58 protein-coding genes and 1 pseudogene (1 of these 59 running past the window's edge) are annotated in these 54875 nt (G+C 72.0%); 32 read left to right on the top strand and 27 right to left on the bottom strand.

What is annotated here, in order from left to right; all coding sequences use genetic code 11:
• From ACWC2B_RS32675 to ACWC2B_RS32690, 4 genes and pseudogenes are all read left to right on the top strand, one after another.
• Positions 1 to 113: pseudogene (locus ACWC2B_RS32675) on the top strand (rodlin); the annotation flags it as partial.
• Positions 114 to 398: 285 nt separating this feature from the next.
• Positions 399 to 626, top strand: a complete 228-nt coding sequence (locus ACWC2B_RS32680) for a chaplin (protein ID WP_450723144.1) — start codon at positions 399 to 401, stop codon at positions 624 to 626.
• 145 nt (positions 627 to 771) lie between these two features.
• Positions 772 to 2058: a chaplin gene (locus ACWC2B_RS32685; protein ID WP_450723020.1), complete on the top strand. Its 1287-nt coding sequence runs from the start codon at positions 772 to 774 to the stop codon at positions 2056 to 2058.
• A gap of 365 nt (positions 2059 to 2423) precedes the next feature.
• Positions 2424 to 3665, top strand: coding sequence for a glycoside hydrolase family 26 protein (locus ACWC2B_RS32690; RefSeq protein ID WP_450723022.1), 1242 nt, complete (start codon positions 2424 to 2426; stop codon positions 3663 to 3665).
• On the opposite strand, the gene ACWC2B_RS32695 is transcribed toward ACWC2B_RS32690, so the two are convergent.
• The 8 genes from ACWC2B_RS32695 to ACWC2B_RS32730 all read right to left on the bottom strand — a co-directional run bounded on the left by ACWC2B_RS32695 (position 3651) and on the right by ACWC2B_RS32730 (position 12963).
• The gene (locus tag ACWC2B_RS32695) at positions 3651 to 4781 is read right to left on the bottom strand and encodes a GNAT family N-acetyltransferase (RefSeq protein ID WP_450723024.1); all 1131 of its coding nucleotides are present in this window, start codon (positions 4779 to 4781) and stop codon (positions 3651 to 3653) included. The two genes, ACWC2B_RS32690 and ACWC2B_RS32695, sit on opposite strands and share 15 nt — an antisense overlap.
• Complete coding sequence (locus ACWC2B_RS32700; protein WP_450723026.1) at positions 4781 to 5410, bottom strand: lipopolysaccharide biosynthesis protein; 630 nt, start codon at positions 5408 to 5410, stop codon at positions 4781 to 4783. The genes ACWC2B_RS32695 and ACWC2B_RS32700 overlap by 1 nt, the downstream gene beginning before the upstream one ends.
• A gap of 32 nt (positions 5411 to 5442) precedes the next feature.
• On the bottom strand, positions 5443 to 6687 hold the full coding sequence (locus ACWC2B_RS32705) for a glycosyltransferase (protein WP_450723028.1): 1245 nt from the start codon (positions 6685 to 6687) through the stop codon (positions 5443 to 5445).
• Complete coding sequence (locus ACWC2B_RS32710; RefSeq protein ID WP_450723030.1) at positions 6684 to 7385, bottom strand: polysaccharide deacetylase family protein; 702 nt, start codon at positions 7383 to 7385, stop codon at positions 6684 to 6686. Before ACWC2B_RS32710 ends, ACWC2B_RS32705 begins: the two co-directional genes overlap by 4 nt.
• A gap of 73 nt (positions 7386 to 7458) precedes the next feature.
• Positions 7459 to 9072 carry a murein biosynthesis integral membrane protein MurJ gene (gene murJ / locus ACWC2B_RS32715; protein WP_450723032.1) on the bottom strand — a complete coding sequence of 538 codons (1614 nt, stop codon included), beginning with the start codon at positions 9070 to 9072 and terminating at the stop codon, positions 7459 to 7461.
• A complete protein-coding gene (locus tag ACWC2B_RS32720; RefSeq protein ID WP_450723034.1) occupies positions 9069 to 10391 on the bottom strand; it encodes an O-antigen ligase family protein in 1323 nt (440 codons plus the stop codon). The genes murJ and ACWC2B_RS32720 overlap by 4 nt, the downstream gene beginning before the upstream one ends.
• Positions 10392 to 10393: 2 nt before the next feature.
• Entirely contained in the window at positions 10394 to 11794 is a 1401-nt protein-coding gene (locus ACWC2B_RS32725) for a sugar transferase (protein WP_450723036.1), read from the bottom strand.
• A 71-nt stretch (positions 11795 to 11865) separates the two neighbouring features.
• Positions 11866 to 12963 carry a glycosyltransferase gene (locus ACWC2B_RS32730; protein ID WP_450723038.1) on the bottom strand — a complete coding sequence of 366 codons (1098 nt, stop codon included), beginning with the start codon at positions 12961 to 12963 and terminating at the stop codon, positions 11866 to 11868.
• Between the two features lie 357 nt (positions 12964 to 13320).
• Between ACWC2B_RS32730 and ACWC2B_RS32735 the strand changes: the two genes are divergently transcribed.
• From ACWC2B_RS32735 to ACWC2B_RS32775, 9 genes are all read left to right on the top strand, one after another.
• The gene (locus ACWC2B_RS32735; protein ID WP_450723040.1) at positions 13321 to 13575 is read left to right on the top strand and encodes a chaplin; all 255 of its coding nucleotides are present in this window, start codon (positions 13321 to 13323) and stop codon (positions 13573 to 13575) included.
• Between the two features lie 194 nt (positions 13576 to 13769).
• Positions 13770 to 14009, top strand: coding sequence for a chaplin (locus ACWC2B_RS32740; RefSeq protein WP_450723042.1), 240 nt, complete (start codon positions 13770 to 13772; stop codon positions 14007 to 14009).
• A gap of 223 nt (positions 14010 to 14232) precedes the next feature.
• The gene (locus tag ACWC2B_RS32745) at positions 14233 to 14958 is read left to right on the top strand and encodes a hypothetical protein (protein WP_450723044.1); all 726 of its coding nucleotides are present in this window, start codon (positions 14233 to 14235) and stop codon (positions 14956 to 14958) included.
• Between the two features lie 309 nt (positions 14959 to 15267).
• Complete coding sequence (locus ACWC2B_RS32750; protein ID WP_450723046.1) at positions 15268 to 15702, top strand: hypothetical protein; 435 nt, start codon at positions 15268 to 15270, stop codon at positions 15700 to 15702.
• Positions 15703 to 15862: 160 nt separating this feature from the next.
• The gene (locus ACWC2B_RS32755) at positions 15863 to 16105 is read left to right on the top strand and encodes a chaplin (protein ID WP_450723048.1); all 243 of its coding nucleotides are present in this window, start codon (positions 15863 to 15865) and stop codon (positions 16103 to 16105) included.
• 215 nt (positions 16106 to 16320) lie between these two features.
• Positions 16321 to 16821: a DUF5949 family protein gene (locus ACWC2B_RS32760; protein WP_450723050.1), complete on the top strand. Its 501-nt coding sequence runs from the start codon at positions 16321 to 16323 to the stop codon at positions 16819 to 16821.
• A 35-nt stretch (positions 16822 to 16856) separates the two neighbouring features.
• Positions 16857 to 17507 carry a vitamin K epoxide reductase family protein gene (locus tag ACWC2B_RS32765; protein ID WP_450723052.1) on the top strand — a complete coding sequence of 217 codons (651 nt, stop codon included), beginning with the start codon at positions 16857 to 16859 and terminating at the stop codon, positions 17505 to 17507.
• A 313-nt stretch (positions 17508 to 17820) separates the two neighbouring features.
• Positions 17821 to 18348, top strand: a complete 528-nt coding sequence (locus ACWC2B_RS32770; protein WP_450723054.1) for a tyrosinase family oxidase copper chaperone — start codon at positions 17821 to 17823, stop codon at positions 18346 to 18348.
• Entirely contained in the window at positions 18332 to 19201 is an 870-nt protein-coding gene (locus ACWC2B_RS32775) for a tyrosinase family protein (RefSeq protein ID WP_450723056.1), read from the top strand. The genes ACWC2B_RS32770 and ACWC2B_RS32775 overlap by 17 nt, the downstream gene beginning before the upstream one ends.
• A gap of 106 nt (positions 19202 to 19307) precedes the next feature.
• Here ACWC2B_RS32775 and ACWC2B_RS32780 read toward each other — a convergent pair whose 3' ends face one another.
• The 6 genes from ACWC2B_RS32780 to ACWC2B_RS32805 all read right to left on the bottom strand — a co-directional run bounded on the left by ACWC2B_RS32780 (position 19308) and on the right by ACWC2B_RS32805 (position 23524).
• Positions 19308 to 19577 carry a chaplin gene (locus ACWC2B_RS32780; RefSeq protein WP_450723058.1) on the bottom strand — a complete coding sequence of 90 codons (270 nt, stop codon included), beginning with the start codon at positions 19575 to 19577 and terminating at the stop codon, positions 19308 to 19310.
• Positions 19578 to 19705: 128 nt separating this feature from the next.
• Positions 19706 to 20386 (bottom strand): hypothetical protein, encoded by a 681-nt coding sequence (locus tag ACWC2B_RS32785; protein ID WP_450723060.1) that lies wholly within the window; start codon positions 20384 to 20386, stop codon positions 19706 to 19708.
• A 172-nt stretch (positions 20387 to 20558) separates the two neighbouring features.
• A complete protein-coding gene (locus ACWC2B_RS32790) occupies positions 20559 to 21539 on the bottom strand; it encodes a glycoside hydrolase family 26 protein (protein ID WP_450723062.1) in 981 nt (326 codons plus the stop codon).
• A gap of 29 nt (positions 21540 to 21568) precedes the next feature.
• Positions 21569 to 21850 (bottom strand): hypothetical protein, encoded by a 282-nt coding sequence (locus ACWC2B_RS32795; RefSeq protein ID WP_450723064.1) that lies wholly within the window; start codon positions 21848 to 21850, stop codon positions 21569 to 21571.
• Between the two features lie 59 nt (positions 21851 to 21909).
• On the bottom strand, positions 21910 to 23181 hold the full coding sequence (locus ACWC2B_RS32800) for a cytochrome P450 (protein WP_450723066.1): 1272 nt from the start codon (positions 23179 to 23181) through the stop codon (positions 21910 to 21912).
• Positions 23182 to 23245: 64 nt separating this feature from the next.
• Positions 23246 to 23524: a hypothetical protein gene (locus ACWC2B_RS32805; RefSeq protein WP_450723068.1), complete on the bottom strand. Its 279-nt coding sequence runs from the start codon at positions 23522 to 23524 to the stop codon at positions 23246 to 23248.
• Between the two features lie 166 nt (positions 23525 to 23690).
• On the opposite strand from ACWC2B_RS32805, the gene ACWC2B_RS32810 reads away from it, so the two are divergent.
• From ACWC2B_RS32810 to ACWC2B_RS32820, 3 genes are all read left to right on the top strand, one after another.
• Positions 23691 to 24191, top strand: a complete 501-nt coding sequence (locus tag ACWC2B_RS32810) for a hypothetical protein (RefSeq protein WP_450723070.1) — start codon at positions 23691 to 23693, stop codon at positions 24189 to 24191.
• A gap of 38 nt (positions 24192 to 24229) precedes the next feature.
• Positions 24230 to 24865 (top strand): hypothetical protein, encoded by a 636-nt coding sequence (locus ACWC2B_RS32815; RefSeq protein WP_450723072.1) that lies wholly within the window; start codon positions 24230 to 24232, stop codon positions 24863 to 24865.
• A 240-nt stretch (positions 24866 to 25105) separates the two neighbouring features.
• Entirely contained in the window at positions 25106 to 25399 is a 294-nt protein-coding gene (locus ACWC2B_RS32820) for a hypothetical protein (protein WP_450723074.1), read from the top strand.
• A gap of 94 nt (positions 25400 to 25493) precedes the next feature.
• Here the strand turns inward: ACWC2B_RS32820 and ACWC2B_RS32825 are convergent, their stop codons facing one another.
• Together ACWC2B_RS32825 and ACWC2B_RS32830 are read right to left on the bottom strand one after the other, a co-directional pair.
• The gene (locus tag ACWC2B_RS32825) at positions 25494 to 25685 is read right to left on the bottom strand and encodes a hypothetical protein (protein WP_450723076.1); all 192 of its coding nucleotides are present in this window, start codon (positions 25683 to 25685) and stop codon (positions 25494 to 25496) included.
• 121 nt (positions 25686 to 25806) lie between these two features.
• A complete protein-coding gene (locus ACWC2B_RS32830) occupies positions 25807 to 26925 on the bottom strand; it encodes a citrate synthase 2 (RefSeq protein WP_450723078.1) in 1119 nt (372 codons plus the stop codon).
• A 262-nt stretch (positions 26926 to 27187) separates the two neighbouring features.
• Between ACWC2B_RS32830 and pdxH the strand changes: the two genes are divergently transcribed.
• Entirely contained in the window at positions 27188 to 27844 is a 657-nt protein-coding gene (gene pdxH, locus ACWC2B_RS32835) for a pyridoxamine 5'-phosphate oxidase (protein ID WP_450723080.1), read from the top strand.
• Between the two features lie 250 nt (positions 27845 to 28094).
• Here pdxH and ACWC2B_RS32840 read toward each other — a convergent pair whose 3' ends face one another.
• Positions 28095 to 28478, bottom strand: coding sequence for a VOC family protein (locus ACWC2B_RS32840; protein WP_450723082.1), 384 nt, complete (start codon positions 28476 to 28478; stop codon positions 28095 to 28097).
• Between the two features lie 181 nt (positions 28479 to 28659).
• Here ACWC2B_RS32840 and ACWC2B_RS32845 point away from each other — a divergent pair, with 181 nt between their 5' ends.
• Positions 28660 to 30024: a PAS domain-containing protein gene (locus ACWC2B_RS32845; protein WP_450723084.1), complete on the top strand. Its 1365-nt coding sequence runs from the start codon at positions 28660 to 28662 to the stop codon at positions 30022 to 30024.
• Between the two features lie 38 nt (positions 30025 to 30062).
• Here ACWC2B_RS32845 and ACWC2B_RS32850 read toward each other — a convergent pair whose 3' ends face one another.
• Positions 30063 to 30818 carry an SIS domain-containing protein gene (locus ACWC2B_RS32850; protein ID WP_450723086.1) on the bottom strand — a complete coding sequence of 252 codons (756 nt, stop codon included), beginning with the start codon at positions 30816 to 30818 and terminating at the stop codon, positions 30063 to 30065.
• A gap of 203 nt (positions 30819 to 31021) precedes the next feature.
• On the opposite strand from ACWC2B_RS32850, the gene ACWC2B_RS32855 reads away from it, so the two are divergent.
• Together ACWC2B_RS32855 and ACWC2B_RS32860 are read left to right on the top strand one after the other, a co-directional pair.
• Entirely contained in the window at positions 31022 to 31714 is a 693-nt protein-coding gene (locus ACWC2B_RS32855) for a metal-dependent transcriptional regulator (RefSeq protein ID WP_161245409.1), read from the top strand.
• 615 nt (positions 31715 to 32329) lie between these two features.
• Positions 32330 to 33193 carry an alpha/beta fold hydrolase gene (locus ACWC2B_RS32860; RefSeq protein WP_450723088.1) on the top strand — a complete coding sequence of 288 codons (864 nt, stop codon included), beginning with the start codon at positions 32330 to 32332 and terminating at the stop codon, positions 33191 to 33193.
• A 207-nt stretch (positions 33194 to 33400) separates the two neighbouring features.
• Here the strand turns inward: ACWC2B_RS32860 and ACWC2B_RS32865 are convergent, their stop codons facing one another.
• From ACWC2B_RS32865 to ACWC2B_RS32875, 3 genes are all read right to left on the bottom strand, one after another.
• Positions 33401 to 35008: a transporter gene (locus ACWC2B_RS32865; protein WP_450723090.1), complete on the bottom strand. Its 1608-nt coding sequence runs from the start codon at positions 35006 to 35008 to the stop codon at positions 33401 to 33403.
• Positions 35005 to 35829, bottom strand: a complete 825-nt coding sequence (locus ACWC2B_RS32870) for an ABC transporter ATP-binding protein (RefSeq protein ID WP_450723146.1) — start codon at positions 35827 to 35829, stop codon at positions 35005 to 35007. The genes ACWC2B_RS32865 and ACWC2B_RS32870 overlap by 4 nt, the downstream gene beginning before the upstream one ends.
• Positions 35830 to 35896: 67 nt before the next feature.
• Complete coding sequence (locus ACWC2B_RS32875) at positions 35897 to 36586, bottom strand: bifunctional DNA primase/polymerase (protein ID WP_450723092.1); 690 nt, start codon at positions 36584 to 36586, stop codon at positions 35897 to 35899.
• Between the two features lie 259 nt (positions 36587 to 36845).
• On the opposite strand from ACWC2B_RS32875, the gene ACWC2B_RS32880 reads away from it, so the two are divergent.
• Entirely contained in the window at positions 36846 to 38228 is a 1383-nt protein-coding gene (locus ACWC2B_RS32880; protein WP_450723094.1) for a transcriptional regulator, read from the top strand.
• A gap of 123 nt (positions 38229 to 38351) precedes the next feature.
• Positions 38352 to 39977 (top strand): hypothetical protein, encoded by a 1626-nt coding sequence (locus ACWC2B_RS32885; RefSeq protein ID WP_450723096.1) that lies wholly within the window; start codon positions 38352 to 38354, stop codon positions 39975 to 39977.
• Positions 39978 to 40011: 34 nt separating this feature from the next.
• Here ACWC2B_RS32885 and ACWC2B_RS32890 read toward each other — a convergent pair whose 3' ends face one another.
• Positions 40012 to 41151, bottom strand: coding sequence for an ABC transporter substrate-binding protein (locus ACWC2B_RS32890; protein WP_450723098.1), 1140 nt, complete (start codon positions 41149 to 41151; stop codon positions 40012 to 40014).
• On the opposite strand from ACWC2B_RS32890, the gene ACWC2B_RS32895 reads away from it, so the two are divergent.
• The 3 genes from ACWC2B_RS32895 (at position 41150) to purU (ending at position 42901) form a co-directional block, all read left to right on the top strand.
• Positions 41150 to 41365 carry a hypothetical protein gene (locus ACWC2B_RS32895; protein ID WP_450723100.1) on the top strand — a complete coding sequence of 72 codons (216 nt, stop codon included), beginning with the start codon at positions 41150 to 41152 and terminating at the stop codon, positions 41363 to 41365. The genes ACWC2B_RS32890 and ACWC2B_RS32895 overlap by 2 nt on opposite strands.
• Before the next feature lie 181 nt (positions 41366 to 41546).
• On the top strand, positions 41547 to 41993 hold the full coding sequence (locus ACWC2B_RS32900) for an SCO4402 family protein (protein ID WP_450723148.1): 447 nt from the start codon (positions 41547 to 41549) through the stop codon (positions 41991 to 41993).
• Between the two features lie 56 nt (positions 41994 to 42049).
• Positions 42050 to 42901: a formyltetrahydrofolate deformylase gene (purU, locus tag ACWC2B_RS32905; RefSeq protein WP_450723102.1), complete on the top strand. Its 852-nt coding sequence runs from the start codon at positions 42050 to 42052 to the stop codon at positions 42899 to 42901.
• Positions 42902 to 42959: 58 nt separating this feature from the next.
• Here the strand turns inward: purU and ACWC2B_RS32910 are convergent, their stop codons facing one another.
• Both ACWC2B_RS32910 and ACWC2B_RS32915 read right to left on the bottom strand, forming a co-directional pair.
• Positions 42960 to 44381 (bottom strand): zf-HC2 domain-containing protein, encoded by a 1422-nt coding sequence (locus ACWC2B_RS32910; protein WP_450723150.1) that lies wholly within the window; start codon positions 44379 to 44381, stop codon positions 42960 to 42962.
• Between the two features lie 8 nt (positions 44382 to 44389).
• Positions 44390 to 44971, bottom strand: coding sequence for a sigma-70 family RNA polymerase sigma factor (locus tag ACWC2B_RS32915; protein WP_450723103.1), 582 nt, complete (start codon positions 44969 to 44971; stop codon positions 44390 to 44392).
• Between the two features lie 207 nt (positions 44972 to 45178).
• Here ACWC2B_RS32915 and ACWC2B_RS32920 point away from each other — a divergent pair, with 207 nt between their 5' ends.
• Together ACWC2B_RS32920 and ACWC2B_RS32925 are read left to right on the top strand one after the other, a co-directional pair.
• Complete coding sequence (locus ACWC2B_RS32920; RefSeq protein ID WP_438293236.1) at positions 45179 to 45553, top strand: STAS domain-containing protein; 375 nt, start codon at positions 45179 to 45181, stop codon at positions 45551 to 45553.
• A gap of 158 nt (positions 45554 to 45711) precedes the next feature.
• On the top strand, positions 45712 to 46242 hold the full coding sequence (locus ACWC2B_RS32925; protein WP_450723106.1) for an EF-hand domain-containing protein: 531 nt from the start codon (positions 45712 to 45714) through the stop codon (positions 46240 to 46242).
• Positions 46243 to 46300: 58 nt separating this feature from the next.
• Here ACWC2B_RS32925 and ACWC2B_RS32930 read toward each other — a convergent pair whose 3' ends face one another.
• Together ACWC2B_RS32930 and ACWC2B_RS32935 are read right to left on the bottom strand one after the other, a co-directional pair.
• Complete coding sequence (locus ACWC2B_RS32930) at positions 46301 to 47245, bottom strand: phosphatidylinositol-specific phospholipase C (protein ID WP_450723108.1); 945 nt, start codon at positions 47243 to 47245, stop codon at positions 46301 to 46303.
• Between the two features lie 36 nt (positions 47246 to 47281).
• Positions 47282 to 48817: a class I adenylate-forming enzyme family protein gene (locus ACWC2B_RS32935; protein ID WP_450723110.1), complete on the bottom strand. Its 1536-nt coding sequence runs from the start codon at positions 48815 to 48817 to the stop codon at positions 47282 to 47284.
• Between the two features lie 131 nt (positions 48818 to 48948).
• Between ACWC2B_RS32935 and ACWC2B_RS32940 the strand changes: the two genes are divergently transcribed.
• The 3 genes from ACWC2B_RS32940 to ACWC2B_RS32950 all read left to right on the top strand — a co-directional run bounded on the left by ACWC2B_RS32940 (position 48949) and on the right by ACWC2B_RS32950 (position 51911).
• A complete protein-coding gene (locus ACWC2B_RS32940; protein ID WP_450723112.1) occupies positions 48949 to 50112 on the top strand; it encodes an acyl-CoA dehydrogenase family protein in 1164 nt (387 codons plus the stop codon).
• Entirely contained in the window at positions 50112 to 50972 is an 861-nt protein-coding gene (locus ACWC2B_RS32945; RefSeq protein WP_450723114.1) for an acyl-CoA dehydrogenase family protein, read from the top strand. The genes ACWC2B_RS32940 and ACWC2B_RS32945 overlap by 1 nt, the downstream gene beginning before the upstream one ends.
• Positions 50973 to 51389: 417 nt before the next feature.
• Entirely contained in the window at positions 51390 to 51911 is a 522-nt protein-coding gene (locus ACWC2B_RS32950) for an ATP-binding protein (protein ID WP_450723116.1), read from the top strand.
• Positions 51912 to 52168: 257 nt separating this feature from the next.
• On the opposite strand, the gene ACWC2B_RS32955 is transcribed toward ACWC2B_RS32950, so the two are convergent.
• The gene (locus tag ACWC2B_RS32955) at positions 52169 to 53095 is read right to left on the bottom strand and encodes a cyclase family protein (protein WP_450723118.1); all 927 of its coding nucleotides are present in this window, start codon (positions 53093 to 53095) and stop codon (positions 52169 to 52171) included.
• Positions 53096 to 53182: 87 nt separating this feature from the next.
• On the opposite strand from ACWC2B_RS32955, the gene ACWC2B_RS32960 reads away from it, so the two are divergent.
• Together ACWC2B_RS32960 and ACWC2B_RS32965 are read left to right on the top strand one after the other, a co-directional pair.
• Positions 53183 to 54094: an SDR family oxidoreductase gene (locus tag ACWC2B_RS32960; RefSeq protein ID WP_450723120.1), complete on the top strand. Its 912-nt coding sequence runs from the start codon at positions 53183 to 53185 to the stop codon at positions 54092 to 54094.
• 240 nt (positions 54095 to 54334) lie between these two features.
• A protein-coding gene (locus ACWC2B_RS32965) for an acyl-CoA dehydrogenase family protein (RefSeq protein WP_450723122.1) crosses the window boundary here: on the top strand, positions 54335 to 54875 show its 5' portion. 599 nt of this gene lie beyond the right edge of the window; only the first 541 of its 1140 coding nucleotides appear in the window; it begins with the start codon at positions 54335 to 54337; its stop codon lies off the right edge, out of view.

Below are 54875 nucleotides of genomic sequence, written 5' to 3' on the forward strand. Positions count from 1 at the left end.
CGCAGAACCAGCAGTGCACCGAGAACTCGACCCAGGCCAAGGGCGACGAGCCGCTCTCCCACGTCCTGAACCGGGCCGCGCTCCTCTCCGGCAACGGTGACGACAAGCACTGAGCCGCGTACGCAGCCGCTCGGGCGCCGCGGTCGCCTCCGGACCGAGTCGGCCCGAGTTCTTTTGTGCGCCGAATTACTTTCGGGTAAAGCGCCGAAGAGCGAGAGCACCCCTTCCTGCCATTTGGGTGAGGAACTCGGCAGGGCTCTTCCTCTTCGGTTTCCTTTGCCTGGGCCGATCGTTACCCAGTCGTCAGCGGCTCCTGGGCGAAAGCTCTGGCTACGCGCCGTGAGCAACGACTGGTTGCGCGACTTTTTGACTGAGGGAAGGAAATACACGTGAAGTACATGAAGGCTGCGACGGCCATGGCCGGCCTGGCCATCGCCGCTGGTGGTGCCGCCGCTCCGGCGTTCGCCGACGCCAGCACCGATGGTGCCGCCATCGGCAGCCCCGGTGTCCTGTCGGGCAACCTGCTCCAGGTTCCGGTCCACGTGCCGGTCAACCTGTGCGGCAACACGGTCAACGTCATCGCGCTGCTGGACCCGGCGTTCGGCAACACCTGCATCAACAAGTGATGTAGCGCCAGGAGTCTCCACTCTGGCCTTTTGGGGCGTGCCCATCGCACGCCCCAAAGTCGGTTTCCCCCACCCTTCCCCTTTTCCCCGCGACACGGAAGACAGCCCATTGCGCCAGGTCATCAGCAAGACCCTGTTCACTGCCATGGCAGCCACGAGCGTCCTTTCGATGAGCGGAGGCTATGCCCAGGCGGCCGGCACCGACGCCGAGACCATCGGCTCACCGGGCCTGCTGTCGGGGAACGCGGTTTCGGCGCCGGTGGACGCCCCGGTCCAGGGGTGCGGGAACACGGGTGGTCCGGTCGGAGTGCTCAACCCGACCTTCCGCAACCACTGCGCGACGAACTCGCCGGGCGCTGAGACGGCCGCCGAGAAGGCTGCCGAGAAGGCCGCCGAAGAGGCCATCGAGAAGGCCGAAGCCATGGCCGACCGCGCGGCTGAAGAGGGGGCCCGTTACGGCTTCGACGAAGCGTACGGGGCTTCGCGCGACAGCTCACGAGAGCGCTCGCGCGAGAAGAAGGACGCGAAGGCGAACGAGCCCGAGCGCCACCGGGCCGCCGCCAGTCAGGCGCGTTCCGTGACGAGCGACTCCCCGGGTGTCCTGTCGGGCAACTCGGGGGCGGCGCCGATCGACGTGCCGGTGCAGGTGTGCGGGATCACGGCGAACGTCGTGGGCCTGCTCAACCCGACGATGGGCAACCACTGCCGGACCGGCCCGGGCGAGGCCCCGCATGAGACCGGTACGCACCATGCCCCGCCGGCGCATCACACGCCGCCCGCACATCACACGCCGCCGGTCCACCATGCCCCGCAGAAGCACCATGCACCGCACGTGCATCACACGCCGCCGGTCCGTCATGTGCCTCCGGTCCACCACGCCCCGCCCGTACATCACGTACCGCCGGTCCACCACGCCCCGCCCGTGCACCACGCCCCGCCTGTGCACCACGTACCTCCGGTGCACGAGGCCCCGCCGGTTCACCATGCACCTCCCGTGCACCACGTACCTCCGGTGCACCACATGCCTCCGGTTCATCACGCACCGCCCGTGCACCATGCACCTCCGGTGCACGAGGCTCCGCCGGTGCGCCACACACCTCCTGTGCACCACGTACCCCCGGTGCACCACGCGCCTGCGGCACCCGCAGCACCGCCCGTCCGGCACGCGCCCCCCGCACACCACACACCGCCTATCCACCACACGCCCCCCATGCACCACGTCCCGCCCGCGCAGTACCCCGTTCCCCACCCCGCGGTGCGCACCGCGCCCAGGGTCGTAGGACCGCCGGCCGCGGCGCACGCTCCCGTTGGGCCGCGTCTCGCTGACACCGGGGCCGAGTCGTCGCTTCTCGCCGCCGCGGGCGGGGCCGCCGCTCTTGTGCTCGGAGGGGGCCTTCTCTACCGGCGTGGCAGGGCGATGGCCGACGCCTGACGGTGTCCGCCAGGCCCCCATCCGCGGCAAGTGACGGCCGAGGGCTCGGGGTGGGGGCCGAGGGACGGCACCAGTAACTCCCACCAGTAATTCATTCCAGTAACCCCCTTATGAATACGGCCAGTTGGTCTGGCTCATGCGTACGTTGAAGGGCTCGGCTCCTCCTCAGGGGCCGGGCCCTTCGGCGTGCCGAGCCCCGGGCGTAAGGGTTCTGACGCGGCCTCGGAATGCCGTATTGCCCCGTACCCCCGCCCCGTACCCCGTTCGGGGGGCTTACGGCGTGGGCTGCTTATCTTCCCTATCGGCGCAATAAGAATATTTTCCAACCGGGAATCCGGGGAGGCCTCAGAACCAAGGGAGCGCGCATGCGTCAGCGACGTCATCGAGCGGCCACCTTCACGACGAGCGTTCTGGCGGCGGGCGCCCTTTTCAGTCTGGCACTGGCGCCCGATATCGATGTCCAGCGCCCCCGGGCGGGCAACGACCCTCCCCCCGCCCACCCCTCCGTCGCCGATTTCGGCGCCTTTCTGGATTCCGGCGCGCTGGGCGTGAAGCGCATCGCCGCGCTGGAGAAATGGCTCGGCGGGGCCGACATCCGGGTCGGGCACACCTATCTGCCCGGGAACACCTGGTCCGACATCGAGGGCGAGGTGGGGTTCCTCGGCGACTGGGCCACCTGGCGCCGCGAGCGCGCTGACCGCACCCTCGTCCTCAACGTCCCGATGCAGGCCCTCAACGAGGTCGGCATCCCCGACGCCCGCGTACGCCAACTGCTCGCGCACGGCGCCGAGGGGGACTACGACGCGCACTTCAAGAAGCTCGCCCAGCGGCTGGTCGAGCTCAAGGTCCCGGACACGGTCATCGTGCTGGGCTGGGAGATGAACGGCACCACGTACACCCATCGTTGCGGGCCGGATCCGGCGGCGTGGAAGAAGTACTGGAAGAACGCGGTCACCGCCATGCGTTCCGTGCCGGGGCAGAAATTCCGCTTCGATTTCGCGCCGAGCCGAGGCCGTGACGCCGTACCGTGGACCGAGTGCTATCCGGGCGACGATCTCGTCGACATCATCGGAATGGACTCCTACGACCAGCCCCCGGGCCAGGATTTCGACCAACAGGTCAAGGAGCCGTACGGACTCCAGCAGCACGTCGACTTTGCCGCCGCGCACAAAAAGCCCATTTCCTATCCGGAATGGGGGCTGTTCCGCAACGGCGACAACGTGGAATACATGCGGCGCATGCTGGCCTGGATGGACGCCCACAAGCCGGTCTACAACACCATCACCGACTACTGCCCGCACGGCGTGTGGGAGTGCACCGACAACCCCCTCGCCTCGCAGGTCTACCGGACGCTTCTGTACGGCCGCAAGGACCCCACCCCCCAGCCGTCCACCCCGGCGACCCCGGTCAGCCCCCAGCCCCCGACGGCGCCCAGCCCCAAGCCGGCCGAGCCGTCCGTCACGCCGACTCCTCCCGTCACGCCGACTTCGCCGGCGACGCCGACGCCGCCCGCCAACTGCTCGCCGCTCGACCTCAGCCCCTGGCTGGAGTACTGGATGGGAGGCAAGCTCTGCCTCCGCCTCGACTGGTACTCACGCCGGTCCTGAGGGCTCCGTGGCGGGGCGGCGCCTGCCGTCCCGCCACTGCCGCAGCGCCCGCAGCGCGACGCCCGCCCGGCGCCGCAGCCCCGCGTGCAGCGCACTGGCCCACAGCAGCGCCACGGTGCGCCGCCGCGCCAGCAGGAAGCGCTGGTTGAACCGGACTTCGGGCCGCCAGTGCTGTTTGTACGGCTCGTTGCCGCGCAGCATGCTCAGCGCGGCCCGGCCGCTGCCGTCGACGCGCTGGGCGCAGGCCCGCAGCAGCATCGTGGCCACGTCCACCTTGCGGCCGCGCAGCGCCGGGTGCGCCCCGTACAGGTAGCCGCCCGCGAGTGCGGGGGAGAGCAGGGTCAGATCGGCGGCGACGACCTCGCCGTCGAGGCGGAACTCGGTGACCACCGCGTCCCCCTGCCGTGTCATCTCGCCCACCGCGCGCGCCAGATGCTGCTCGAAGCGGGGCCGCGCGTGCTCCCGCGTCACCCCGCGGCCCTGCCACTGGAGCCCGTGCAGTTCGAGCAGCGTACGCAGCGCCCCGGGAACCTCCTCGGGCGGTACGTCGCGCTGCTCGATGCCCAGCGCGTCGATCTTGCGGAGCTTGGCGCGGGCCCGCTGGGCCCGGTTCGACGGCAGGCGAGAGAGGAGCGCGTCCATGCCCTCGGCGGGCAGCTCCAGACAGCTGGAGTCGCTCAACTGGCGCCGCACGGAAGGCCAGTTGGCGTGCAGGCGCTCGGCGCCGCCGCCCGGACGCACTTCGCCGAGGTCGATCAGGGCGCTTCGCGCCGATCCCATCAGCGCCCGGGTGAGGGCGGCCGCGGCCTCCTCGGCGCAGGTGTCGTCCAGGAGTACGTCCGTGAAGTCGGAGATGGTGCCGCCCAGCGGGACAAGGGCCGGAAGCGGACGCAGCACCCGCATGAGCGGCGCCGCCCCGACCAACTCGCCGTCCTTGTAGGCCAGATGGACCCGCAGCCGTCCCGCCACCCCGTACGACAGCCACCACGAATGCAGCCACGCGTGGCTCTGGAACGGGGTCGCGGTGCCGCAACTCCTGTGCAGGCGGTGCCAGTTGGGTGCCAGGTCGGCGAATCGCAGGTCGTCCGTGCAGACCTCCACGTGGAGCCGGGACACTAGCCGACCTCCTGCGGTACGGACGCCGCCCCGGCCGGGGCCGGTACCGCGGCGGCGAGTTCCGGCTCGCACGCGCGGCGGCGGCGCGGCCGGGCCAGGAGGGTGAGGCCGCCGAGGAGGCCGCCCGCGCAGCCGCCCACCAGCGTCGTCAGGGAGGCCGGCGGGGACGAGGGGGTGGGGGGCTCGGCCGCGCGCGCGAACTGCACCACCCGCACCCCGGTGGCGGCCTGGGTGTGCGTGCCGTTCAGGGTGAGGGCGCGGGCCACCGCGTTGGCCATGCCCGCGGCGTCCCCGGCCCGGGCCGAGGTGGCGGTGATCGCGACCATCGGCGCGTCGGGCGAGGTCGCCGTCCGCACGCTGTTGCGGAGCGTGGCCGCGCTGACCCCCGCCCACACCTGGGCGTCCCCGATGACGGCGACCTCGGTCGCGACCCGGCCGTACGCCTGCGCGAAACCGAGAGCGACCGACGGGTCGGCCTTCTCGGCGGGGGTGACCACGACATAGCTGGTCGCGCTGTACTCCGGGGTCTTCACCTCGCCGTACAGGCCGCCCGCCGTCGCGCCGAGCAGCGCGCACACGGGCAGCGGCCACCAGCGCGGCAGCGGCCGGGCGTGCAGCAGGCCGCGCATGTTCCGACGCTTCCATGGGCCGGGGAATCTGCTCATCTGGACCCTTCTTTCTCCGAGAGGTTCGTCGAGAGGTCGTGCGTCGGGGCGGCCGCCGGGGCCTTCGCCGCGTCCGGGGCCGCCGCCTTCGGTGCCGCTTCGGAGGCCGGGTGCGGCAGTGGCGCGCGGGCCGCGGCCGCCTCGTACACCTGGACCAGTTGGGCCGCGGTCGCGGTGACGCAGTAGCGGCGCACCGCGTCCGGGACGGGGAGGCGGGTGCGGCGCGAGCGCTGGAGTTCGCCCAGGGTGTCGGCGAACGCGGTGGCCGTGCGGCCGGTGCGCAGCGCGCCGGGTGCCGACGCGGCGGGCAGGTCGTCGATCGCCGGGCAGGTCACGTACGCCACCCGGAGTCCGGCCGCGAGGCCCTCCACGACGGCCAGGCCGAAGGCCTCCTCGGCGGACGGCGAGGCCAGGCAGTCCACCGCGGACAGGACCCCGGCCAGGGTGGGGCCCTGGCCCGCCGGGGCCGTGCCGTCCTGGACGCACTCGCCCGCGAAGACCACGCGCGCGCCCACGCCGAGCCATTCGGCGCGGGCCCGCAGCGCCTGTTCCTGCTCGCCGACGCCCGCGAACACCAGGCGGGCAGCGGGGAGTTCGGCGAGCGCGTCGATGAGAACGTGGAACCGCTTGCCCTCGGTCAGCCTGCCGACCGCGCCGATCGTGAACGCCCTTGCGGGCAGGCCGAGTTGGCGTCGTACGGAGGTGCGGGCGGTGGCGCTGAAGGCGAACTGGGCGCTGTCGATGCCGTTCGGCACCACCTGGATACGGCGCTCCGGCACGCCCCAGCGGGCCAGGCGGCGGGCGATGGTGGGGGACACGGCGACGGTCGTGGTGCCGAGCCGTTCGCTCGCCAGGTAGAGGCCGCGCACACCGGGGCCGAGCGGGCGCCCCTCCAGGTGGGTCTCGCCCAGGGAGTGCTCGGTGGCGACGATGGTGCGCACCCCGGCGAGCTTCGCCGCGAGGCGGCCGTACAGGCAGGCCCGGTAGAGATGGGTGTGGACGACGTCGTAGTGGCCGCGGGCGATCAGCCGGGTCAGCCGGGGCAGCGCGGCGAGGTCGCGGTTGCCCGCCATGTTCAGGTTCCGTACCCGGCCGCCGTCGCGGATGATGGCACGGGCCACGGCGCCGGGGTTGGTCAGGGTGACCACGTCGGCCTCGTACGGCAACTCCCTTAGCAGTGACCGGAGTTGGTGTTCCGCGCCGCCGACGCCGAGGCCGGTGATGATGTGCAGGACCTTCACGTGCCCTCCGGGAGGTCGGCGGGGTCGTGCCGGCGCCAGCGGTGCAGACCGCGTTTGAGGTGGAGCCGCCAGCTGGTGTCGCGCTCGTCGACGTGGACGCGCGGCAGGGCGTAGCGGCCGGTCAGCGGGCCCGGGTCGATGGCGCAGGCGTACTGGTAGCCGGCCGCGCGGACCGCGTCGACGGCGCGCAGGTCGACGGCGCCGTACGGGTAGCAGAAGCCCGCCACGTCGTGGCCGGTGAGGCCGATGAGGAGTTGTCGGCTCTCGTGCACCTCGCGGCGCAGTGTGTCCTCGTCGGCGTGGGTCAGGTCGAGGTGGCGCAGGCCGTGCGAGGCGACCTCCATGCCCCAGGTGGCGACCTGCTGGACGCCGCGCTCGTCGAGCAGTGGCTTGCGCGGACCGAGCGGGTCCCACTCGTTGGTGGAGCCGAGCAGGCCCGGCAGGACGAACACCGTCGCCGTGCACTCGTAGCGGCGGAGCAGCGCGAGGGCCTCGGCCGTGAAGTCGGCGTACCCGTCGTCGAAGGTGAGGCCGACCAGGCCCTTGGCGGTGCCGGCCGTGCGGGCCCGGATGAGTTCGGCCATGCTCACCCCCCTGAGGCCCCGTCTTCGCAGCCAGCGCAGCTGTCGCTCGAAGCGGCGCGGGGAAACGGTGATGCGGTACGGGTCGTGCGCGGTGTGGGTCACCGAGTGGTACATGGCCACCCACAGCGGAGCGGTAGGGCGCGGTCGCGAACCAGTCAGTGGGCCCCACGGGGCGCCGACTGCCGTGTCAACGGGCATGACAGAGCTTTCGTGTGAGGGGACGGAACAGCAGACAGAACTCCCGGACCCGCAGCAGCCGGGCCACGACGGCGAACACAGCGACGGCCGAAGTGACGCCAACCGCCAGTGCCAGTACGGGATGTGACGCTACGGAGGCCCCCCACCAGCAGGCGGCGGTCGCGCCGCCCGCGGCCACGACGAGCCGGGCGAGCTGCCCGCCCACCCAGCGCACGGACAGCGCTATGCGGCGCCGCCCGCTGCCCCACAGGAGCAGGAGCGCGGTCAGGGTGATGCCGAGCGCGTTGGCGGCGGCGATGCCGGGCGCGCCCCACACCGGTACGGCGAGGGCCCCCGCCGCGGCGGTCGCGGCGAGCCCGGCCAGCATGGCGCAGGCCGGGAACCACAGGGGCCGGGCCTCGGAGAAGTAGGAGCGGGCGAGCACCCCGACCAGGGCCTGGCCGAGCAGTCCGAGCGCGTACACCCGCATCACATCGGCGGTCGCCGCGGTGTCGTGGGCCGTGAACGCGCCGCGCTGGAACAAGACTTGGATGATCTGCGGGGCGCACGCCACCACCACCGAGGCGCCGAGCAGCACGATGGTGCCCGCCACGATCAGGTCGCTCTCCACCCGGCGCCGGGCCCGCTCGGTGTCGCCCGAGGCGAGGGCCCGCGCGATGACGGGGAAGGTGACCGTGCACAGCATCAGTGAGAGCACCATCGGCATCTGCGCCACCTTCTGGGCGTAGTTCAGATGCGAGATGGCCCCGGCGGGCAGCGGCGCGGCCAGGAACCGCTCGATGAGGACCTGCGTCTGGCGGCTCAGGGCGAACACCACGACCGGGGCGATCAGCGCGAGCCGCAGCGCCTGCGCGGTGCCCCGGGCGGGGTGGCGCGCGGCGGGCAGGGCGGCGACGGCGGGCTCGCGGTGCCGCCAGCTGCGCCACAGCGCGGGGACCTGGACGAGCACCATGAGCACGCCGCCGAGCGCGACTCCGGCGGCCGCGGCCCGCACCCCCCATGCCCCGCCGAGCAGCAGGAGCAGGGCGATGATGCCCACGTTGTACGCCACGTAGATCGACGCGGGGGACAGGAAGCGGCCGTGTCCGCGCAGGGCGGCGCTGCAGTACCCGGCGAGCCCGAAGGTGAACACGCAGGTCGCGGTCAGCCGGGTGCAGTCGACGGCCAGGTCCGCGCGGGGCAGGCCGGGCGCGAGCACCGCGACCACGGCGGGGGCCGCGGCGATCAGCACGGCGCCGCCCGCGGCCAGCGCGAGCATCAGCCGGGGCAGGGTGGCCGCGACCAGGGCGCGTACCGGATCGGGGCCGGTGTGGCGGGCGCGTCCGACCAGGGCGAGGCTGAACGCCGGTACGAGGACGAAGGCCAGGCCGTCCTCGATCAGCAGGGTCGCGGCGACTTCCGGGACCGTCCAGGCGACCAGGAAGGCGTCGGTGTCGGTGTCGGCTCCGAAGAAGTGCGCGAAGGCCTGGTCGCGGAGCAGGCCGAGGAGCGCCCCGGCGACCGTGAGGCCGGCGGTGAGGAACGCGGCCCGCGCCAACACCCGCCCGGACGAGCCGGGTTCGGGAGAAGTCGTGGGCGCGGCCCCGGGGGCGGTCTCCGTCACGGGCGCTCCGACCCTCGTGCGGCCAGGGCCCACCAGGCGGCCAGGCCGAGGACGAGTGCGGTCACCGCGGTCGAGGGGCCGCCGATGTCACCGTAGAAGAAGTCGACGAGCAGCCAGATCAGGAGGCCGTTCGCGACCAGGGCGCAGTCCATCGGGGTGCCCCGCCTGCGCGCGAGGCGCAGCCTGCGTACGCCGCTGACCAGGAGCGCGGCCCAGCCGCCGACGAGGGCGCAGACCCCGATCAGGCCCTGCTCGCTCAGGACGAGGAGGTACATGTTGTGCGGGGAGAGCAGGGGCTGGCGTTTGAACGCGGCGCCGGCTCCCGCGATGTCGCTGCCGGAGGACAGGGCGATCGACGAGTTCGCGTCGCGGTGGTCCGGGAAGCCCTTCAACCCGACGCCGGTGATGGGGGATTGACGCCACATCAGGTCCGCCGCCGCCCACATCGTGTACCGGTCGGTGACGGACTGGTCGGGGGCGCTCTCGACCTGGGTGATGCTGGCGAGCCGGTCCTGGAGGAGTTGCGTGCCGGATCCGCTCGCGCCGACGAGGACGACGGTGGCCGCCGCGGTGACCGCGAGGACGGCGAGGGCGCGGCGCACCCCGGAGAGCAGGAGGAGGGCGAGGGCCGTGACGGCTGTCGCGATCCAGGCGCCCCGGCTGAACGACACGGCGAGCGGAAGCAGCAGAACGGCCGCGCAGCCGAGCGCGGTCCGCCGTTGGGTGCGGCTCGCGCCGGGGGTCGGGTCGAGGGCGAGGCCGAGCGAGCAGAGCAGCCCGCAGGACACCACGGTCGCCATGCCCATGATGTCCGAGGCGCCGAAGGTGCCCACTGCCCGGATGCTCGCGCCCATGTAGGAGGCGCCGGTGGAGGTCGCGTACTGCACGACGCCGACGCCGCCCTCGAACAGGGCGAGCGCCACCACGGCCGCGGCGGCCAGCCGGAAGTCGTCGCGGTCGCGCAGCAGAAGCAGCACGGCGAGCGGTACGAGCACGAAGATCTGGAGGTAGCGGCCGAGCCCGGCGACGGCGGTGCCGGGATCCGCGGCGCCCATCGCGGCCACGCAGATCCCGGCCACCGGAAGTCCCATGACGAGCGCGGCCGTACGGGTCAGCGGCCGGACGCCCTCGCGCAGGACCCGTACGAGCGCCCACACCACGAGCACCCCGCAGGCCGCGTCGGCGGCGGTCGCCGAGCCCTCGCCGCCCAGCGGAGGAGTGGCGAGCAGGGCGATCACGGCGAGCAGCGGCAGCAGGTGCGCGGCCCGCCGCAGCGGGGCCGACAGCGGCATCGGCGGCGTGGCCGCGACGGCGGACACGCTCAGCTCCCCGTGGGGCGGACGAGGCAGACCGCGGTGCGCAGCAGGATGCACAGGTCCTGCCACAGCGACCAGTGGTCGATGTAGTAGTTGTCGTAGCGGGCCCGGTCCTCGATCGAGGTGTCGCCGCGCAGCCCCTGCACCTGGGCGAGCCCGGTGAGGCCGACGGGCATCCGGTGCCGGGCCGCGTAGCCGGGGTGCGCCTGGCTGAACTTGGCGACGAAATAAGGGCGTTCGGGCCGGGGGCCGACGAGGCTCATATCGCCCCGGATCACGTTCCACAGCTGGGGCAGCTCGTCCAGGGACGTACGCCGCATGAAGTTCCCGGCCCGGCTCATCCGCTGGTCGTCGGCGATGGTCCAGCGGGTGGCGGCCTCGTGCGCGGTGTCGGGGCGCAGCGTGCGGAACTTGAGGAGTGTGAACGTCTGCCCGCGCAGCCCGATCCGCTCCTGCCGGAACAGCACCCCGGGCCCGTCGCTGCGCCGCAGGACCAGCGCGCACACCGCGAGGACGGGGGCCGCGGCGATCAGCGCGGGCACGGTGACGGCCAGGTCGAGGAGCCGCTTGAAGAAGAGCCCGGGGGCGGAGGCGGGGGTGCTGGTCAGCGGACGGCAGGGGAAGGCGGCCAGCTCGTCCGACTGCTGCCGGGGTACGACCTGGCCGGGTGGGCGCGTGTCGAGCTGCCACAGCGTGCAGCCCAGGGCCTCAAGCAGGGCTGGTTCCAGGGCAGTTGAGGCTTCGTGCGTGAACAGGCAGTCCTGTACGCCGTTCTGGATGACGGCGCGCTGGACGTCCTCCAGGCTGCGCAGCACTGGCACGGGCCCGGCCTCGATGGCGCTCTCGGTCGGCGGCACGACCACCCCGACCGGCCGGATGCCGCCGCTGGACTGACGCACCAGCGCGGCTGTGACGCGTACGGCGGTGGCCGCCGGGCCCACCACCAGCGTGGGCCGGGGCCTGCGGACCGCCTTGCGGCGCCGCAGCCACAGCGCGGCCCCGCGTCCCGCGCCGCTCGCCAGCGTCTGGACGGCGCACCCCGCGGCGACCGCGGACACGGCGAGCGGCGCGGCGGACGGCTCGTCAAGGAGCGCGCTCTGGTGGGCGAGCACGGTCGAAAGGAGGCACCAGCCGATCAGGACGCGGAAGAACAGCGCGGGCACGTCGGCGAGGACACCGCGCGCGATCGTCGGCCGGTAGAGCCCGGCCCGGGTGTTGAGCAGGAGGGCCGTGGCCACGAGCAGCCCGGTGGGTCCGGGCGGCAGCCCGGAGTACGGCAGCACGAGCATGCCGAGCAGCGCGGCCGCGCAGTCCACCGTGAGCAGGGCGGACACGAACCCGCGGTCCGCGCGCGGCCGCCCGGACGGCAGGGCGATGTGGTCCGGCGCCTCGCGGGGCGTGACCACCGAAACGGTTCCCGATGACATCCCGGCGCGGTGGGGCGGCCCCCCGGCCGAAGGGACGATGCTTTCCGCGGTCACTGGCTGATGCGTTCCCTGTGCTCGGAGCGCTGCAGGGCGGCCACGTCGCGGTACACCTCCGCGATGCTTCGGGCCGTCTGCCGCACGTCGTGGGTGGTGGATACGTGCTCGTGCCCCTGGCGGGCCAGGACGGTGCGCAGCGCGGGGTTCGTCAGCAGATGGGTGATCGCGCGCGCCAACTCGCCCGGTTCGTCCGGCGGTACGAGACAGAGCGGGGCGTGTCCGGGCGCGAGGCTCTCGGCCGAGCCCCCGACATCGGTGACCACCACCGGTCGCCCGCACGCCATCGCCTCCAGCGGGGCGAGCGCCATCCCCTCCCAGCGCGAGGGCAGCACGACCAGATCGGCCGCCCGGTACCAGGCGGCGGCGCTGGCCACCGACCCGACGAAGGACACCGAGCGGGGCGCGGACGCGCGCAGCGCCGCGAGGTCCGGCCCGTCGCCGACCAGCACGAGATGCGCGCCGGGCACCGCCTCGTATACGTCCCGCCAGGCGCGGAGCAGCACGTCCTGGCCCTTCTGGCGGCACAGCCGTCCGACACAGACGACCAGGGGAGCGCCCTTGTCGGGCAGCGTCTCGTCGTGGGGCGCGCGGTAGTGGTCGAGGTCGACGCCGTTGGGGACGACCGAGCAGGGCGCGAGGACGCCGGCCCGCATCCCCGTGGCCCGCTCGCCCTCGCTGACGCACACCACGCGCGAGGTCCAGCGCACGGCGGCGCGCTCCCAACCCCGGGAAAGGAAGGCGATGATCCCGTCGACCGCCTCGAACGACCAGGCATGCGGCTGGAAGACGGTGGGCACCCTGCCGCGCACCGCGAGCCGGGCGGCCACCCCGGCCTTCGCGCTGTGCGCGTGGATCACATCGGGGCGTACGAGCCGGATGAGCCGGGCCGCCCGCAGCGTCTCGCCGAGCAGCGCGGGACCGGGCGAGCGGGTGGCCCGCCAGGGGTGCACCCGGGCACCCAGGCGCGTGAGTTCGGCGCTGAGCGGGCCACCTTCGGGGCATGCCACGGCGACCCGGAATCCGCTGCCCAGCTGGTCCCGCACCAAGTCCGTGACGACCCGGGCCACGCCCCCCTCGACGGGCTGGACCACGTGCAGAACAGTCAGGCCCCCCGTGGACCCCGGCCCACCGGGTCCGCAGCGGGTGTTCGCTCTCGTCGGCATGCGCGGTCACTCCGGTCTGGCGCTCGAAATGAAAGCTGAAAAAAGATGCTGCGGGCACGCCTCGCGGCGGCCCGCCCTTGAATTCCGCATAACCGGTGCCCCGGCTGCCGAAGTTCCCCGTGCTTTGATCGGCCCGGGGTGGCGGGAAGCACTGTAACCGTATTTACAACCTGGTTCCGTCATGAATGCGTACGCCGGAGTGTCTCCTTCGGGCGATCGTGCGTATCCAGTTGACGGCGCCGTCGTTGTATCGGTGGCCTCATCTCCACCCGAAAGGAAAAAGCGATGAATCGAATTGCCAAGTCCGTCGTGTCGGCGGGCGCAGGCGCCGCGGTCGTGCTGGTCGGAGCCGGTATGGCGGCGGCCACGGGGCACGGCGGCGGGGCGAGCGCCGAGGGTGTCGCCGAGGGCTCGCCGGGCGTCGTGTCGGGCAATGTGCTCCAGGTCCCGGTCCACGTGCCGGTGAACGCCTGCGGCAACACCGTGAGCGTGATCGGGCTGTTGAACCCGGCGTTCGGCAACACCTGCGTCAACAAGTAATCCGCGAGGGTGACGCCCTCGGACCGTGAACGCGGCCCGTGTTCACGGTCCGGACCCCGCCCTTCGGTCGATTTCGCGGCCCCGGAAAACCGGGTTCACCCGTTAGGGGCAAAACCGTGCGTCCGGGGCCGCGTTGGTGTCTAGGTCGAGTGACAACACCCGGTCTTACTTTCTCAATCTAGGAGTGCTTCTCCATGTCGCGTACCGCGAAGGCTCTGGTCCTGTCCACCGCCGCCGTTGCCGCCATCGCCGGTGGGGCCGGCATCGCTTCCGCCGACGCCGACGCGCAGGGCGCGGCCACCCACTCCCCCGGCGTGGTGTCCGGCAACCACGCGCAGGTCCCGGTCCACGTGCCGGTGAACGTCTGCGGCAACACGGTGAGCGTGATCGGCGCTCTGAACCCGGCGTTCGGCAACACCTGCATCAACAAGTAGCCCCCGGCGAAGCCCCGGCCGCTCCCTTTCAAGGAGCCGCCGGGGCTTTGTGCTGCCCCGGATGGCGGTAGCCCACCCACGGCCTCCGAGTGCGGAGTTGTGCCAGCTAGGCGCAGTGATGCCGGTATCTGACGGACCGACAGGACGACCATCCGGTTGCGGGGGGTCGGGGGCGCACGGACGGTGAGAAGAATTGACACGCCTCACCGAAGGAGAACCGTCCATGCGCGCACGCACACCGCGGCGACTGGCCGCCGTGGTCCTTTCGACCGCGATCGTCATCGGCACCGCCGGAACGTCGACGGCCGCGGACTTCCAGCCGCCGCGCTCGGTCCGTGCCGACGTACCGGTACCGGGGTCCGAAGCCCTGCTCGCACAGGTCAAGCAGGTGGGCCCCCTCGGGCCGCTGCTCTCGACCGTGACCGACCTGCTGACCGGCGTGCTCGGCGGGGCGTCCCCGGCCGACGCCACCGCGTTGGCCGCCAAGGCGACGGCCGCCCTGGACGCGGTGAAGGCGGCGGCCCCGGCCGCACCCACTGTCCCGGCCACGCCCACTGTCCCGGCCACGCCCACTGTCCCGGCCGCACCCACAGTCCCGGCCGCGCCCGCCGACCCGACCACGCCCACTGCCTCGGCCGCGCCCGCCGGCCCGACCACGCCCACTGTCCCGGCCGCGCCCGCCACCCCGGCGCTGCCGCTGGGCGGTCCGCAGAAGAGGGCCGCGGCTCCGACGGATGTGAAGGACGACGCCATCGCGGCGGCCAAGAAGGCCATCGCCGACCTCGTCGCCGCCGTCACCAAGGGCGACGCCGTAGGCATCGTGGCCGCGGCGACCGCGGTGCTCACCGGCCTCATCGGCGTCGTCCTGGCCATCCTGCTCGGCGGCGGCCTGCCGGTACCAGCCCTGCCGGGCCTGCCCCTGCCCAAGTTGCCGGTGCCCGGCGCCTGATCCGCACCCCCTCCGAGAGCGCCGGCCCGAATCGGGACCGGCGCTCTCGGCGTTCCGGGACCCGGCTGTGGGCTCAACTGCCGTGCCTGCTACCGGAATTCATGGAATCTCATACGAGTATCTGAGGGCTTCCGTAAGCGGGCTGCGGCCCAGGAATCGGCGGGCGGAGGGTTTCCCAAACGGCCGGGAGTCGTTACCCAAGGCGAAGCAGGGCTATGCATTCAGGGACACGCACGGTGCCATCGGTGTGCGGTGTGTGCGGCCAATTCGGCGATCGAAGTCGCCGCGGAAGGATTGATGATGAAGTCGATGAAGGTTGCTGCGGCACTCGCCGGCTCCCTCGCGGTCGTGGGCGCGGCGGCGCCGGCCTTCGCGTCCGGTGACATCACGCCCCCCATGAGCCTGAACGGCGGCCTCGACGCGATCGCCCAGAACGTCGCCAACGCGCCCGTGGTCGACGCGCAGCCGATCGGCACCAACCTGCTCGACCCCAGGTCGGAGGAGTCGCCGAGCCAGCCGGCGGCCGCCCCCGCCAAGGACGCCGGCAAGGCCAAGGGCGTCAAGACCAAGGGTGCCAAGGCCAAGGGCGTCGCCAAGCCCAAGGGCGCGGTCAAGACCAAGGACGCCGCCAAGCCCAAGGATGCCGAGAAGGCCAAGGACCTCGACAAGGCCAAGGAGGCCGACACGACCGAGGAGCCGGCCCCGAACCCGGGGCTGCTCCTCGGCGGTCTTCCGATCGGCTAGCCGCCGAATGGTGAACGGGTCTTCCCCGACGGCGAATTGACCCACCGCCCGCCGCGTCCATGCGCTGTACGAGGGAAAGAAAATAAACCCGGCGTGTTCGCTTCCGATGGGTCTTGGACATTTGCCTACGCTGAGGCAACCCCGAATGGAAGGTTTCACCATGAACACTGCCAAGAAGACCGCTCTGGCCCTGGCCGCCGCAGGTCTCGCCACGGGTGCCGCTTCCGGTGCTGCCTTCGCCGACGCGGGCGCGCAGGGCGCGGCCGAGCACTCGCCCGGCGTCGTTTCCGGCAACGTGGCGCAGGTTCCCGTGCACGTGCCGGTCAACCTCTGCGGCAACACGGTCAACGTCATCGGCGCTCTGAACCCGGCGTTCGGCAACCCCTGCGTCAACACCGACTGAGTCAGGGCCGGTTCACGCCGGTCGGCATCAAGTGGTGGAGCGGCTCCGTGGAGTTGGGGATTCCGGAGCCGCTCCGGCGCGTCCGGGCACAGAACGTCCACGTTGTCCGGCTGCGAAATTGCCGTACAGGCGCCCTGGATGCCCCCTGAGGGGCGTTTCCTCCAGATGGATGACGGCTGCGAAGGACTGGGGCCGGAATGTCCTAGAGTCCCGGCATGACTTCAGCCGCCAGTGCCGTACAGCCCTCCAGGGCAGTCCTGTTGGGCTCGATGGTCGTCATCGCGTGGAGCGGCAGACACCCCGACGAGTCCGGCGATGTGCCCTTCCTCATGGCGTACTCGCTCGGTGACGGAGCCGGGGGACCCGAGGGTGCGGAGGCCGCGGCGCGGGCGCTGCTCGACGAACTGGGCATGCCGGCCGGCAGCGTGCTCGATCAGGAAGAAGGGGCCGCGCTCCCGGTGACCCTCATCGTCCAGGGCGGCCAGGCCGTTCTGACCATGCCGTCGATGACCGCGCAGTGCCCGGTGCCGCCCGAGTGGCTCGTCGCCGCCGAGGAGCGGGGCGCGGTCCAGTTCATGTTCGCCACCCGCTCGTGGCCCCAGGGGCGGCCCGGAATGGCCGTCAGCGACGAGCAGTTGAGGGCGTTCGCGGGCGACGAGGACACCATCTCCACGGCCGGCCACTGCGTGCTCCCCGTCCGCCGCCTGCGCGGCTGACCCCCACCGCCGGACGAGATACGGAGACGACAGCCATGCCCATCCCCGCAACGATCCCGCAGCAGGCGCCGGTGGCCGCCCCCTCCGGCCCCCCGAGACCGGCCGGCGTCCCGTTCGGCGCCAGCCGCGGCTTCGCCTGGCTGGTCGTGCTCACCGGCGCGGCCGGCCTGCTCGCCTCGTGGGTCATCACCCTCGACGAGTTCGAGCTCCTGAGGAACCCGAACTTCGTACCCGGGTGCAGCCTCAACCCGGTGATCTCCTGCGGCAGCATCATGAAGAGCGCCCAGGCCTCGGTCTTCGGCTTCCCCAACCCGATGCTGGGCCTGGTCGTCTACGGGATCGTCGGCTGCGTCGGCATGAGCCTGCTCGCCGGCGGCCGGTTCGGGCGCTGGTACTGGCTGACGCTGAACGCGGGGGCGCTGGCCGGGGTCGTCTTCGTCAGCTGGCTCCAGTTCGAGTCGCTGTACCGGATCAACGCGCTGTGCCTGTGGTGCTGCCTGGCATGGGTCGCCACCATCGTCCTGTTCTGGCGGGTGACCGCTCTCAACGTCATCAAGGGAGCGCTATCCGTGCCGAGTTGGGGCCGTGGGCTGTTCGCCGAGTACGGCTGGGCCGTGCCCGTCCTGCACGTCGGGGTCATCGGGATGCTGATCCTGACCCGCTGGTGGGACTTCTGGACCGGCTGACGGAGCAGGAACGTTGGGCCGACCGTGTGAATCGCCCGCGCCCGCCGACACGCCACGCGAGCGGAAGCGTTGACTCCACTGACCAGTCGCATGGTTGAAGCCTCCCCGGGCCGTGCAACCAGTACCGGCCCGGGGGGCGCCCGGCGGCTGCCGCGGCATGACAGCCGTGGCCGTTTCCTGTGACTCCGGGCCTCGTTGAACCCGGCATCGACAAGGAGAGCGGACGCTCGGACGGGCCCCGGAACCGCGAAGGTTTCCGGGGCCCACGCATGTGCCGGACGAGTCCGCCCGAGCGAGCACGAGGGAGACGCCCATGAACGACGCGACACACTTCTGGCACGCATATCGGACGGGCCGCACCCGCCCCAGGGGCCGCGCCCCCGAGCCCACCAGGCCCGGCACGCCCCCGCCCCGTACCACCTGGTGCATCGCCCGACGCGGGCTGTTGCGCGCCCTGTTCGCCTCGGCGACGGTCGCCTTCACCGCGACGGCGCTCTCCCGCATCCCGGACGCCGAGCCCTACGGCGAGCCCGCGGTCGCCTCCGGGCCTCAGGCGGACGACGGGTTCACCTTCGACGAGATGCACACCGGGCACCGCATCCAGGGCTGGCCCGTCCAGGCCGACAGCACCGACGTCGTCGTGTTCGTGGACGGCAGGCAGCTCGACCTGATGCGCCGGGCTGACGGCAGCTACCTGAGCTCCGTCGACCACTACGAGTCGTACGCCACCGCACGCGAAGCCGCGCGCGCCGCCGCGGCCGAGCTCGGGGCCGCCCGGCTCGCGTCCGTCCCCGTGCACGGCAGTCACGAGGGGGAAGCCGGACGTGGTGTACACGCGTAAGAACCAGCGGAACCTGACGAGCGCCGAGCGCAAGGCCTTCGTCAGTGCCGTGCTCGAACTCAAACGAAGCGGCGGATACGACGAGTTCGTGCGCACGCACATCGATTTCTACGTCTCGGACGGCGAGGACAAACTGCGGGTCGCGCACATGGCGCCTTCGTTCCTGCCGTGGCACCGCCAGTTCCTGCTCGCTTTCGAACGGTCCCTTCAGCGGATCAACCCCCGTGTCACGGTGCCCTATTGGGACTGGACGCGGGACAACTCGCCCGCCTCGTCCATCTGGTCCGACGACTTCATGGGCGGCAACGGGCGGCGCGGCGACCTCCAGGTCATGACCGGGCCGTTCGCGTACGCCCATGGGAAGTGGGAGATCTCGGTCAATGTCACCGAAGGCCGCTTCCTGACCCGGGACATGGGCCGCCCCCGCGATCCCATCGGCCTGCCCGCCCCCGCCGACGTGGCCCGCGCCCTCGACGATCCCGTCTACGACGTTGCGCCTTGGAACTCCACCAGCACCACCGGGTTCCGCAACAAGACCGAGGGCTGGACGACCGGTTCGGGCAACGCCCGCTTCCGCAACCACAACCAGGTGCACCGCTGGGTCGGCGGGGTCATGGTCGGCGCGGCCTCCGTGAACGACCCGGTGTTCTGGCTCCACCACGCCTACATCGACAGCCTCTGGTCCCGCTGGCAGGCCGCCCACCCCGAGGCCAAGCGCTATCTCCCGGACGTGCCGCCACCGGAGGGGGATCCGCAGCACGCCCGGGTGGCCGCGCTCAACGAGCCGATGCCGCCGTTCAACGTCACGCCCTCGGCGCTCCTGGACCACAGCACGATCTACCGGTACGCCTGACACGGCGACGGCCTCCCGGGGGGAGAGAGCCGGGAGGCCGCTGGTACCACTGACGTCCATGACCGGCCGGGCCGTCGCGAGGACGACGGCCGGCCGGAGGCCGGGACTAGTCCCCGTAGCCGCCCTCGTGGTGGCTGTCGGTGTTGACGCAGGTGTTGCCGAATGCCGGGTTCAGAGCGCCGATGACGTTGACCGTGTTGCCGCAGAGGTTGACCGGGACGTGCACCGGGACCTGCGCCGCGTTGCCGGACACCACGCCGGGGGAGTGCGCCGCGACGCCCTCGGCGCCGGCGTCGGCAGCGGCAATACCCGCACCGGCCAGCGCCAGGGCGCCCGCTCCGGCGACGACGGCGGCCGTCTTCGCGATACGAGACATCAAAGTTCTCCTTGAATGGACACGCGACCGCAGACTCGCAGTCGTCATTTCACTTCAACGTGTCGATCGGTCATAAGTAACGGACACCTGCGTCCAAAACGGTTCTGCACCGGTTGCCGCCGGGCGGGCTACTTCCCGGCCTTGCCGCGCGAAGCCCGCCGCGAGAGCGCGACCGCCGCGGCCCCCGTGACGAGCGCGCTCACGCTCAGCGCGCCGAGCAGGGAGGCCTTGGAGTCGGCGCCGGTGTGCGCGAGGTGCGGCGCGGCCGACGCGGACGGGCTCGTCGCGGGCGTGTCCGGCGAGGTCTCCTTCGGCGGGGTGCTCTCCGATTGCGTCGGTGCGGGAGTCGGCGTCGAGGTGGACGGGGGAGCGGCCGGGGTCCACGTCGGCGAGGCGGTGGCCGACGGGGTCGAGGCCGGCCAGGTCGAGGTCCCGCTCGGGGTGGGGGCCGGCCAGATCGCACCGTTCGTGGACTGGGTGTCCGGCGGCGTGAGCTTCGGCGGGGCGGCGTTCGGGGCCGGCTTGGCCGGCGGGATCTCCTGGCCGTGCTCCTCGCCGGCGCTGTAGTCGGGCGGCTGCTCGCCCTCGCCCCGCTTCTCGGCGATGGCCTGCTGCGCGTAGTGCTGCCGGGGAGCGGCCTCGGGCCCGGTTTGCGAGCCCTGCTCGGCGCCGGAGGGCGGGGCGCACGTGCTGTGCGGCGAGGCCGGGACGGGGTGGTCCGCGGCGTACGCCGTATATCCAGTGCCCAGCACGGAGACCAGACCCGCGACGAGGGCGGCCCGCGCTGCGGGACCCGTGAACTTGTACATGCCTGCGACCCTTCAACAGGAAATCCGGAGGGGGTTCAAATGCTCATAGGCATAATTGGGATCGGCGCCGACGCGGCCCTTGGGCCACGCGAGCGGCGGGTTACAGACAACCCGTCCGGCGCAGCCCCCACCCCCACACGGCGCAACCCCCGCCGTACGAGGGTTCCGCTGGTCACCTCGCGCGATAGGCGCGCGCAGCCTCCGGATTGCCGCCGCACTCCCACACGCCGTGCGGGCAGTAGTCGGTCAGGGTCTGGTAGACGGGCCGATAGGTGCGGAACCAGGCCGCCATCCCGTGGATGTAGTCAGCGTTGTCCCCGTTGCGGAAGAGCCCCCACTCCGGGTACGACACCGGCTTGCGGTGCCGGGCGGCGAACTCGACCTGTGCCCGCAGCCCGTACGGCTCCTCGACCTGGGCGCGGAACGACATGCCCTCGGGCTGGTCGTAGGAGTCCATGCCGATGATGTCCACGTAGGCGTCGCCCGGATAGCAGTCGGTCCACGGCACGGCGTCCCGCCCCCGGCTCGGCGCGAAGTCGAACCGGAAGCGCCCGCCCGGCACCGTACGCATCGCCGTGACGATCCGGCGCCAGTACGTCTGCCAGGCGGCGGGGTCGGGGCCGCACCGGTGGGTGTAGGTGGTGCCGTTCATCTCCCAGCCCAACACCACGACGGTGTCCGGGAGTTGGAGCGAGACCAGGCGCTCGGCCAGGTGCTTGAAGTGGTCGTCGAAGGCGCCCCGTGCGCCCTGTCCGAGCAGTCCCGCGACCTGCCCGTCCGGCAACGCGTCCTCGCTGTGGTCCAGCATCGGCACATTGAGGACGAGGATCCGGTCCGTTCGTTGGTGTCGCCAGTCGGCCCAGGGTGCGAGCAGTCCCGGCGGGCCCTCGACGTCGTGCCACGTACGGCCCGGCAGATAGGTGTGTCCCGCGAGCAGCGGGCCCCGGCCGCGCCACCTCTCGACCGCCGCGAGCCTGCCGATGCCGATCACGTCCGAACCCGTGAAGACACCCGCCGCGGTGCTGGAGGCGGGGGGCTTCGGGCCCTGCCGGAGGCTTTCGGACGCGAGCGGGACCAGCGCCGAGAACAGCAGGACCAGCGCGCACAGGGCGACCTTCCACGAGGGCGGGGCGCCCCGGGGCGACAGGGCCACCGGGGCGGCCCTGTCGCGGGCCCGAGCCGTCAGTTGCCCACGAACGGGCGGCCGTTCTGCAGGGACCCGGTCGGGCGGCCGTTCTGGGCGGCCGCGACCGGGCCGCCGTTCTGGAGGGCGCTGTTCAGCTTGGTCATGCCGGTGGTGAGCGCCTCGGCGACCTTGCCCTTCGAGCCGAAGATCTTGGGCTGCCCGGTCTCGGAGACGCTGCCGTGTCCCGCACTCCCGTCGGCCGCGGCGATGCCGGGCGCGGCCAGGAGCAGAAGCGACGCCGCGACGGTGGCGGCCTTAAGACGCTGGTGAGTGTTCATGCCCAGTACAACGCCGCTCGCGCGGGGAGGGTACGCGCGCCTGGGGCGGTCCCTGGGATTCAGGGCTTGGTCACATCAAATGCGAAGTGCTGCTTGCGTACGCGATGGTCGAAATTGGACGTGCCCAGTTCGGGTTCGCCGAGGGTTCGCAGGACCAGCGGCCGGGTCAGCAGTTCCCGGAGCACGGCCTTGATCTCAAGGCGGGCCAGATGCGCGCCCAGGCAGTAGTGCGGGCCGCCGCCCCCGTACCCCAGATGCGGATTGGGGTCGCGCGTGATGTCGAAGGCGTCCGGGTCGGTGAAGACGGACGCGTCGCGATTGGCGGACGCGTACAGCAGCATCACCTTGTCGCCGGGCAGGAAGGTGTGGCCCGACATCGCGTAGCGCGTGGTGACGGTCCGGCGGAACTGGATGATGGGCGTCGAATGCCGCACGATCTCGTCGACGGCGCCGTCCGCGTACTTCTCGAAGTCCGAGAGCAGCAGGGCGAGTTGATCCGGATTGTTGGTCAGCAGGGCCAGCGCGTGGGCGATGGCGTTACGGGTCGTCTCGACACCGGCGACCAGCAACAGCGAGAAGAACGAGCCGAGTTGACGGTAGGTCAGGGACTGTCCGTCCATGTCGGCGCACACCAGTGCCGAGATGAGATCGCCGGTCGGGCGGCGGCGCCGCTCGCGGCCGAGCCGGGCCACCGTCAGCTGCATCCGGGCCAGCGCCCGCAGCCCCTTGCCGGGGCTCAGGAGGCGGGCGCCGATGCTGCGCCGTACACCGGCGTGCTCGGAGGCCCGGTCGATCTGCCGGGCGATGCGGTGCCGGTAGGCGTCGGGCACGCCGAGCATCGCGCAGATGACCTCGAACGACATCCGGGAGGCCACCGCCGAGACGAACTCGTCGGGCCGCTCGGCGACCATGTCGTCGACGATGCGTACGGCCAGCTCACGGATGCTGACCTCGGTCTCGGCGAGCAGGCGCGGGGTGAACGCCTGCTGGACGATGCGGCGCAGCCGCGTGTGGTCGGCCCCGTCGAGGTTGACCATCGAATCGCCGAACACCGCCCGCACCCAGCGCGCCGGCTCGGGTGAGGTGACCCCCGGCGCGCTCGCGAAGACGCGCGGCAGCCTGCTCGCCTTCAGTACGTCGGCGTGCCGGACCAGTGCGTAGAAGCCCTGCTCGGGGCGGTGCCGGGTGGCCCGGCGCTCGATGAAGAACGCCGGGCGGGGCTCGCCGCGCAACTCCGCGAAGCGCGCCAGGCGCTGAGCGGACGGCTGCTTCCAGAACGCCGGGTCGGCGAGATCGGCGGTGGGGGCCGGGTTGGCCCTGGGGTGAGTCACGCTCGCACCGTCCTGGCCGCCGCGCGGCCTTCGTGCAACGGGAGTTGGGGGGCCGGTCCGGGGGTCAGCTCACCAGGGCGTGGCCGGCCCGCACCGCGTCGTTGGCGGCCGACACCGCTTCGGTCCCGGCCTTGACGCCGCTCTTGAGGGCGGCCACCTTGCGGCCCAGCCGGTCCCCGACGGCGCGCTCGGCCGCGGGCTTGACCTGTGCGCCCGCGGCACTCGTGGTCCTGGCCGCACCGCTCAGGGCACCGCCCAGGTCGAGGGCGTGGGCGGAAGGGGACATGGCGGCGGCGAGCGCGGTTCCGGCTGCTGCCGCGGCGAGGTATCGACGTACGTTCATGCCGCCTACAACGCCCGAGCCGGGCCAAGGGCACGCCCCGTCAATACGAGCACCCCGTATTGACTTCGCATTGCTGCATGCAGGGGAACTTTGCAGTGATCCAGGCGTCGGGATCGTTCTTGCAGAGCGACACGGCAGTGTAGGCCAGGGAATGGAAGGAACATCCATGGGAATCACCTCACGTGCGGGACTCGCGAGCGTCATGGCATGCATGGCGACCGCGGCGTCGGTGGCGCCGGCAGCGGCGATCGCCTCGGCCCCGTACGTTCCGATCGCCCCTCCGCTCCGCGTTCTGAACACGGTCCTGCCGTTCGAGGCCCCCACGGTGAACACGGGCATGCCGCTGCCCATCCCCGGGGCGCCGAACGGCCCGCGCTATGTGAAGGGCAAGCTCCTGCCCACCAACATGGTCCCGGCCATCCCCTTCGACACCGCGCTGCCCAGCACCCACATCGGTACGCCACTGCCCAACCCGCTGACCGCCGGCAGCCTGGAGACCCCCGAGCTGGTCAGCCCCGACTCCCCGCTGCACGCCGCCACCCCCGGCGCGAACATCGGCGCCCCCCTCGGCGGGCCGCGCGCCGGGCTGCCTCCCCTCGCCATGCCCGCGGCCGGCGTGAGCGCGCCCGCAGTCCAGGGCAACCCCGACGCCACCGCGCTTCTCTGACATCCGCCAAGTCGGCCTCTACGCCCAGGAGTTGGCCCATGCCCCGTCCGCCCAGGAACCTCCTCGCCGCGGCGCCGCTCGGCAGGGCCGTCGCCGCGCTGCTCGCCGTCGCCGCCACGGCTCTCTTGACCGGGGGTGCCTCGGCCGCGCCAGGCAGGCCCGACCCGCACCCGCACGGCGCGGGCGCGGGGCAGGGTGCGCTGCCGCCGTGGCCCGCGCCCGCGGACGCCTCCGCCGCGGTCGCGTCGGCGGGTCTTGAGATGCTGTCCTCCGAGGGCATGGTGCAGCACACCCACACGCATCTGGACGTCCTCGTCGACGGCAAGCCCGTCACCGTCCCCGCCTCGATCGGCATCGACGAGCCGCGCGGCCGGATCAGCCCCGTGCACACCCACGACACCAGCGGCGTGATCCACGTCGAGTCGCCGCGGCGGGCGGACTTCACGCTCGGCCAGTTCATGGCCGAATGGCAGGTGCCGCTCGCCGCGGACCGTATCGGAGGCCTCCACTCCGGCGGGGGCCGTCACCTGACGACGTACCTCAACGGCCGCAAGGTCGCCGGAAACCCCTCGGCGATCGTGCTGCGCGCCCACGACGAGATCGCCCTCGTCTTCACCCGGGACGCCGACACCAGGCCCGTACCCAAGTCCTACGACTGGCCGCAGGGCCTCTAGGGGCCGCTCCCGTCGGTATGGGCAGAACGTTTCTCCGCGCGGGTCGTTGGGCTGCGCGGAACAGGATCCGTGTCGCGGCGCGGACCGTGCGCCAGCAGCTCCTGTCCGGGGTTCTACTCCCCCCGGACGGGAGCTGTTGCCTTGTGCGGCCGTGTACGGCGGGCTGTTCGGGCAGGTAGGCGTTTCGGGTGAGAGCCGGGGGCGGCCGTGTCCGGTGCCGGTGCTTCCCGTTGTGCAGGCGTGATCTCAACTCGACGAATCGCCACAGTCCTTGCTGTCGCCGCCGGTGTCTCGGGCCTTGCCGTGTCGACGGCGAGCGCCGCGGGCCCCCTCGACAACCTGGTCAAGCCGATCAACCCGCTCAGCGTGCTCGACGCCATCACCACCAGTGACATCCCCGCCGAGTACGCGGCCCAGTTTCCCACGACCAAGGACCAGCTGGGCGGGCTCAGCCGCCTCAACGAGCTGCGCCAGCTGACGCAGCTGACCGGCCAGGCCGCCCCGGTGCTCAACCTGGTGCCCGTGGTGGAGTGACGTACGCCCGAGGGCAGGGCGGGACATGGGCGCGCGCCCGGAACGAAGATTCCGTTCCGGGCGCGCGCCTGCGTCGTTGGTGCCTGGGCCTCGGTCAGAGGATGTCCAGGAAGTTGTGTTCGCCCCCGTCGTGGTGCCACCAGAATCCGCCGTCGTCGTCGTGGTGGTGGTGCGGGGCCGCTGTGCGAGGAGCGGCCTGCGGAGCCGCCTGCGCGGACGCGGCGGCGGGGATTATGACGGAGGCGGAAAGCGCGACCACAACGGCGGCGCGTCGGAAGATGCTCACAGTTGACTCCACTTTCACTGGACAAACCTGACAATTCCGACGCTAGCTCGAACGTGGCGGCGCGTCGCGCTGAGTGGCCTAACGGCTACTCCACGCGGGGGCCCGTCGGCGTCGAGGCAGGTCAGTGCGCCGCGCCCGTGATGTCCGTGATTTCGTCGTATCCCTCGATCTCGCGCGGATCCCGCGAACCCGGGCCCACGTAGCGGGCCGACGGCCGCACCAGCCGGCCCGTCCGCTTCTGCTCCAGGATGTGCGCCGACCAGCCCGCTGTCCGGGCGCAGGTGAACATCGACGTGAACATGTGCGCCGGGACCTCCGCGAAGTCCAGGACGATCGCCGCCCAGAACTCCACGTTCGTCGCCAGGACGCGGTCCGGGCGCCGCGCGTGCAGCTCTTCCAGAGCCGCCTTCTCCAGGGCCTCCGCCACCTCGAAGCGCGGCGCGCCGAGCTCCTTCGCGGTGCGGCGCAGCACCCGGGCGCGCGGGTCCTCGGCGCGGTAGACCCGGTGGCCGAAGCCCATCAGGCGCTCGCCGCTGTCGAGGGCCTGCTTCACGTACGCGGTGGCGTCCCCGGTCCGCTCGATCTCCTCGATCATGCCGAGCACGCGCGAGGGGGCGCCGCCGTGCAGCGGGCCCGACATCGCGCCGACCGCGCCGGACAGCGCGGCCGCGACGTCCGCGCCGGTCGAGGCGATGACACGGGCCGTGAACGTCGAGGCGTTCATGCCGTGTTCGGCGGCGCTCGTCCAGTACGCGTCCACCGCCTTGACGTGCTTGGGGTCCGGCTCGCCGCGCCAGCGGATCATGAACCGCTCGACGACGGACTCGGCCTTGTCGATCTCCCGCTGCGGCACCATCGGCAGGCCCTGCCCGCGCGCCGACTGGGCGACGTACGACAGCGCCATGACGGCGGCCCGGGCGAGGTTGTCGCGGGCGGTGCGCTCGTCGATGTCGAGCAGGGGTTTGAGCCCCCACACGGGCGCCAGCATGGCCAGCGCGGACTGCACGTCCACCCGGATGTCCCCAGAGTGGACGGGGATCGGGAACGGCTCGGCGGGCGGCAGGCCGGGGTTGAACGCCCCGTCGACCAGAAGTCCCCACACGTTCCCGAACGAGACGTGTCCGACCAGGTCCTCGATGTCGACGCCCCGGTAGCGAAGGGCGCCGCCCTCCTTGTCCGGCTCGGCGATCTCCGTCTCGAACGCGACGACTCCTTCAAGTCCGGGTACGAAGTCGGACATCAGGCGGCTCCTCATGATGTGTGCGTCGGGCTGCGGGCGGGCCGTGCCGCCCCGGATCCCTCGGTCATGCCCCGTACGGCAGTCAGGAATCCCGCCGCGGTGTATGGAGGCCACAGTGGCCCAGCCGAGAGTTTGGCGGGTCCCGCCGATGCGGGGAAGCGTGACATCCGGCACACTGCCCCAATTCGGCGGCGCAGGGTTAACGCCCCGCCGCCGCGGGCACACTGGACCCCCGCCGGGCCCGGGGCGGCGGTGCGGCAGGATGGGTCACGTGACCGACCTGGACCCCGCAGCGATGCGCGAGCAGTACCGCACCACCCTCCTCGCCGAGGAGGATCTGGCCGCCACGCCCATGGGGCAGTTCGCCCGCTGGTTCAAGGAGGCCGTGGCCGGCGGTCTGCACGAGCCCAACGCGATGGTCGTCGCCACCGCCACCCCCGACGGCCGCCCCTCCACCCGTACGGTGCTCCTGAAGTCCTACGACGAGCACGGCTTCGTCTTCTTCACCAACTACGCCTCGCGCAAGGCCGCCGAACTCACCGCGAACCCGTACGTCTCGCTGCTCTTCCCCTGGCACCAGCTGGCCCGCCAGGTCATCGTCACCGGCACCGCGTCCCGCGTCCCGCGAGCCGAGACCGAGCGCTACTTCCGCAGCCGCCCGCACGGCTCGCAGCTCGGCGCCTGGGCCAGCGACCAGTCGACGGTGATCGCATCGAGGGCCCAACTGGCCGCCCGCTACGAGGAGTTGGCGTCCCGCTACCCCGAAGGGAGCGACGTCCCGGTCCCCGAGCACTGGGGCGGCTTCCGGGTCGGCCCGCAGACGGTCGAGTTCTGGCAGGGCCATGAGAACCGGCTGCACGACCGGCTGCGGTACGCGGCGGCCCCGGACGGCTGGCGCGTCGAGCGCCTCGCGCCCTGAGACGGGGCATGCAGAAACCCGCGGGCTCGGGTTCCTCCGGAGAGGAGCCGGCCGGACGTACCGGCGAGCCCGCGGGTCGGTGACTGCTTGGGAATTCGGCCGACGTCATGCCGGCCCCGCACTAAGAGTGCGACTGGCGGGCCGTCAGCCCGCAGTCACCTCACGCGTCCGGTTTGCATACATCTGTCAAACCACCTCCCTTCTCGTGTGCACCACACATTAGGAGGCTCCCTCGCGGCCCTCAAGCGAATTAATTCCGGGTCCGCGCCCGCTCCTCGGCGCTGCGCTCCACGCAGAACTCGTTGCCCTCGATGTCGGCCATCGTGGCCCACCCCGTGCCGTCGGGGCGGCGGTGGTCGCCGATGAGGGTGGCGCCGAGCGACAGGAGGCGCTCGACCTCCTCGTCGCGGGAGCGGTCCTGCGGCTGGAGGTCGAGGTGCACGCGGTTCTTCACCGTCCTGGTGTCGGCCACCTTGATGAAGAGCAGCGTGACGCCGCCGGCGGTGACCGTCGCCTCCGGGTCGCCGTCCTGGTCGTCCTCGGCTACCGCGCCGCCGAGGACCTGCGCCCAGAAGGTCGCGAGCCGGTAGGTGTCGTCGCAGTCGATCGTCACATGGCGTATGAGAGAGGTCATGGGCGCCACTATGCCCGCCTGGCCGGAACGGTGTCCGGCGGCCGGTAACTGCCGTAGGGAGGCGGGAAATTTCGGGGAACCCGGTGTGGGCTGCGTCACGTTCGAGTTGAATGATCCGACGTGCGTACGTCCGCGCGTCAGCCGCGAGATGCGGCGACCACGTCCTGCAGGGGGTGCCAGGATGAGTGCTTCCCGGAGTGAGACCGCCAGTGCTCCGGTTCCGGACGGATCCGGTGCCGGGCCCGCGAGTGCGGCCGTGCCGGAACCCGGCGGGGGTCTGCTCGCCGCGCTGCTCGACGGGATGGACGCGGCTCTGTGCGCGTTCGACGCGGACGGCGTGGTCACCCACTGGAACCGCGAGGCCGAGCGGATCCTCGGCTGGCCCGCCGAAGAGGCCGTCGGCCGACGGGGGTTCGCGGGCTGGGCGGTGCGGCCCGCCGACGCCGACGAGGTGCAGGGCCGGCTGATGGCCGTCATGGACGCGCCGGGCCGCCAGGTCCATGAGTTCGCCCTCCTGAAGAGGGACGGCGGCCGCGTCCTGGTCCGTACGCAGTCGGCGGGCGTGCGGGGCGCCGACGGGACCCCGGCCGGCGTGTACTGCGCGTTCAGCGAGGTGCACGCCCAGATCGACCTGGAGCGGTCCATCGCGCTGAGCGAGGCCCTCTTCGAGGACGGGTCCTGGGGCGTCGTCCTGGTCGACGTCGACCTGCGGCCCACCGTCGTCAACGCCTATGCCGCCCGCGCACTCGGCACCGGACGTGCGACCCTGCTCGGCCGCCCGCTGGGCGAGTTGATCATTCAGGGCGTCGAGGACCTGGAGGGCGCGCTCCAGCACGTCCTCTCCGAAGGCGCGCCGACCAGCCCCACCGAGGTGTGGGTGACGCTGCGCACCGCGGAGGGCGAGCGGCGGCGCTGCTGGCGCAGCGGGTTCCTCAGGCTGTCCTCGCCGCTCGCGGAGGAACCGGTTCCGCTCGGGGTCGGCTGGCTCTTCCAGGACGTCACCGACGCCAAGCTCGCCGAACAGGACGCGGACCGGCTCCGCTTCCGCTCCAACCAGCTCCACCGCGCCTCGCGGACCGCCGCCGAGTGCGAGGACCCGATGGAGGCGGCGACCTCCCACCTGGACTACGCGCTGGCCGGTTTCGCCGACCACGCCCTGGTGGACCTGGCCGTGGGCGAGCGGCTCGTGCGGGCCGTGGCCACCCCGGCCGGCGCACCGGGCCCGGCCGCGCCGGTGGCGGGCGGCGGCATCCCGGTCCGCTACCCGGCGGGCCACCCCGCGTTGCAGGCGGTGGACCGGACCGGCTCCGTACGGGACAGCGCGGGCGGGGCGGGCGAATCCTGGGCGGCGGAGCGCCAGTGGCCGCCGGACGCGGCGCACGCCCTGTGCGCGGTGCTGCGCAGCCGCGGCCGGACCCTGGGCGTGCTGACCTTCCTGCGCGGCCCGTCCCGCCCGGCCTTCGAGCGCCCGGACGCGGCGTACGCGGAGAGCGTGGCGGTACGGGTCGCGGCGTGGGTGGACCTGGCGCAGGTGCTGGGCGGCTGACCGGCCGGGGGTCGCCCGAACGGCTCAGACACAGGCTCTCAGTGGCGGAAGAAGATCCGGTCGCCGTACTCCGTCATGACCCGCCCGTTCCACTCGTGGCCCCCGTCGACGTTGCCCGAACGCAGCAGCGGCGGCTCGATGCCGCGCGCGGCCAGGGACTCCGCGGCTGCGGCCATCATCGCCTGCATCAGGGCGCTGGTCACCACGGTGGACGCGGGCGCGAAGGGTGCCTCGATGGCGTCGTGGGTCAGCTCGGCGTCGCCCACCGCGATCTTGCTGTCGAGCACGATGTCGCAGTGGTCGCGCAGGAACGTACCCGAGACGTGCCGTGACTTGGTGCCCTCGGCGTACGCCACCGAGGTGACCCCGATGACCTTGAGGCCGAGGGCCCGGGCGTTCATGGCCATCTCCACGGGCAGCGCGTTGCGCCCGGAGAGCGAGATGATCACGAGTACGTCGCCGGACCTGGCGGGGCTGGAGTCGAGCACCGCGCCCGCGAGGCCGTCGACCCGCTCCAGGGCGGAGCCGAGCGTGGCGGGCATGACGTCGACGCCGACCACGCCGGGCACCGCGAGCAGGTTCATCAGGGCGAACCCGCCGGCCCGGTAGACGACGTCCTGGGCGGCGAGCGAGGAGTGCCCGGCGCCGAAGGCGAAGAGCCGGCCGCCCGCCTCGACGGTGTCGGCGATCAGGGACCCGGCGGCCGCGATGTTCAGCGACTCCTCGTCCCGTACCCGCCCCAGGAGCCCGATCGCGGCGTCGAAGAACTGACCGGCCAGCTTGCTCTCGCTCATCGCCGAGGACCCTTTCCGGGGTGGGGTAACGACCGTGCGCCGATCACGGTGCGGTCTGGACCTTTCCCCTGTCAATACGGGGTCCGCGGACAGCTGGTCAAGATGGCGGGCGGCCGCTGCGGCACGGTTGTCGGTGCGATGGGTCAGAATTGGTTCAGGGCCAGCGGTACGACGTTTTTATGTCACAGCATCGAGGGGCACGTATGTCCGGACTGATCGACACCACGGAGATGTATCTCCGCACCATCCTCGAACTTGAGGAGGAGGGTGTGGTCCCCATGCGCGCCCGCATCGCGGAGCGCCTGGACCAGAGCGGCCCGACGGTGAGCCAGACGGTGGCGCGCATGGAGCGCGACGGCCTGGTGCAGGTCGCGGGCGACCGCCACCTGGAGCTGACCGACGAGGGGCGCCGCCTGGCGACGCGCGTCATGCGCAAGCACCGGCTCGCCGAATGCCTGCTGGTCGACGTGATCGGCCTGGAGTGGGAGCAGGTCCACGCCGAGGCCTGCCGCTGGGAGCACGTGATGAGCGAGGCGGTCGAGCGCCGCGTCCTGGAGCTCCTGCGCCACCCGACCGAGTCTCCGTACGGCAACCCGATCCCGGGCCTGGAGGAGCTGGGCGAGAAGGCCGAGGCGGACGCCTTCCTTGAGGACGGCATCATCAGCCTGGGTGAGCTCGACCCGGGCCCCGAGGGCAAGACGGTCATCGTGCGCCGGATCGGCGAGCCGATCCAGACCGACGCCCAGCTGATGTACACGCTGCGACGGGCGGGCGTGCAGCCCGGCGCCGTGGTGAGCGTGACGCAGTCGCCCGGCGGGGTCCTGGTGGGCAGCAGCGGCGAGGCCGCCGAACTCGGCGCGGACGTCGCCTCACACGTCTTCGTGGCCAAGCGCTGAGCCAAGCGCTGAGCCGAGTGCCCGAGCTGAGCGCCGGCCGGGCGCCGAGCCGGGCCCGGAACCAGGGGAGGCCGGGGCTCCGGGGCTCGTAACGGAACGTCATCGTCCTTTCCCCGGGCGCCAGTTGAGCCACTTCGTGAAGGCTGCGGGAAGCTTGCGGGGAAGGCCGGTTTCCGGGTGGAATGGCAGCGGCCGGGCGGATCGCGTGCGAGGCTGTGCCTTGAGGCATATGACCGCAGAGGCGTGCGGCAGGGGAGGGGGCGGCAGCATGATGCCGTTCGGACCACTTGCACCACCTTCGGCACCCCGCCCTGCCTGGGTTTCTGTGCCTGTCCACCCGCTTCGGGAAGACCAGGGCCCCGGCGCCTCGCGGCGCCGGGGCCTGTCCTCCCCGGTGTCGACCCGGAGCCCCGAGCTCCCAGGGTCGACCCCCGCAGACCGTCTTCCCCGAGCGGCCCGCCTCCCGGAGAAGATCTCCCCTCGGCACGTTGCGTCAATCCTTGAGTGTGGTCACTCGAACGAGGGGTGTTGCGCGAGAGACGCGAGTTTTCGAATAGAGGTTCGATACTCTGCGGGGAACTGACCACTCGGGGGCTGAAGGGGGTGCCAGGGCACATGGTGCGGCGCATCGATGTGACGGGGACCGGCGGGGTTCGCCTCGCCGCCTGGGAGTTCGCGGAGCAGCCCAAGGCCCGCGCGGAGACCGAGCGGGCTCCTGGGGTCTTACTGCTCCACGGGCTGATGGGCCGGGCCTCGCACTGGGCCTCCACGGCCCGCTGGCTCGCCGAGAAACACCGGGCGGTCGCCATCGACCAGCGTGGCCACGGCCGCAGCGACAAGCCCGCCGACGGCCCTTTCACCCGCGAGGTCTACGTGGCCGACGCCGAGGCCGCCGTCGAACAGCTGGGCCTCGCCCCCGTCACCCTGATCGGCCACTCCATGGGCGCCCTCACCGCCTGGCAGCTCGCCGCGAAGCGCCCCGACCTGGTCCGCGCCCTGGTCATCTGCGACATGCGGGCCTCGGCGCTCGGCGCGGCGTCCCAGCGCGAGTGGGAGGACTGGTTCAAGTCCTGGCCGGTGCCCTTCGCCACGCTCGCCGACGTACGCAAGTGGTTCGGCGAGGACGACCCGTGGGTCGAGCGGCCCAGCCCCGCCCGGGGCGAGTTCTTCGCCGAGGTCATGGCCGAGCGGGCCGACGGCTGGCGCCCGGTGTTCTCCCGCCGCCAGATGCTGACCTCCCGCGAGACCTGGGTGTACGACGCCCACTGGGAGGAGCTCGCCCAGGTCGAGTGCCCCGCGCTGGTGGTGCGGGGCCTGGACGGCGAGCTGGGCCGCGCCGAAGCCCAGGAGATGGTCCGCGTCCTGCCCCGCGGCCAGTACGCCGAGGTGGCCGACGCCGGCCACCTCGTCCACTACGACCAGCCCGAGGGCTGGCGCACCGCGATCGAGCCGTTCCTCGACGGGGTGCTCACCCCCTGAACCCCGGCCGGCAACAGGCTGAAATGCCGACCGGGGTCCGATGCCGCCAGGGTCGCGGGGAACTGCGCGACCAGCCACGACGGCTCGCAGACGGAGGCGGGTTTCAGGGGCGCGGGGAACTGCGCGTCCTGAGGGCTGGCCGGGGGCCCGGATCAGAGCCCCCGGAGGGGTGCGAGGGGCGGAGCCCCTGGGGGACGGGCGGGGGGATCACCCCGTGCTGACCGCCGACAGGATTTCCGGCAGCCGATCCGCCGCGCGCGGCGCCGCCACCTTCAGCCCCGCCCAGCAGATGAGCGCCCCGTACACCGCGCCCAGCGGCAGCAGCAGCCACAGGGCGCCGTGTCGGCCGGACACGTGCATCCAGATGGCCAGCGCGATCATCGGCGCGCACAGGACCGCGCTCGCCACCATCCCGCCCAGGATCGACAGGAACGCGATGCCGCCCTGCCCGGGCGCCACGTTCTTGCGGCTGTCCTGCGGGATCGAGTACGCCAGCGTCGCCGACGCCACCGAACCCGTCGCCAGCATCGCGCCGAGCAGGGCGAGCGCCAGCCCGATGACCTCGGGCAGCTTCGTCCAGCCGCCGAGCAGGCCGGCCGTCAGGACCGTCACGAGCAGGGTGTACGGAAGCGTCACGAGCAGCAGCGCCAACGCCCGCGCGCGCAGCTCCAGATAGGCGTCCCGGGTCGAGGAAATGCTCAGGAGCACCATCCAGAACGCCGAGGTGTCCTGCCCGAACTGGTTGTACATCTGCATGCCGAGCATGCCCGTCGCGAAGCACGCGAAGTAGACGGTGCCGCTGCCCTGGAGGGCGTTGAAGACGGGCACGATCAGCCCGATCGCGAGCGAGGTGATCCACGCCGCCTTGGTCTTGGGGTCCCGCCAGGCGTAGCGCAGCGTACGCAGCATGACGGTGCCGGTGCGGCCCCCGGGGAGCAGCGAGGCGAGCCCCTTGCCGGTGGACTCCTTGCGGGAGGCGTCGGACGCGGCGAGCGTCGAGCCGTCCGGCGTGGTCATCAGCTTCACCAGCGAGCGCTGCCAGGCGTACAGGAGCAGCCCCAACGCCCCTACGGAGACGAGGAGTTGGAGGGCGGCGCGACCGTAGGAACCCTCGCTCACCGAGTCGACCGCGCCGATCGCGGAGGCCGGCGGCAGCCAGCGCACCACGTCGGCGACCGGGTCGAGCGCGGACAGGCCGCCCGATTTGCCGAGCCGCTGCGCGCCGAAGTTCACGAACTGGATGCCGACCGCGATGACCAGACCGCTCAGCACCGCGAGGTCGCGGCCCTTGCGGGAGGTGAGCAGCCGGGTGTTGGCGGCGGCGACGGCCCGGGCGAGCGCGACGCACACGAGCAGCGCGAGCGGCACCGCGAGGACGGCGGCCAGGGCCGCGCCCGTCCCCTGCGCCACTGCGATCGCCGAGCCGAGGATCAGACAGAGCGTGAACAGCGGCCCGATGCCCACCAGGGAGGCCGCGAGCAGCGCGCCGATCAGCGGCTGCGGCCGCAGCGGCAGCATGACGAGCCGGGTCGGGTCCAGGGTCTCGTCGCCGCTGGGGAAGAACAGCGGCATCACGGTCCAGCCGATGGCCAGCAGCGCGAGGAGCAGCACGGTCAGGGTGCCCGCGTGCGCGGTGCCGCGCAGCGCGATCAGGCCGAGCAGTTGGAGCGCCGCGAAGAGGAGGGCGAGGACGGCCGAGGTGATGTAGGCGGCCTTGCGGCCGCCGGACCGCCGCAGCCCGTTCTTGAGCAGCGACAGCTTCAGGCGAACGAAGACGGGGGTCAGGGCGGAGGCGCTCTGAGAAGACACGGTCATCGGGTACCGCCGCCGAGCCAGTCGAGGGAGTCCCCGGCGCTGCGGCCGTTCGCGCCGACGAGTTCGAGGAAGGCGTTCTGCAGCGAGCCCGCGTCGCCGCGCACCTCGGCCAGGGTGCCCTGGGCGCGGATGCGGCCCGCGGCCATCACGGCGACCCAGTCGCACAGCGACTCGACGAGTTCCATGACGTGACTGGAGAAGACGACGGTGGCGCCGGAGGCGGTGTAGCGCTCCAGGACGCCGCGGATGGTCTGGGCGGACACCGGGTCGACGCCCTCGAACGGCTCGTCCAGGAACAGCACTTCGGGGTTGTGCAGCAGGGCGGCCGCGAGCCCGATCTTCTTGCGCATGCCGGTCGAGTAGTCGACGACGAGCTTGTGCTGGGCGCCCGCGAGATCCAGTACGTCCAGGAGCTGGGCGGCCCGCTTGTCGACCTCGGCGCCGGGCAGTCCGCGCAGCCGGCCGGAGTAGCCGAGGAGTTCGCGTCCCGAGAGCCGCTCGAACAGGCGCAGACCCTCCGGCAGCACGCCGATGCGGGACTTCACGGCGACCGGGTCCCGCCACACGTCGTGCCCGCCGACCTCGACGCTGCCCTGGTCGGGCCTGAGCAGCCCGGTCACCATGGACAGGGTGGTGGTCTTGCCCGCGCCGTTCGGGCCGACCAGACCGATGAACTTGCCCGCGGGCAGCTCCAGATCGATCCCCGCGACCGCGATCTGCTCCCCGAACCGCTTCCACAGCCCCTGCACGCGGACGGCGGGAGGCGCCGTACGCGCTCCGCCCGCCGTGTCCGCCGTTTCTTCGAATGCCTGGTCCGGCATGGTGGTGCCTCTCATCCCCGTGATGGTGCCTACCTGGACACCATAGGAGCGGGGGGTGGCACTCGCGCTAGTGGCGGCGGGCCCTCGCGTCCGCGGCTTCGCGGCCGCAGGCGTAGGCGAGGGGGCTGATCAGTTCCTCGGCGTCCGGCAGCCAGCGGTTGGCGGGGGTGGGGCGGCGCGCCCACTGCACCGCGCCCGAGCCGCCGACCCGGGTCGGCGGCGCCGCCACGTAGTCGCCCTCGCCGCGGGTGATCAGGTCGACCGAGGAAGGCGTCCACCCCAACTTCCGTACCAGATCAGGGACTTTGGCGCCCGCGCCCGGCAGGACGAAGAACAGCATCCGGCGGTCCGGGGTGCAGGTGACCGGGCCGAGCGTGAGCTCCATCCGCTCCATGCGGGCCAGCGCGAGGAACCCGGCCGACTCCGGTACGTCGATGGCGTCGAAGGTGCGACCGGTGGGAAGCAGGATCGAGGACCGGGGCTGCTTGGACCACAGGCGGCGGGCGGCGACCGCGCTGCCGGTGGCCTGGGTCGCCCAGTCCGGCCGGGCCGGGTGCGCGCCTGGTTTCGGGCACGCCGTGTCACCGCACGAGCAGCGCTCGACGCCCTCGTGGGCCTCAAGTGAGGTGCCGGGGAAGACGTCCCAGTGCCGCTCCTCCGCGTACCGTACGGCGCTGTCCAGGAGCTGTTCGCCGCGCTGCTTGGGGATCTGTGCGGATTCCGTATCCGTGCCCGTGCCTGTGATGGTTTCTTCCACGACGGACTCAACTCCGCCCACCACCGAGGGTTACGGGCTCGGCGACCGTGGGATCAGCGGGATCGGTCCTGCATATGGGGCGCATGGGTGCATGGGCGGGGGCGCGCGTGCGGCTGCGTGTCGGCTGGCGGGTAGCCATATTCGGGGGAAGCACACGGGAATTCTGGCAATGAGGCCATATTCCCGACTCCCCTCGTTTCCCTGCATATTCGCAGGGCAGTGATCACTGTGCTGATCACTGCCGCTCCAGGGGGTTCTCATGGCAGCCAGGCCTCTCGTCGCCCGCCAGCCCAACGAACGGCTGCAGGCGCTCATCCAGGAAGCCGGATGTTCCAACGCAGGCCTCGCCCGCCGCGTGAACATGGTCGGCGCGGAGCGGGGTCTCGACCTCCGCTACGACAAGACGTCCGTGGCGCGCTGGCTGCGCGGACAGCAGCCGAGGGGGCGGGCGCCGGGCATCATCGCGGAGGCGCTCGGCCGCAAGCTGGGCCGTACGGTCACGATCGACGAGATCGGCATGGCCAACGGCAAGAACCTCGCGTCCGGGGTGGGGCTCCAGTTCTCGCCCACCGTCCTCGGCGCGATCGAGCAGGTCTGCGAGCTGTGGCGCAGCGACGTGGGGAGGCGGGACTTCCTGTCCGGCTCCACCGTCGCGGCATCGGCGCTGGTCGAGCCGAGCCGGGACTGGCTGATCACCGGGGCGGACGCGCAGGTCGCGCGCAGCGCGGGGCAGCGGGTCGGCGCCGCCGACGTCGAGGCCGTCAAGGCGATGACGGACGCGCTGGTGCAGCTGGACCACCGGTTCGGAGCCGGCCATGTGCGGCCGGTCGTCGTGCACTACCTCAACAGCGTCGTGTCCGGGCTGCTCGCCGGGTCCTACCGGGAGTCCGTGGGGCGGCAGTTGTTCGCCTCGGTGGCCCGGCTCACCGAACTCGCCGGTTACATGGCCGTCGACACCGGCCAGCCGGGCCTGGCCCAGCGCTACTACATCCAGGCGCTGCGGCTGGCCCAGGCCGCCGACGACCGGGGTTACGGGGGGTATGTCCTGGCCGCGTCCATGAGCCATCTCGCCGCCCAGCTCGGCAATCCGCGCGAGATCGCCCAACTGGCACGGGCCGCGCAGGAGGGCGCCCGCGGCCGGGTCACCCCGCGCGCCGAGGCCATGTTCTACGCCGCCGAGGCGCGCGGCCACGCGCTGCTCGGCGACGCCAGGACCTGCCAGGCGGTGGCGGGCCGGGCGCTGACCGCGCTGGACGCGGCGGACCCCGAGTCCGGCGACGACCCGAGCTGGATCGCCCACTTCGACCAGGCCTACCTGGCGGACGAACTCGCCCACTGCCACCGCGACTTGGGCCAGCCGGAGGCCGCCGCGCGGCGCGCCGAGGAGTCGCTGGCCGGGCACCCCGAGTCGCGGGCCAGGCGGCGCGCCATCGGGCTCATCCTGCTCGCCACCGCGCAGGTCCAGAAGCGCGAGGTCGAGGAGGCGTGCGCGACGGGGACCCGGGCGGTGGAGCTCCTCTCCACCCTGCGTTCCAACCGGGGCGCGGACTACCTGGAGGACTTCCAGGTGCGCCTGGAGCCGTACGGGGACGAGCCCGCGGTGCGGGAGTTCGGGGAGCGGCTTGAGGTCCAGGCGGCCTGAGCGGGGAGCGTCTTGAGGCCCGGGCGGCCCGAGTGGACGGGGTTGAGGGAGGGCTTGGCAAGGGCGTGGGGGGACCCGGTAGCGTGAACCGACGATTCCGTAGGTCCACGTACAGGAGTTCCGGTGACGCAGAGCCGACAGGGTGACGAGCCGCAGCTTCCGGCTGTACGGCCCGCACACGAGGGTGTCGTGCTGCCCGCCGACGGAAGCGGCCCCCGTGCCGGGGAGCCGCTGCCGGCGCCTCCTGGAGCCCAGCCCTGGGATCAGCCCTGGGGCCCACAGGGCCAGGCCTCCCAGCCTCCGCCCGTCGCGCAGCCGCAGGGACCGGCGACCTTCGGGCAGCCCCTGCCGCCCGAGAACGGCGGCGGGGACGCGGAGGCGACCCAGTACATCGCGCCGATGCCGGGCGGGCCGGGGCACTCGGGCGGTCCGGGCAACTCGGGCAATTCGGCCACTTCGGGGACTTCGGGCGGCGAGGCCACGCAGTTCCTGGCGCCGGTGCCGGCCGGGAACGGGGACTCCGAGGCCACGCAGTACATAGGCCCGATGACGGGGGGCCCGGGCAACTCCGGCAGTGAGGCGACGCAGTACATCGCGCCGGTGTCGGGCGGTCCGGGGACTTCGGGCAGTGAGGCCACCCAGTACATAGCCCCCGTGGCGGCTGGTCCGGGGAACTCCGGCAGTGAAGCCACCCAGTACCTGGCCCCGGTGCCGGGCGGGGCGGGGGCGCTGCCGCCCGAGCACGGCGGTGAGTCGAGCGGGTTCCCTGGGAGCCAGGCCCCCGGCGCCGACCCGACCCAGGTGCTGCCGCCCGTACCGCCGGCCCCGCGGGACGCCCCGTACGGGATACGTCCGGGGGCGCCGGGTGACCGGCAGCCCCCCGCCGAGTTCGACAGCCTCTTCCGGGCCGACGGCCCGCCCCAACAGGGCGACGGGACCGCGCAGTTGCCCCGCTTCCAGCCCTCCGTACCGCTGAACCGGCCCCCGCAGCAGGCGCCCTACCAGCCGCCGCAGGCCCCGGCGCCGCAGTTCCAGCCGCAGCCGCAGTTCGCGGCCCAGCCCCCGTACCAGGAGCCCGCGGGCCAGCAGTCCGGGTACGAGCCGGAGGCGCCCCGACGCAAGGCGCCGCTCGGTCTCATCGCCGCCGTGGTCGTCGGCTGCGCCGCCATCGGGCTCGGCGCGGGCGCGCTCCTGAGCGGCGGCGGGGACGACAAGAAGGACGACAAGCAGCCCGCGGGCGTCGGTGCGCCCGCCACCGGCGACGGCGGCGCCAAGGCCGGCGACGACCCCGCCAAGGCGCAGGCCGAGGCGCTCGACAAGCTGCTCGCCGACAGCGGCAGCAGCCGGGACGCGGTGATCGGCGCGGTCGCAGACATCCGCAAGTGCGACAAGCTCGACCAGGCGTCCGCCTCGCTGCGCTCCGCCGCGAAGCAGCGCGGCGACCTGGTGACCCGCTTGGGCCAGCTCTCCGTCGACAAGCTGCCCAACCACGACCAGCTCTCCGCCGCGCTCACCAAGGCCTGGCAGTCCTCGGCGGCCGCGGACAACTCCTACGCGGCCTGGTCGGATGCGATCGCCGGGGACAAGGGGAAGAGCTGCAAGGGCGGGCATGCGAAGCGGACGAAGGACGCGGGTCAGGGCGACCGGGCCAGTGGGGAGGCGACCAAGTCGAAGCAGGAGGCCGCGGGGCTTTGGAATGCCATTGCCACTAAGTGGAACTTGACCAAGCGGGGGGCGACCCAGCTTTAGGCGCCGCTGGGGATGCCGGGCAGCACATCGACGCTCAGCCGTTCGCGGCCGAGTTCTCCAGAGTGGGGCTCACGTCCGTGAAACCCTTCCTCAGGGAGACCAGGCGGCCCTCCCGTACCACCTGGAACGTGACCTGGCGGTTCACGATCCGGGGGAAGTCCGGGGCCGCCAGCATGTCTTCGAAGCGCCAGCGCAGGTCGGGGGTGAGGCCTCCGGTGTTCACGCTGACGCCCTTGTTGAGCGCGCGCACCACGTCCACCGCGCGGACCGAGTCCTGGTCGAGGGACTCGACGATCTTCTTCAGTACGGTGTACGCGATCCAGGTGGTCTGCACCCCGGCGTCCGCCGCGTCGATCGCGTCGTCCCCGAAGGCCTGTTCGCGGATGACCTTCTTCATCGAGTCCCAGCGCGGGTCGTCGGCCTCCGGGTACCAGCCGGTGACGTACGCGCCCTCGAAGGGGCCGTCCTTGCCGCCGGTGCGGTCGAGGAGCGGCTGGCCGATCGAGCCTATGACGGACGCCACCCGCACCTTCTGGTCGTCGCTCTCCACTCGGCGGAAGGAGTCGAAGAACGTTTCCGTGCGGTCGCCGAGCACGGCCGTCACGCAGCCCTTCTTCGCCTTCTGCTCGGCCGCCTTCCTGCCGATCCGGCCCGCAAGCGCGGGATCCGCCCCGGCCTGCGTGAGGGCGCGCTGGGCCTCGGCGGTGTAGTCGCTGGCGTCCTCGGTCGTACGGATGTCGGTGACGGGCTTGCGGTGTGCGGCGAGCAGTCCGGCGTTGAGCAGGGTCGGCAGGACGTCGCCGGAGATGGTGTCGGGGCGCACCAGGGAGACCTGTTCGCAGTCGGGGGCCAGCTGCTGGCCGCTGCCCGCGATGAGGGCGGCCTGGCCGCCGTTGACGGGGTAGGACAGCGCGCTGGTGAACTCCTGGTCGGAGATGCCGTATCCGCCGAGGTAGGGGATGCCGGCCACTTCCAGCGGGGGCATGAAGGCGCCGCCGTACTGGCTGTACGAGCCGACGACGGCGACCGCCTTCTCCTTCACCGCGCGGCGTGCGCAGTCCGAGGCGCCGGCCGCGGTGTTGTGCTCGTTGCAGGTGATGACGTTCAGCTCGTGGCCGTCGATGCCGCCGTTGGCGTTGACCCAGCGGGCGAAGGCCTTCGCCATGGCGGGCATGCCGGGAGTGTTGGTGGCGGAGGTGCCGTCGGGCGCCCAGGTCATGACGGTGACGGGCTCCCTGGAGCCCCCCGCGACTCCAGGGAGTACACCGCAGCCGGTCAACAGGCCCGCGCCCACCGCCGAGCACGCGGCGAACACGGTGGCCGTCGTGCTGATCGAACTGATCGAGCGGCGGGGCCTGGTCGAGCCCCGAGGACGCTGCCATCCGTAACCGGTCATGTGCCCACACACTTCCGCCCCACGGGTAACGGCAAAGTGAGCATGCTTCAACGCAGGGTGACGCGCAGGTGAATTGCGGGGGCCCGTCGGGCGGCGGTCGCGGGGAACGTACGATCGAAAACGTGCAGCAAGGTTCAGCAAGCCCTTCCCGTCGCGGCCGTCGCTCCTCCACCATGGGCGGCATGCCGCTGAATGACATGCCGTGGTGGCGCTGGCGTACGAACGTACGGTCCGCGCTGCACATGCTCTCCGACCCCGTCTTCCATGAGGAGACCTGGCTGGCCGGGCGCGAAGGGTTCGGGGACGTCACCGACGCCGTGTACCGGCTGGTCGAGGACACCTGGCTGGACAACTGGTCCGCCGAGAAGTACGTCGGCACGATCTTCCGGGACTCGGGCGAGGCGGCGCTCGTCGACCTCGCCGTCCTGCGGGTGCTGCGCATCATGCACCAGGTCGGCGCCGACGCACCCGTCTCCGCCTACCTCGCCCACCATGCCTGGCCCGAGGCCGTGCGGGCGGCGCGCGAGGCGCATGTGCGGCTCGCGCAGAACGACGGCGAGGACCCCGACGCGCCGCCGCGCTCCCTCGAAGTCCTGAGGATCCTGACCCGCTCGGCCTGAGGTCCGGATTCTGGGCGGTGAGCGGCGGGGGTGCCCGGTTGTGGCATCCTGCCTGGATGACTGACCAGTATGTCCTCACGCTCTCCTGTCCGGACAAACAGGGCATCGTGCATGCCGTGTCGAGCTATCTGTTCATCACCGGCTGCAACATCGAGGACAGTCAGCAGTTCGGAGACCGCGACACGGGTCTCTTCTTCATGCGGGTCCACTTCTCGGCCGAGGCCCCGGTGACCGTCGACAAGCTGCGCGCCAGCTTCGCGGCCGTCGGCGACTCCTTCCAGATGGACTGGCAGATCCACCGCCCCGAGGAGCGGATGCGGATCATCCTCATGGTGTCGAAGTTCGGGCACTGCCTGAACGACCTGCTGTTCCGCTCCCAGTCCGGCGCGCTGCCGGTGGAGATCGCGGCGGTCGTCTCCAACCACACCGACTTCGCCGAGCTCGTCGCCTCCTACGACGTGCCCTTCCACCACATCCCGGTCACCAAGGACACCAAGGCCGAGGCCGAGGCGCGCCTGGTGGAGCTGGTGCGCGAGGAGCGGGTCGAACTGGTCGTGCTCGCCCGGTACATGCAGGTGCTCTCCGACGACCTGTGCAAGCAGCTCAGCGGGCGGATCATCAACATCCACCACTCGTTCCTGCCGAGCTTCAAGGGCGCCAAGCCCTACCACCAGGCGCACGCGCGCGGTGTGAAGCTGATCGGCGCGACCGCCCATTACGTGACGGCCGACCTCGACGAGGGGCCGATCATCGAGCAGGAGGTGGAGCGCGTCGGACACGAGGTCACTCCGGCCCAGCTCGTCGCGATCGGCCGGGACGTCGAGTGCCAGGCGCTGGCGCGGGCCGTCAAGTGGCACGCAGAGCACCGCATTCTGCTCAACGGGCGCCGTACGGTCGTGTTCGCGTAACCCGCGTGACCCGTACCCGGGTAGCCCCGAGCCCCTGAGGCCCCGAGCCCCTCAGGGTTCAGAGCCGGCTCAGGGAGGCGGCCGCGTACAGGACGTCTCTGATGGCCTCGCGGTCGCCGAGCTGGCCGACTGCCGCGTCCTGCGGCGGCACATGGCCCGCGGCCAGTTTGCAGAACTCCACGCCGTCCAGGGCCACATGGGCCACCTCGTGCTCGGGCGAGGCTGTGGCGGCCGGGGAGTCGAGCGGGATGTGCCAGTCGCCGCCGCCCACGCCCTCGATCTCAAGGCGCAGCGAACGGCCCGGCGAGCCCGCCGTGACCAGGCCGCGCGCGGGCGCCGCGAGGCCCGCCCGGCGGCGGTCGGCCAGGGTGGCGGGCAGGACGCGGGCCGCCAAGTCGATCATGCGGTGCAGGTGCGCCCCGGACGGCGGGTCGTACGGATAGTCCACGGCCTCCGCGATGTCACCCGCGTGGATCCAGCACTCGAAGGCCCGGTCGAGCATCGCGTCCTGCAACGGGAGCGCGAACTCCCCGTAGGGCACGGCGAGTTCGGCCACTCCGCGCCCCGCGAACGACACCGTGCGGATCAGCGTGTGGGACTGCTCGCGCCAGGGCTCGCGGACCGTGCGGGTCAGCGGGTACTGCCCCGAACGCCACAACGCCTCGGTGCGCGCGGTCGGCCCGGCGGCCGCGGCCTCGGGGTCGAGCGGCACCGGTTCGTCAAGGCCGAGCGCGGTCGCGACCAGGGCGTCGACGGCCATCAGGTGCCCGATGACGCCCGCGACCGTCGTCCGGCGGGTGACCCGCCGCTCCTGCTCGAACCACTTCAGCCGCACCGGAGCGTGCCATTCGGCGTCCCCGAAGTCGTTGAGCAGCGCGTCGAGCCGGGCGGTCTCCGCGTCGTACGGGGCCGCCCACGCGGGCACCGGGATGCGGGCCGGGCGCCGGCCGAGGCAGTTCTCCAGGACGCGGGCGCGCAGCATCGGGTCCAGGTCGAGGCTGCGCTCGGCATGCAGCAGGCCCACCGCGTCCCGCAGCCGCAGCGCCTCGTCGGCACAGGGCGCGCACTCGGTGAGGTGCGCCTCGACGGCCTCGGTCTCCTCGGCGGAGCACGCGGCGAGCGCCCACGCGCCGAGCAGCGACTTCAGCACGGTGTGCGAGGGCGGTCCGGTGGCGGAGGCTTCGCGCACCGTGGCCTCCGGCCCCCGTACGGCTTGCGGCTCGGGCTCGGGTCGGGCTTGGGGCTCAGGCTCTCGTACGGCTTCAGGCTCGGGCTCCGGAGCGGAGGGAGGCTCCGGGTGCGGGGCCTCGTCCTTCGAAGCGGGCGGCTCCGGTGGGGGGAAACGGTTTCCCTCGCGCGGCCCGGGCACGAACGTGCCGGATCCGGCACGCTCGCCGCCGGTCAGGTCGTCGCCCGCCGCCCGCGGTGACGGTATGCGCGGCGTGTTCTCGTCGTCGGGCGTGGGCTCGCCCTGCTCCATCGGCCCGGTCACAGCGCCCGTCCGTATCCGGGCGGTGCGGCTCCTTCCGGCGGCCGGGTGGTGGCCGAGGAGAGCAGTTGCAGGCCGAGCCGCAGGCGCCGGCGCGCCTCGTCCTCGGTGATGCTGAGGTCGGCGGCGGCCTGGCGGTAGTCGCGGCGCTGGAAGTAGGCGAGCTCCAGGGCGGCGCGCAGCGGGGCGGGCATCGACGTCACGATGTAGTCGGCGCGGGCCGCGGCCGAGGCCCGCCGCACCTTCAGCTCCAGCTCCTCGGTCGAGCACCCGCCGTTCTCCGCGTACGTGGACGCCTCGGCCTGGCGCAGGCGCTGCACGGCCTGGCGCTGGGTGAGCTTGGCGACCCAGGACCGCATGGAGCCCAGCTTGGGGTCGTAGGCGTCCGGGTTCTCCCACACGTAGCCGAAGACCTCGCGGGTGATCTGGTCGGCCGCGTCGTCGTCGCTGAGGACCCGGTGGGCGAGGCTGTGCACCAGGGAAGCGAAGCGGTCGTACAGCTCGCCGAGGGCCGCCGCCTCGCCGCGCGCGAGGCGCTGCTGCATCCGGCGGTCCCACCGAGGTGGTGCGTCCTTCGGCATAGGCTCCCCAACCCTGTCGTCCCCGTGTGCCCCTGTGCGCCCGTCCCTGTCTATCTACGAATGTAATGCGACGTGCTGACAATGCACGGAGGTTTGCACCAAGTACGCCCCCGCAAAGGGACTCGGTGGTAATGGCGTGTTTCGCGGGAGCGGGTCGGGGCAGCCGGGCAAGGAGGGGGCACGGCAGCACAGAGAGGGGCCGGCGGCGTGGCGCTGAGAGTGGACGAGGCCGAGCAGGGCACGTGGACGGTGCTGCGGGTGAGCGGCGAGCTGGATCTGGTCACCTCGCCGAGACTGCGCAGGCAGGTGCACGAAGCGGTCGCCGAGGGCCGCCGCGATCTGGTCCTGGACCTGTCCGGGGTGCAATTCTGCGATTCCAGCGGCGTGGGCGTGCTGATAGCGGCCCGCCGTCTGATGCGCTCCTGTCAGGGCCGGCTGCGGCTGATCCTGCCCGCGCGCGGCGCCCTGGACGGCAGCCATGTGAACAAGGTGCTCGCCGCGCTCGGGGTGCGCCGCCTCTTCGAGGTGTACGGGGATGTGGGTTCGGCCGCCGACGACCTGGCCGAGCCGCTCTCCGCGTAATCCGCGCAAGAGGGCTGCGTGAACGTCTGCGTGAAGGAGCCTCCATAAGGCCGTCCTCGTAAAGCCGACCTCGTAAAGACGTGTCCGTGAACACGCCCCCTGAGGTACTCCTCCGCGTAACCCCCTCGCCCGGGCGCCGTGAGTCGTACGCTCCGGACATGGACAGTATGAACAGTCCCGAGAGTGTGGAGTACGAGCGCAGGGTGGCCGCCCGTTTCGCCTCCTTCGACCAGGACGGCAACGGCTGGATCGATCGCGAGGACTTCTCGACGGCGGCGGCGGCGCTGCTCTCCGAGTTCGACACGACCGCCCGCTGCGACAAGGGGCAGGCGCTGTACGGCGGCGCGGAGGCGCTGTGGCAGGGCCTGGCCGGGATCGCGGACGTGGACGGCGACCAGCGGGTGACCCGGCAGGAGTTCGTGGGCGGCGCGCTCAAACGGCTGCGGGACCGCACGACCGGGTTCACCGAGATCGCCCGGCCCTTCCTGCACGCCGCGTTCGCGGTGGCCGACACGGCCGGTGCCGGCACGGTGTCCGTGCCCGACGCCGAGCGCGCGCTGCGGGCCCTCGGCGTCTCGCCCGGGGTCGCGGCGGACGTGGCCGTGACCCTGGATGTGGACGCCGACGGCCGCATCACCGAACCGGACGCGGTGGCCGCGTTCACCACCTACTTCACGACGCTGCCGTAGGCCGCTGCCCAAGGACGGTGCCGTAACGGGAGGACCGTGACGGGAGGACCGCGAAGGCTCAGTGCCAGTTCCAGTCGATCAGCGTGCGCAGGGTGTCCGAGTGGAAGTCGGGGAAGTCCATCGGGACGACGCCCAGGTGGGTCTGCTGGCTCAGGCGCGCGGTCAGATAGCTCTGCACACCGGGCATGATCGCGTCCGCGTTGACCTTGGGCCAGCCGCCGCCCGCGTAGCTCGTGAAGTTGATGTAGAGCTGGGCGGAGTCCTGGTCGTTGTACGCGTTGTCGAACTGCTGGGTCACCTTGGCGGTCTTCTTCGACGGCCAGGACAGGCCCTGGTAGACGTCCTGGAGCTTGATGTACTGGTTGGACAGGAACCCGTTGTCGCCGCCCGGCCATTGGAGCACCGGCCAGTCGTTGTCGAACTGGGCGAGCAGCACGATCCTTCCGCGCGCCTCGCCGAGCGCAGGCACCCGGTCGGTGATCAGGAACCGGGACCGCCAGCCCTTCTGGTCGAGGTAGACGTTGAGGACGTTCTTGAAGTTGGCCCCGACGTCGTTGTTGGTCCCGTTCTCCTTCTTGAGCCGCATCAGGAGGACTTCGCCGGGGTGGCTGTCGAGGAAGGCCGCGCTCTGGGTGAGCACGTCGCCGAACGTCATGCCCTGGTAGAAGGCGCCGTGGTAGATCCCGAACGCGTCGTCTCGATGGCCTTCGAGCCCGTTGGCCCGGATGTCGAAGAATCGGATGCCCTCCTGCAACTGCTGGGTCAGCCCCCAGTTCTGGGTGTGCGACCACTCGGTGCCGTTGCTCGGGTTGGTGCAGCAGGAGTCGTGGGTGCCCGGGATCGTCATGCGCAGCAGGGACCGGCTGTCGGGCAGCGCCGCCATCCAGTTGGCGGGGTCGGCGCTCGTACGCGGCCGCGCGGCGGCGCGCGCGGTGCCCGGCAGCAGCGCGGTGGCGGAGACGGCGGCGGCGCCGAGTATGAGGTGTCTGCGGGTGAGTTCCATCAGTCCGTCCTTGTGGGGAGTGGCGGGGCGCTGGGCTCATGCCCCTGTGAAGCGCTCCCGCAACTTGTATTTCAGTACCTTCCGCAGTGTCTCGTTCCTCGGCAGCGCGTCCACCACCTCAAGCCGCTCGGGCAACTTGTGCACCGAAAGCCCTTGTTCGCGCAGATACGAGGTCAGGCTCGACAGGCTCAACTCCCTTGCTCCCGGCGGCTGTTCTATGACGGCGCACACCAACTCGCCCCGCTCGGGGTCCGGCAGGCCGACCACGGCGGCGTCGCCCACCGCCGGGTGGGTGTGGAGCAGGTCCTCGATCTCCTTCGCGGAGATGTTCTCGCCCTTGCGGATGATGATGTCCTTGATCCGCCCGGTGAGGACGAGGTGCCCCGACTCCTTCAGGTGCCCCACGTCACCGGTGATGAGGAAGCCGTCCGCATCGAAGACCGCCTTCGACTGGGCCGGGTCGAGATAGCCCCGGCACACCGCCTCGCCGCGCAGCCGTACTTCGCCGTCGACACCGGGCGGCACCGGCTCGCCCGCCTCGTCGGTGATGCGGATCTCCATGCCGGGCGGGGGGCGGCCCTCGGTGGTGGCCAGGTTCTCGGCGGTGTCGTCCGGGGCGCCCATCGTGATCATCGGGACTTCGGTCATGCCGTACCCGTGGGTGAGCCGCACGCCCATCTCCCGTACGACCGCGTGATAGACCTCGGGCGGTTTCGGCGCGCCGCCGCCTGCGAGCAGACGCAGGGTGGGGATGAGCTTCTCGCCGGGCTGTTTGCGCTGCTCGGTCAGGAACATCGAGTAGAAGGCGGTCGAGCCGCCGGCCACCGTCACGCCGTGGCGCCGGTACTCGTCAAGGGCGTCCGGCAGCGCGAAGTGCTCGAACATCACGGCGGGGAAGCCGTAGAGCAGCAGCATCACCGTGTAGTCGGGCCCGCCTATGTGGGCGAACGGGAAGGCCATCGAGCCCACGTCGTCCGCCGACAGGTGCAGCGCGTGCGCGAGGCAGGAGCCGCCCGCGATCAGCGAACGGTCGGTGTGCAGCACGCCCTTGGGGTCGGAGGTGGTGCCGGAGGTCCAGTAGATCCAGCGTACGGACGTGCCGTCGGCCGGTGGGGGCGGGAGCAACTCCGGGTCGCCGTCCGGTAGTCGGTCGTACGCCTCGAAGATTCCGCGCGCTCCGAGCCGCCGGGCCATCGCGGTGTGGTCGAAGCCGCGCCACACCCCCGGCACCGCGAAGAACTCCGCCTTCGACTCGCGCAGCGCGAAGCCCACCTCGCGGTCCCGGTAGAACGGGATCACGGGGGACTGGACCGCGCCGAGCCGGGCCAGCGCGAACGACAGGACCGCCGTCTCGATCCGGGTCGGCAGCTGCCAGGCGACCACGCTGCCCGGCCGCACCCCCATGCCGTACAGGCCCGCCGCCACCCGCTCGCAGCGCTCGCGCAGGGCTCCGAAGGTCAGTGTGCGGTCGCCCTGGAGCAGGACCGGGAGGTTCGGGGTGAGCTCGGCGCGGCGCTCGATCAGCTCCCAGAGCGTGCCCGAGGAGCCCAGTGCGTGTGCGGTGGATGTCATGCCGAACCCCCGAACTGACGGCCTGTCAGATACGCCGGAGAGCGTAGGCCCCCGCTCCTTGCTGGTCCAGAGGTGCGGGGCTAGCCTGGGATCTGACGGATCATCAGATATGCGTCAGTGGGAGAGCGCGCATGGACCTGACGTACACCGAGGAGGAAGAGGCCTTCCGGGCCGGGCTCCGGGAATGGCTGGTGGTCTCGCTGCCCAAACTGCCCTCCAGACCGGACCCGCTGGATTGGTCCGCGAGACGCGCGTACGACACCGCCTGGCAGCGGATGCTGTACGACGCCGGGTACGCGGGGCTTCACTGGCCCGAGGCGGCCGGGGGCCGGGGCGCCACGCCCACGCAGCACCTCATCTACCTGGAGGAGACCGAGAAGGCGGGCGCGCCCTACGTGGGCGCGAACTTCGTCGGGCTGCTGCACGCGGGCCCCACCATCGCCGCCGAGGGCACCCCGGAACAGCGGGCGCGCTGGCTGCCGCCGGTGCTGCGCGGCGACGAGATCTGGTGCCAGGGCTTCAGCGAACCGGATGCGGGCTCCGACCTCGCCTCGCTCCGCACGAAGGCGGTCCGCGACGGCGACGACTACGTGGTGACCGGCTCGAAGATCTGGACCTCGCACGCCGAAGTGGCCGACTGGTGCGAGCTGTTGGTGCGCACGGAGCCCATGGGTGAGGCCGTGCCCAAACACCGGGGCATCACCTGGCTGGCCATGCCGATGGACGCGCCCGGCGTCACGGTCCGCCCCTTGCGCACCCTCGCGGGGTCGGCCGAGTTCGCCGAGGTGTTCCTCGACGAGGTGCGGGTGCCGGTCGCCAACCGGGTGGGCGCGGAGAACGACGGCTGGCGGGTCACGATGGTGACCCTGTCCTTCGAGCGCGGCACCGCCTTCGTGGGGGAAGTGGTGGCCTGCCGCCGGACGCTGGCGGAGCTGGCGGCGGCGGCGAAGGAGAACGGCAGCTGGGACGACAGCGGCATCAGGCGTCAACTCGGGTTGCTGAACGCCGAGTTCACGGCCCTGTGGCGGCTGACCCAGTGGAACGTGAGCGAGTCGCAGCGCGTCGGCGGGGTCCCAGGCGTCGGCGGCTCGGTCTTCAAGCTCCGCTACTCGCACGCCCGCCAGGAGCTGTACGACACAGCGGCCCGCGTCCTCGGCCCGGACTCGCTGGACCTCGACCGCGAATGGACGCTGGACCGCCTGTCGTCCCTCTCGTACACCATCGCCGCCGGTACGTCGCAGATCCAGCGGAACATCGTCGCCGAGCGCATCCTCGGCCTGCCCAAGGGACGCTGATGGATTTCCAACCGACCGAGGACCAGGAGGCGTTGCGGGCGGGCATGCGCGAGCTGCTCGAAGCCCGGTTCGACCGGGACGCGCTGCGGGCGGCGGTGGACCGGCCGGGGCTCGACCGGTCGTTGTGGCGCGCGCTCGGCGACGCGGGGTTCTTCGCGCTGCGGCTGCCCGAGAACGAGGGCGGGGTCGGGCTCGGGCTCCCCGAGGCGGTGCTCGTGTTCGAGGAGGCCGGGCGGGCGCTGCTTCCGGGCCCGCTGGTGGCGACCCACCTGGCGGCCGGGACGGTGGAGGGCGCGGCGACCGGGGAGTCGGTGGTGACCCGGGTCGACGGAGGGCTCGTGGCCTGGCTCGACGAGGCCGACCAGGTGCTCGGAGACGCCTCGGACGCGGCCCCCATCCGCTCCCTCGACCCGCTGACCCCGCTGCACCGGACGCGCGGAACCCGTACGGCCACCGTCGTCGAAGCAGTCCTGTTGAGCGCGGCCGAACAGCTCGGCAGCGCGGCCCGCAGCACCGAACTCGCGGTCCAACACGCCCGGCAGCGCGAGCAGTTCGGGCAGCCGATCGGGGCGTTCCAGGCCGTGAAACACCTCTGCGCCGACATGCTCGTACGCACGGAAGTGGCGCGAGCGGCGGTGTACGCGGCGGCCGTGACGGCGGACCCGTACGAGATCGCCGGGGCCAAACTGCTCGCCGACGAGGCGGCCGTGCGGGGTGCGCGGGACTGTCTCCAGGTGCACGGCGGGATGGGGTTCACCTGGGAGGCAGATGTGCATCTGCACCTCAAGCGGGCCTGGGTGCGGGCCGGGCAGTGGCAGTCGGCGGACTGGGCGGCCGAGACGCTGGCCTCGGCGCTGTAGACGGCAGCGGGACACGACCGGGCGGCACGGCGAGTGGTCACGGTGCGTTGACGGCCGGCGGCCCGGCGCACTCGCCCCGAACCGGAGTCGGGGGCGCTCTCCGGTACCCTCCGTGGGATGCGAGTGGTGGTGTGGCGCGGCTCTCCCGGTGTTGCCAGTGCGGCGGCTCCGGGCCCGGGACCGCACGCCACCCGTGCCGCACGGAGGCGCCGTACGCGCCCCCGTTCGGTTTCCCTCAAGGCGAGCCGCACAGTATGCACCACACATACTCCTTCGCGCTGGAATATGCCCGAAGCGCTTGTTGCGGTGACTGAACGTCAACCATGCTGTCTGTCATGGGAATCACGTTCCGTGACCCCGATGGTGGTCCCTGTGAGGCGCGAGGCGATGTGTCCGCCGGTTCGGATGGTGTGAACGGTGCAGGTGCTTCAGGTGCAGTTGGAGGTCGGGCCGGATCCCGCCGAGGTGGGCCGGGCCCGGAAGTGGGCCCGCTCACGATTGGTGGGATGCGGGATAGGACTCGATGAGCCGTGCGCGGAGACGTTGATCCTGCTGATCTCGGAGCTCGTCACCAACGCCGTGGTGCACACGGGCTGTCCGGCGGTGCTGCGGATGCTGCTCGGCCCCGCCGAGGGCGGCACCGTCCGGGTCGAAGTGTTGGACACCAGCTGTCGTCCGCCCAAGCCGCGCCATGCGCAGGGCGACGACACCAACGGGCGCGGGCTCGAACTCGTCGACGGCCTCGCCGACCGCTGGGGCTGGCGGCCCGAGGGCATGGGCAAGTCGATCTGGTGCGAGGTGGACCGCGACGCGCCCGGGGCGCCCTGCGCACCGGAGCACTCGGGTCACTCGGGGCTCAAGGAGCATTCGGGGCGCACGGACGGGGCGTACGGGCACGGGGCATTTGAAGCCCCGTGCGCTGTCACAAATCCGGCATAAGTCGCGAAGTGTTCAGTAGGTGTTGACGCCTGGTGGCGGGCTGATCACTCTGGGATGAGCGATTCGTCGCGAGGGGACGCCGAGGACTCTGCACGGCCTCGGCGAGTGCGGGTCGTTGGCACGGCGTCAGCTCCATCAGGGCGAGGCTCCTCTCAGGGCACGCGAGGGGCAGAGCCGGTACGCCGATGCCGGGGTGGCGGCGACGGTGCCGCGCTCGGGGCGCGCACGCGGCGCCGCCACCCGTGGATCCAGTGGATCTACAGGATCGCCACCGGGGCGACGGGGGTTCCGGTCGCCCCCACGAAGGGTTCCGGCATGGCGCTCAGCAGGAACGCGTACCGGGACGCCTCGGCGCAGGCGATCGACAGGGCCTCCAGATTCCAGTTCTGGCCCTGGAGCATCCCCATCTCGACGAGGTCCAGGGCGTGTACGGGCAGCCACAGGTCCTCGATCTCCGGTGGAAAGATCTCGAAGGTGAGCGTGTCGTTGGCGACGGCGGCGACGTCCCGCGCGTGGAACCACTCGGGCGTACGCACGGAGAGCCCCGGCGACGGATAGCCATAGCCGTGCTTGTCCCCGGCCAGGTACACCTGCATCTGTCCGGTGCGTACGAGGACGATGTCCCCCGCGCGCACGGTGACCCCGGCGAACTCCTCGGCCTCGGACAGGTCTTCGGGGGTGACCGCGTGGTCCCCGGGGAGGCGGTCGAGGCCCTTGGCGCGAGCCACGTCGAGCAGCACCCCGCGCGAGACGATGTGGCCGGGCTTGTCGATGCCGCTGAACTCGGCGCCGCCGTGCGGGGTGATGGTGGCGGCGGGCCGGCCGTTGTAGATCTTCCCCGAGTGCGAGACGTGGGTCAGGGCGTCCCAGTGCGTGGCGGCCTGGAGCCCGAAGGTCACCGCGTCGTCGCTGCACGCGACGGTGCCGGGGCCGAAGATCTCCTGGTTGATCTGGACCATGGTGTGCAGCGGGTTGACCCGCCCGGGGATCACGCCGGTCTGGACGCCGTCCTGCTGGAGGGGGAGGGCGAGGGGGATGCGGCGGCCGGAGCGGATGTGGGCGGCTGCCTGCCGGACGGTCTCGTCGGTGATGTGATGGAGCGTCCCGATTTCGTCGTCAGGCCCCCAACGACCCCAGTTGTTCACGCGTTTGGCGATTTCATGGAACTCGGGCGGCAGTGACATACGCGTCCCTCCCGGGGGCTTGTGGTGAAGCATCTGACGGGTCATAAAATCTAACGGTCCGTCAGAAACCGCGGGAAGGGGCCGGACGTGGGGAACTTCTTGGCAGGCAAGGTCATCGCCGTGACGGGGGCCGGCCGGGGCATCGGCCGCGCCGTCGCGCTCGCCGCGGCCGCCGAGGGAGCAAGGGTCGTCGTCAACGACTACGGCGTCTCGATCGAGGGCGCCGAACCCAGCAGCGAGATCGCCGACGCGGTCGTGAAGGAGATCGTCGCGGCGGGCGGCGAGGCGGTGGCGGTCGCCGACGACATCTCGACGATGGCGGGCGGCCAGCGCATCGTGGACACGGCCCTCGCCAGGTACGGGCGGATCGACGGAGTGGTGTGCGTCGCGGGCATCCTGCGCGAACGCATGCTGTTCAACATGTCCGAGGAGGAGTGGGACCCGGTGGTCGCCACGCACCTCAAGGGCACGTTCACGGTGTTCCGGGCGGCGTCGGCGGTCATGCGCAAGCAGGGCTCGGGCACGCTGATCGGCTTCACCAGCGGAAACCACCAGGGGAGCGTGGCGCAGGCCAACTACAGCGCGGCGAAGGGGGGGATCATCTCGCTGGTGCGGAGCGCCGCCCTTGGTTTGCACAAGTACGGGGTAACTGCCAACGCTGTTGCGCCTGTTGCCCGTACGAGGATGTCGGCGAACGTCCCCATGGAGCTGAAGGAGATCGGCTCGCCGGAGGATGTGGCGGCGCTGGTGGTGTACCTGCTGTCCGAGCGGGCCCGGGAGGAAGGGATCACCGGCCAGGTGTACACGGTCGCGGGCCCCAAGATCGCGGTGTGGGCGCAGCCGCGGGAGCTCCGCGCGGGGTACGCGGAGGGGGCCTGGACCCCTGAACGGATCGCGGACTTCCTGCCGGGGACGGTGGGGGTGGACCCCATGCCGATGCTGGCGCGGCTGGAGGAGATGGCGAGGGCGGCGGCGGGGTCGGAGCGGCCGAATGTGTAGCGGCTCCGGCGGGGTTGGGGTTGCCGAGTTCCCCGGAATGCCTGGGGCTCCGCCCCAGACCCCGGGGCGCTGGCCCACCCGCCCACCTGTTGCGCGGAGTCGGACACCTCGGCCCTCCTGGGGCGGAGCCCCAGCGCACCCGCCCCAGCCGCACCCACCCCCCGGAGCCGCGCGGCGCAGCCGCAGGGTGTCACAGCCGAAGGGGCGGGGTGGGGGGAACTCTCTGACACAGGAGGCGCCATGGACTTCCGCACCACCCCCGAGGACGACGCGTTCCGCGAGGACGCAAGGGTCTGGCTCACCACGCACCTGGCCCGCAAACCTCCCGACTGGGAAAGAGAGTTGGGCCGAGGCGGATGGATCGGCATCGGCTGGCCGGACGCCACGTACGGCAACCGCACAGCCACCCTCACCCAGCAGGTCGTCTGGGCCGAGGAGTACGCCCGCGCCGCCGCCCCCACCCGTACCGGTCACATCGGCGAGAACCTCCTCGCCCCGACCCTTCTCGCCCACGGCACCCCCGAACAGAAGGACCACTTCCTGCCGCCCATCGCCCGCGGCGAGGAGCTCTGGTGCCAGGGCTACAGCGAACCCGGCGCCGGCTCCGACCTCGCCGGCATCCGCACCGTCGCCCGCCGCGAAGGCGACTCGTACCGCATCACCGGCCAGAAGATCTGGACGTCGCTGGCCCACGAGGCCGACTGGTGCTTCGTGCTCGCTCGCACCGAGGAGGGCTCGCGGCGCCACCACGGGCTCTCGTTCCTCCTCGTACCGATGGATC

It is taken from the genome of Streptomyces sp. NPDC001415 (assembly GCF_053597395.1).

Coding starts and splice junctions, on each gene's coding strand:
- ACWC2B_RS32830 (WP_450723078.1), bottom strand. CDS start 26,925: ATGTCCGACTTCGTACCCGGACTTGAAGGAGTCGTCGCGTTCGAGACG.
- ACWC2B_RS32910 (WP_450723150.1), bottom strand. CDS start 44,381: ATGGAGCAGGGCGAGCCCACGCCCGACGACGAGAACACGCCGCGCATA.
- pdxH (WP_450723080.1), top strand. CDS start 27,188: ATGGGTCACGTGACCGACCTGGACCCCGCAGCGATGCGCGAGCAGTAC.
- ACWC2B_RS32900 (WP_450723148.1), top strand. CDS start 41,547: ATGGGCGGCATGCCGCTGAATGACATGCCGTGGTGGCGCTGGCGTACG.
- ACWC2B_RS32795 (WP_450723064.1), bottom strand. CDS start 21,850: ATGAACACTCACCAGCGTCTTAAGGCCGCCACCGTCGCGGCGTCGCTT.
- ACWC2B_RS32735 (WP_450723040.1), top strand. CDS start 13,321: ATGAATCGAATTGCCAAGTCCGTCGTGTCGGCGGGCGCAGGCGCCGCG.
- ACWC2B_RS32765 (WP_450723052.1), top strand. CDS start 16,857: ATGCCCATCCCCGCAACGATCCCGCAGCAGGCGCCGGTGGCCGCCCCC.
- ACWC2B_RS32915 (WP_450723103.1), bottom strand. CDS start 44,971: ATGCCGAAGGACGCACCACCTCGGTGGGACCGCCGGATGCAGCAGCGC.
- ACWC2B_RS32870 (WP_450723146.1), bottom strand. CDS start 35,829: ATGCCGGACCAGGCATTCGAAGAAACGGCGGACACGGCGGGCGGAGCG.
- ACWC2B_RS32755 (WP_450723048.1), top strand. CDS start 15,863: ATGAACACTGCCAAGAAGACCGCTCTGGCCCTGGCCGCCGCAGGTCTC.
- ACWC2B_RS32925 (WP_450723106.1), top strand. CDS start 45,712: ATGGACAGTATGAACAGTCCCGAGAGTGTGGAGTACGAGCGCAGGGTG.
- ACWC2B_RS32895 (WP_450723100.1), top strand. CDS start 41,150: ATGCCGGGAGTGTTGGTGGCGGAGGTGCCGTCGGGCGCCCAGGTCATG.
- ACWC2B_RS32845 (WP_450723084.1), top strand. CDS start 28,660: ATGAGTGCTTCCCGGAGTGAGACCGCCAGTGCTCCGGTTCCGGACGGA.
- ACWC2B_RS32890 (WP_450723098.1), bottom strand. CDS start 41,151: ATGCCCGCCATGGCGAAGGCCTTCGCCCGCTGGGTCAACGCCAACGGC.
- ACWC2B_RS32700 (WP_450723026.1), bottom strand. CDS start 5,410: ATGCGCGGCCTGCTGCACGCCCGGCCGCTGCCGCGCTGGTGGCCGCTG.
- ACWC2B_RS32690 (WP_450723022.1), top strand. CDS start 2,424: ATGCGTCAGCGACGTCATCGAGCGGCCACCTTCACGACGAGCGTTCTG.
- ACWC2B_RS32680 (WP_450723144.1), top strand. CDS start 399: ATGAAGGCTGCGACGGCCATGGCCGGCCTGGCCATCGCCGCTGGTGGT.
- ACWC2B_RS32840 (WP_450723082.1), bottom strand. CDS start 28,478: ATGACCTCTCTCATACGCCATGTGACGATCGACTGCGACGACACCTAC.
- ACWC2B_RS32815 (WP_450723072.1), top strand. CDS start 24,230: ATGCCCCGTCCGCCCAGGAACCTCCTCGCCGCGGCGCCGCTCGGCAGG.
- ACWC2B_RS32685 (WP_450723020.1), top strand. CDS start 772: ATGGCAGCCACGAGCGTCCTTTCGATGAGCGGAGGCTATGCCCAGGCG.
- ACWC2B_RS32805 (WP_450723068.1), bottom strand. CDS start 23,524: ATGAACGTACGTCGATACCTCGCCGCGGCAGCAGCCGGAACCGCGCTC.
- ACWC2B_RS32710 (WP_450723030.1), bottom strand. CDS start 7,385: ATGTACCACTCGGTGACCCACACCGCGCACGACCCGTACCGCATCACC.
- ACWC2B_RS32880 (WP_450723094.1), top strand. CDS start 36,846: ATGGCAGCCAGGCCTCTCGTCGCCCGCCAGCCCAACGAACGGCTGCAG.
- ACWC2B_RS32865 (WP_450723090.1), bottom strand. CDS start 35,008: ATGACCGTGTCTTCTCAGAGCGCCTCCGCCCTGACCCCCGTCTTCGTT.
- ACWC2B_RS32760 (WP_450723050.1), top strand. CDS start 16,321: ATGACTTCAGCCGCCAGTGCCGTACAGCCCTCCAGGGCAGTCCTGTTG.
- ACWC2B_RS32930 (WP_450723108.1), bottom strand. CDS start 47,245: ATGGAACTCACCCGCAGACACCTCATACTCGGCGCCGCCGCCGTCTCC.
- ACWC2B_RS32785 (WP_450723060.1), bottom strand. CDS start 20,386: ATGTACAAGTTCACGGGTCCCGCAGCGCGGGCCGCCCTCGTCGCGGGT.
- ACWC2B_RS32810 (WP_450723070.1), top strand. CDS start 23,691: ATGGGAATCACCTCACGTGCGGGACTCGCGAGCGTCATGGCATGCATG.
- ACWC2B_RS32770 (WP_450723054.1), top strand. CDS start 17,821: ATGAACGACGCGACACACTTCTGGCACGCATATCGGACGGGCCGCACC.
- ACWC2B_RS32750 (WP_450723046.1), top strand. CDS start 15,268: ATGAAGGTTGCTGCGGCACTCGCCGGCTCCCTCGCGGTCGTGGGCGCG.
- ACWC2B_RS32955 (WP_450723118.1), bottom strand. CDS start 53,095: ATGTCACTGCCGCCCGAGTTCCATGAAATCGCCAAACGCGTGAACAAC.
- ACWC2B_RS32850 (WP_450723086.1), bottom strand. CDS start 30,818: ATGAGCGAGAGCAAGCTGGCCGGTCAGTTCTTCGACGCCGCGATCGGG.
- ACWC2B_RS32940 (WP_450723112.1), top strand. CDS start 48,949: ATGGACCTGACGTACACCGAGGAGGAAGAGGCCTTCCGGGCCGGGCTC.
- ACWC2B_RS32745 (WP_450723044.1), top strand. CDS start 14,233: ATGCGCGCACGCACACCGCGGCGACTGGCCGCCGTGGTCCTTTCGACC.
- ACWC2B_RS32860 (WP_450723088.1), top strand. CDS start 32,330: ATGGTGCGGCGCATCGATGTGACGGGGACCGGCGGGGTTCGCCTCGCC.
- ACWC2B_RS32945 (WP_450723114.1), top strand. CDS start 50,112: ATGGATTTCCAACCGACCGAGGACCAGGAGGCGTTGCGGGCGGGCATG.
- ACWC2B_RS32855 (WP_161245409.1), top strand. CDS start 31,022: ATGTCCGGACTGATCGACACCACGGAGATGTATCTCCGCACCATCCTC.
- ACWC2B_RS32780 (WP_450723058.1), bottom strand. CDS start 19,577: ATGTCTCGTATCGCGAAGACGGCCGCCGTCGTCGCCGGAGCGGGCGCC.
- ACWC2B_RS32740 (WP_450723042.1), top strand. CDS start 13,770: ATGTCGCGTACCGCGAAGGCTCTGGTCCTGTCCACCGCCGCCGTTGCC.
- ACWC2B_RS32935 (WP_450723110.1), bottom strand. CDS start 48,817: ATGACATCCACCGCACACGCACTGGGCTCCTCGGGCACGCTCTGGGAG.
- purU (WP_450723102.1), top strand. CDS start 42,050: ATGACTGACCAGTATGTCCTCACGCTCTCCTGTCCGGACAAACAGGGC.